The 57,671-nt window shown below is 55.8% G+C and carries 51 protein-coding genes (1 of these 51 running past the window's edge); 26 read left to right on the top strand and 25 right to left on the bottom strand.

Annotation, left to right across the window (positions count from 1 at the left end; translation table 11 throughout):
- Positions 1 to 196 precede the first annotated feature (196 nt).
- The 3 genes from KK078_RS09385 to KK078_RS09395 form a co-directional block, all read right to left on the bottom strand.
- On the bottom strand, positions 197 to 1,759 hold the full coding sequence (locus KK078_RS09385; protein WP_254090006.1) for a hypothetical protein: 1,563 nt from the start codon (positions 1,757 to 1,759) through the stop codon (positions 197 to 199).
- Entirely contained in the window at positions 1,734 to 2,285 is a 552-nt protein-coding gene (locus KK078_RS09390) for an RNA polymerase sigma factor (protein ID WP_254090007.1), read from the bottom strand. The genes KK078_RS09385 and KK078_RS09390 overlap by 26 nt, the downstream gene beginning before the upstream one ends.
- Before the next feature lie 83 nt (positions 2,286 to 2,368).
- A complete protein-coding gene (locus KK078_RS09395) occupies positions 2,369 to 3,694 on the bottom strand; it encodes an Ig-like domain-containing protein (RefSeq protein ID WP_254090008.1) in 1,326 nt (441 codons plus the stop codon).
- A gap of 291 nt (positions 3,695 to 3,985) precedes the next feature.
- Here KK078_RS09395 and KK078_RS09400 point away from each other — a divergent pair, with 291 nt between their 5' ends.
- From KK078_RS09400 to KK078_RS09420, 5 genes are read left to right on the top strand one after another with little or no spacing between them, the layout of a single operon-like run.
- The gene (locus KK078_RS09400) at positions 3,986 to 4,639 is read left to right on the top strand and encodes a hypothetical protein (RefSeq protein WP_254090009.1); all 654 of its coding nucleotides are present in this window, start codon (positions 3,986 to 3,988) and stop codon (positions 4,637 to 4,639) included.
- The gene (locus tag KK078_RS09405; protein ID WP_254090010.1) at positions 4,623 to 5,774 is read left to right on the top strand and encodes an AAA family ATPase; all 1,152 of its coding nucleotides are present in this window, start codon (positions 4,623 to 4,625) and stop codon (positions 5,772 to 5,774) included. The genes KK078_RS09400 and KK078_RS09405 overlap by 17 nt, the downstream gene beginning before the upstream one ends.
- Complete coding sequence (locus KK078_RS09410; RefSeq protein WP_254090011.1) at positions 5,771 to 6,481, top strand: hypothetical protein; 711 nt, start codon at positions 5,771 to 5,773, stop codon at positions 6,479 to 6,481. Before KK078_RS09405 ends, KK078_RS09410 begins: the two co-directional genes overlap by 4 nt.
- On the top strand, positions 6,474 to 8,876 hold the full coding sequence (locus tag KK078_RS09415; protein WP_254090012.1) for a hypothetical protein: 2,403 nt from the start codon (positions 6,474 to 6,476) through the stop codon (positions 8,874 to 8,876). Before KK078_RS09410 ends, KK078_RS09415 begins: the two co-directional genes overlap by 8 nt.
- Positions 8,842 to 11,589, top strand: a complete 2,748-nt coding sequence (locus KK078_RS09420) for a hypothetical protein (protein ID WP_254090013.1) — start codon at positions 8,842 to 8,844, stop codon at positions 11,587 to 11,589. The genes KK078_RS09415 and KK078_RS09420 overlap by 35 nt, the downstream gene beginning before the upstream one ends.
- Here the strand turns inward: KK078_RS09420 and KK078_RS09425 are convergent, their stop codons facing one another.
- Together KK078_RS09425 and KK078_RS09430 are read right to left on the bottom strand one after the other, a co-directional pair.
- The gene (locus KK078_RS09425) at positions 11,590 to 12,138 is read right to left on the bottom strand and encodes an RNA 2'-phosphotransferase (protein WP_254090014.1); all 549 of its coding nucleotides are present in this window, start codon (positions 12,136 to 12,138) and stop codon (positions 11,590 to 11,592) included.
- Positions 12,139 to 12,159: 21 nt separating this feature from the next.
- On the bottom strand, positions 12,160 to 12,729 hold the full coding sequence (locus KK078_RS09430; RefSeq protein WP_254090015.1) for a hypothetical protein: 570 nt from the start codon (positions 12,727 to 12,729) through the stop codon (positions 12,160 to 12,162).
- Positions 12,730 to 12,976: 247 nt separating this feature from the next.
- Here KK078_RS09430 and KK078_RS09435 point away from each other — a divergent pair, with 247 nt between their 5' ends.
- Positions 12,977 to 13,846 carry a helix-turn-helix domain-containing protein gene (locus KK078_RS09435; protein ID WP_254090016.1) on the top strand — a complete coding sequence of 290 codons (870 nt, stop codon included), beginning with the start codon at positions 12,977 to 12,979 and terminating at the stop codon, positions 13,844 to 13,846.
- Positions 13,847 to 13,930: 84 nt separating this feature from the next.
- Positions 13,931 to 14,338: a DinB family protein gene (locus tag KK078_RS09440; protein WP_254090017.1), complete on the top strand. Its 408-nt coding sequence runs from the start codon at positions 13,931 to 13,933 to the stop codon at positions 14,336 to 14,338.
- Here KK078_RS09440 and KK078_RS09445 read toward each other — a convergent pair.
- From KK078_RS09445 to KK078_RS09460, 4 genes are read right to left on the bottom strand one after another with little or no spacing between them, the layout of a single operon-like run.
- On the bottom strand, positions 14,332 to 15,567 hold the full coding sequence (locus tag KK078_RS09445) for a cation:dicarboxylate symporter family transporter (protein WP_254090018.1): 1,236 nt from the start codon (positions 15,565 to 15,567) through the stop codon (positions 14,332 to 14,334). The two genes, KK078_RS09440 and KK078_RS09445, sit on opposite strands and share 7 nt — an antisense overlap.
- Positions 15,568 to 15,585: 18 nt before the next feature.
- Positions 15,586 to 16,146, bottom strand: coding sequence for an SMI1/KNR4 family protein (locus KK078_RS09450; protein WP_254090019.1), 561 nt, complete (start codon positions 16,144 to 16,146; stop codon positions 15,586 to 15,588).
- 43 nt (positions 16,147 to 16,189) lie between these two features.
- Positions 16,190 to 16,807, bottom strand: a complete 618-nt coding sequence (locus KK078_RS09455) for a hypothetical protein (protein ID WP_254090020.1) — start codon at positions 16,805 to 16,807, stop codon at positions 16,190 to 16,192.
- 56 nt (positions 16,808 to 16,863) lie between these two features.
- Positions 16,864 to 19,464, bottom strand: a complete 2,601-nt coding sequence (locus KK078_RS09460) for a WG repeat-containing protein (RefSeq protein WP_254090021.1) — start codon at positions 19,462 to 19,464, stop codon at positions 16,864 to 16,866.
- Positions 19,465 to 19,602: 138 nt separating this feature from the next.
- Between KK078_RS09460 and KK078_RS09465 the strand changes: the two genes are divergently transcribed.
- Positions 19,603 to 21,048: a hypothetical protein gene (locus tag KK078_RS09465; protein ID WP_254090022.1), complete on the top strand. Its 1,446-nt coding sequence runs from the start codon at positions 19,603 to 19,605 to the stop codon at positions 21,046 to 21,048.
- A 371-nt stretch (positions 21,049 to 21,419) separates the two neighbouring features.
- Here the strand turns inward: KK078_RS09465 and KK078_RS09470 are convergent, their stop codons facing one another.
- The 6 genes from KK078_RS09470 to msrB all read right to left on the bottom strand — a co-directional run bounded on the left by KK078_RS09470 (position 21,420) and on the right by msrB (position 27,153).
- Positions 21,420 to 21,827: a response regulator gene (locus KK078_RS09470; RefSeq protein WP_254090023.1), complete on the bottom strand. Its 408-nt coding sequence runs from the start codon at positions 21,825 to 21,827 to the stop codon at positions 21,420 to 21,422.
- Positions 21,828 to 21,881: 54 nt separating this feature from the next.
- Positions 21,882 to 23,426, bottom strand: a complete 1,545-nt coding sequence (amaB, locus tag KK078_RS09475) for an L-piperidine-6-carboxylate dehydrogenase (RefSeq protein WP_254090024.1) — start codon at positions 23,424 to 23,426, stop codon at positions 21,882 to 21,884.
- Positions 23,427 to 23,546: 120 nt separating this feature from the next.
- Complete coding sequence (locus tag KK078_RS09480) at positions 23,547 to 24,980, bottom strand: S1C family serine protease (protein ID WP_254090025.1); 1,434 nt, start codon at positions 24,978 to 24,980, stop codon at positions 23,547 to 23,549.
- 182 nt (positions 24,981 to 25,162) lie between these two features.
- The gene (locus tag KK078_RS09485) at positions 25,163 to 25,606 is read right to left on the bottom strand and encodes an Hsp20/alpha crystallin family protein (RefSeq protein ID WP_254090026.1); all 444 of its coding nucleotides are present in this window, start codon (positions 25,604 to 25,606) and stop codon (positions 25,163 to 25,165) included.
- Between the two features lie 350 nt (positions 25,607 to 25,956).
- Complete coding sequence (locus tag KK078_RS09490) at positions 25,957 to 26,634, bottom strand: SGNH/GDSL hydrolase family protein (RefSeq protein ID WP_254090027.1); 678 nt, start codon at positions 26,632 to 26,634, stop codon at positions 25,957 to 25,959.
- 75 nt (positions 26,635 to 26,709) lie between these two features.
- Positions 26,710 to 27,153, bottom strand: coding sequence for a peptide-methionine (R)-S-oxide reductase MsrB (msrB, locus tag KK078_RS09495; protein ID WP_254090028.1), 444 nt, complete (start codon positions 27,151 to 27,153; stop codon positions 26,710 to 26,712).
- 263 nt (positions 27,154 to 27,416) lie between these two features.
- On the opposite strand from msrB, the gene KK078_RS09500 reads away from it, so the two are divergent.
- Positions 27,417 to 28,448, top strand: a complete 1,032-nt coding sequence (locus tag KK078_RS09500; protein ID WP_254090029.1) for a LacI family DNA-binding transcriptional regulator — start codon at positions 27,417 to 27,419, stop codon at positions 28,446 to 28,448.
- Between the two features lie 437 nt (positions 28,449 to 28,885).
- On the opposite strand, the gene KK078_RS09505 is transcribed toward KK078_RS09500, so the two are convergent.
- A complete protein-coding gene (locus tag KK078_RS09505) occupies positions 28,886 to 30,025 on the bottom strand; it encodes an ROK family protein (protein ID WP_254090030.1) in 1,140 nt (379 codons plus the stop codon).
- 49 nt (positions 30,026 to 30,074) lie between these two features.
- Positions 30,075 to 30,581 carry a cupin domain-containing protein gene (locus tag KK078_RS09510; RefSeq protein ID WP_394370555.1) on the bottom strand — a complete coding sequence of 169 codons (507 nt, stop codon included), beginning with the start codon at positions 30,579 to 30,581 and terminating at the stop codon, positions 30,075 to 30,077.
- Between the two features lie 596 nt (positions 30,582 to 31,177).
- Between KK078_RS09510 and KK078_RS09515 the strand changes: the two genes are divergently transcribed.
- The 3 genes from KK078_RS09515 to KK078_RS09525 are packed head-to-tail and all read left to right on the top strand — an operon-like array spanning position 31,178 to position 34,056.
- Positions 31,178 to 32,575, top strand: coding sequence for a sugar MFS transporter (locus KK078_RS09515; RefSeq protein WP_254090032.1), 1,398 nt, complete (start codon positions 31,178 to 31,180; stop codon positions 32,573 to 32,575).
- A gap of 13 nt (positions 32,576 to 32,588) precedes the next feature.
- On the top strand, positions 32,589 to 33,374 hold the full coding sequence (locus KK078_RS09520; RefSeq protein WP_254090033.1) for a sensor histidine kinase: 786 nt from the start codon (positions 32,589 to 32,591) through the stop codon (positions 33,372 to 33,374).
- Entirely contained in the window at positions 33,340 to 34,056 is a 717-nt protein-coding gene (locus tag KK078_RS09525; RefSeq protein WP_254090034.1) for a LytR/AlgR family response regulator transcription factor, read from the top strand. Before KK078_RS09520 ends, KK078_RS09525 begins: the two co-directional genes overlap by 35 nt.
- Position 34,057: 1 nt before the next feature.
- Here the strand turns inward: KK078_RS09525 and KK078_RS09530 are convergent, their stop codons facing one another.
- Together KK078_RS09530 and KK078_RS09535 are read right to left on the bottom strand one after the other, a co-directional pair.
- Positions 34,058 to 34,282, bottom strand: coding sequence for a hypothetical protein (locus tag KK078_RS09530; RefSeq protein ID WP_254090035.1), 225 nt, complete (start codon positions 34,280 to 34,282; stop codon positions 34,058 to 34,060).
- A 43-nt stretch (positions 34,283 to 34,325) separates the two neighbouring features.
- Positions 34,326 to 35,087, bottom strand: coding sequence for a helix-turn-helix transcriptional regulator (locus tag KK078_RS09535; RefSeq protein WP_254090036.1), 762 nt, complete (start codon positions 35,085 to 35,087; stop codon positions 34,326 to 34,328).
- Between the two features lie 90 nt (positions 35,088 to 35,177).
- Here KK078_RS09535 and KK078_RS09540 point away from each other — a divergent pair, with 90 nt between their 5' ends.
- Complete coding sequence (locus tag KK078_RS09540; protein WP_254090037.1) at positions 35,178 to 35,933, top strand: DUF3667 domain-containing protein; 756 nt, start codon at positions 35,178 to 35,180, stop codon at positions 35,931 to 35,933.
- A gap of 63 nt (positions 35,934 to 35,996) precedes the next feature.
- On the opposite strand, the gene KK078_RS09545 is transcribed toward KK078_RS09540, so the two are convergent.
- Positions 35,997 to 36,803, bottom strand: coding sequence for a YARHG domain-containing protein (locus tag KK078_RS09545; protein ID WP_254090038.1), 807 nt, complete (start codon positions 36,801 to 36,803; stop codon positions 35,997 to 35,999).
- 45 nt (positions 36,804 to 36,848) lie between these two features.
- Between KK078_RS09545 and KK078_RS09550 the strand changes: the two genes are divergently transcribed.
- The 3 genes from KK078_RS09550 to KK078_RS09560 all read left to right on the top strand — a co-directional run bounded on the left by KK078_RS09550 (position 36,849) and on the right by KK078_RS09560 (position 41,695).
- Positions 36,849 to 37,487 carry a DUF2306 domain-containing protein gene (locus tag KK078_RS09550; RefSeq protein WP_254090039.1) on the top strand — a complete coding sequence of 213 codons (639 nt, stop codon included), beginning with the start codon at positions 36,849 to 36,851 and terminating at the stop codon, positions 37,485 to 37,487.
- A gap of 163 nt (positions 37,488 to 37,650) precedes the next feature.
- Positions 37,651 to 39,927, top strand: coding sequence for a cation:proton antiporter domain-containing protein (locus KK078_RS09555; protein WP_254090040.1), 2,277 nt, complete (start codon positions 37,651 to 37,653; stop codon positions 39,925 to 39,927).
- A 226-nt stretch (positions 39,928 to 40,153) separates the two neighbouring features.
- The gene (locus KK078_RS09560; protein WP_254090041.1) at positions 40,154 to 41,695 is read left to right on the top strand and encodes a sensor histidine kinase; all 1,542 of its coding nucleotides are present in this window, start codon (positions 40,154 to 40,156) and stop codon (positions 41,693 to 41,695) included.
- 63 nt (positions 41,696 to 41,758) lie between these two features.
- On the opposite strand, the gene KK078_RS09565 is transcribed toward KK078_RS09560, so the two are convergent.
- Entirely contained in the window at positions 41,759 to 42,064 is a 306-nt protein-coding gene (locus KK078_RS09565) for a winged helix-turn-helix transcriptional regulator (RefSeq protein ID WP_317195883.1), read from the bottom strand.
- A 132-nt stretch (positions 42,065 to 42,196) separates the two neighbouring features.
- On the opposite strand from KK078_RS09565, the gene KK078_RS09570 reads away from it, so the two are divergent.
- The 4 genes from KK078_RS09570 to KK078_RS09585 all read left to right on the top strand — a co-directional run bounded on the left by KK078_RS09570 (position 42,197) and on the right by KK078_RS09585 (position 46,222).
- The gene (locus KK078_RS09570) at positions 42,197 to 43,015 is read left to right on the top strand and encodes an SDR family NAD(P)-dependent oxidoreductase (protein ID WP_254090043.1); all 819 of its coding nucleotides are present in this window, start codon (positions 42,197 to 42,199) and stop codon (positions 43,013 to 43,015) included.
- A gap of 145 nt (positions 43,016 to 43,160) precedes the next feature.
- Positions 43,161 to 44,783 (top strand): NADP-dependent glyceraldehyde-3-phosphate dehydrogenase, encoded by a 1,623-nt coding sequence (locus KK078_RS09575; RefSeq protein ID WP_254090044.1) that lies wholly within the window; start codon positions 43,161 to 43,163, stop codon positions 44,781 to 44,783.
- A gap of 134 nt (positions 44,784 to 44,917) precedes the next feature.
- Positions 44,918 to 45,694: a ThuA domain-containing protein gene (locus KK078_RS09580; protein ID WP_254090045.1), complete on the top strand. Its 777-nt coding sequence runs from the start codon at positions 44,918 to 44,920 to the stop codon at positions 45,692 to 45,694.
- A gap of 96 nt (positions 45,695 to 45,790) precedes the next feature.
- Positions 45,791 to 46,222: an SRPBCC family protein gene (locus KK078_RS09585; RefSeq protein WP_254090046.1), complete on the top strand. Its 432-nt coding sequence runs from the start codon at positions 45,791 to 45,793 to the stop codon at positions 46,220 to 46,222.
- 107 nt (positions 46,223 to 46,329) lie between these two features.
- Here the strand turns inward: KK078_RS09585 and KK078_RS09590 are convergent, their stop codons facing one another.
- Positions 46,330 to 46,560 carry a hypothetical protein gene (locus KK078_RS09590; RefSeq protein WP_254090047.1) on the bottom strand — a complete coding sequence of 77 codons (231 nt, stop codon included), beginning with the start codon at positions 46,558 to 46,560 and terminating at the stop codon, positions 46,330 to 46,332.
- 149 nt (positions 46,561 to 46,709) lie between these two features.
- Here KK078_RS09590 and KK078_RS09595 point away from each other — a divergent pair, with 149 nt between their 5' ends.
- Genes KK078_RS09595 through KK078_RS09605 form a run of 3 tightly spaced genes read left to right on the top strand, consistent with a single transcriptional unit; the run spans position 46,710 to position 49,634 of the window.
- On the top strand, positions 46,710 to 47,483 hold the full coding sequence (locus KK078_RS09595; protein ID WP_254090048.1) for a hypothetical protein: 774 nt from the start codon (positions 46,710 to 46,712) through the stop codon (positions 47,481 to 47,483).
- Positions 47,484 to 47,534: 51 nt separating this feature from the next.
- A complete protein-coding gene (locus tag KK078_RS09600) occupies positions 47,535 to 48,566 on the top strand; it encodes a DUF5018 domain-containing protein (RefSeq protein ID WP_254090049.1) in 1,032 nt (343 codons plus the stop codon).
- A 24-nt stretch (positions 48,567 to 48,590) separates the two neighbouring features.
- Positions 48,591 to 49,634: a DUF5018 domain-containing protein gene (locus KK078_RS09605; RefSeq protein WP_254090050.1), complete on the top strand. Its 1,044-nt coding sequence runs from the start codon at positions 48,591 to 48,593 to the stop codon at positions 49,632 to 49,634.
- Positions 49,635 to 49,691: 57 nt separating this feature from the next.
- On the opposite strand, the gene KK078_RS09610 is transcribed toward KK078_RS09605, so the two are convergent.
- Positions 49,692 to 52,073: an ABC transporter permease gene (locus tag KK078_RS09610; RefSeq protein ID WP_254090051.1), complete on the bottom strand. Its 2,382-nt coding sequence runs from the start codon at positions 52,071 to 52,073 to the stop codon at positions 49,692 to 49,694.
- A 517-nt stretch (positions 52,074 to 52,590) separates the two neighbouring features.
- On the opposite strand from KK078_RS09610, the gene KK078_RS09615 reads away from it, so the two are divergent.
- Positions 52,591 to 53,838 carry a flotillin family protein gene (locus tag KK078_RS09615; protein WP_254090052.1) on the top strand — a complete coding sequence of 416 codons (1,248 nt, stop codon included), beginning with the start codon at positions 52,591 to 52,593 and terminating at the stop codon, positions 53,836 to 53,838.
- A gap of 294 nt (positions 53,839 to 54,132) precedes the next feature.
- Complete coding sequence (locus KK078_RS09620) at positions 54,133 to 55,395, top strand: kelch repeat-containing protein (RefSeq protein ID WP_254090053.1); 1,263 nt, start codon at positions 54,133 to 54,135, stop codon at positions 55,393 to 55,395.
- Between the two features lie 145 nt (positions 55,396 to 55,540).
- Here KK078_RS09620 and KK078_RS09625 read toward each other — a convergent pair whose 3' ends face one another.
- Positions 55,541 to 56,533, bottom strand: coding sequence for a transglutaminase domain-containing protein (locus KK078_RS09625; protein ID WP_254090054.1), 993 nt, complete (start codon positions 56,531 to 56,533; stop codon positions 55,541 to 55,543).
- 20 nt (positions 56,534 to 56,553) lie between these two features.
- Entirely contained in the window at positions 56,554 to 57,282 is a 729-nt protein-coding gene (locus tag KK078_RS09630; RefSeq protein ID WP_254090055.1) for a carboxypeptidase-like regulatory domain-containing protein, read from the bottom strand.
- A 129-nt stretch (positions 57,283 to 57,411) separates the two neighbouring features.
- Between KK078_RS09630 and KK078_RS09635 the strand changes: the two genes are divergently transcribed.
- Positions 57,412 to 57,671: the beginning of an ABC transporter ATP-binding protein gene (locus KK078_RS09635; RefSeq protein WP_254090056.1), read on the top strand. The gene runs 1,510 nt beyond the window's last position; 260 of the gene's 1,770 nt are visible here — the first part of the coding sequence; the start codon lies at positions 57,412 to 57,414; its stop codon lies off the right edge, out of view.

A 57,671-nucleotide genomic window follows, 5' to 3' on the forward strand; every position in this document is an offset into this window, starting at 1 on the left:
CCGCCTGCGCGGGAGGGGGCGGGCGCCGCGACAAAAAAAAAAACAGTCGGGTGAAGGTGTTCCGCGCGATGGGCGTGCGACTGGGACCCAGCATGGCGGGGGGTCTCCGACCCCCCAACGGCCACGTCGTAACCTGGCCCACTATATAACCCCACCGTCAACGCAAACCAGCACAACTCAAAAGCCCCCAACGTTATCAACGCCGTTTATAAAACGGCAAAATCAACCCCACATCCAACCCCACCTGTACCGGCCGCAACGTATAAACACTTTCCTCCGAATACACCGAACCAAACGACTGCTCCAGGAAAGGCGTCAGCGTGAGCGTATAGTCAGGCGATAACGTGATCCGGTTTTCCAACCCCGCGCGCACCGCGATCCGCATATCATTCACCGTAAACCGGTGGTCCGCATGCTGCGTGCGGTTCGTAGCCGCGACTTGTCGGTTGACATGGAGCGCCAGCAAAATGTTGCGCTCATGCCGCAGGAACGTAACCTGCTGGACCAGGCCCACGTGCACGCCGAGGTAATGCAAGGTATTCGTCACATCGTTGCGGCGAACCTTGGAGTACGCATTGACCTCGATCGACTTGCCGGCGATCTGTTGCACCTCCACGCTGTCGGCGATGATGTTGTAATAATTATAGTCGGTGTGTTCGCGCAGCATATTCCACGAGATGCCGGCCGTCAGCGTCGTGCGCCGCGCCAGCGGATACCGCGCGGTAGCGCCAAGCTGATAGCCCGTATTGCGCCACGAAGGCCGGTTTTTGTTATTGAGCCCGGTAACATAGTACAGGTCCTTTGCGGGATCCATTTTCTTGAAAGTATAGTTCGCACCGGCTTGCACTTGCAGCGACCATTTGCTCCGCTTGCGTTCGGGGCGTTTCTTTTCCTCCACAGAATCCCGTCCCGAAACACGTGTTCTGTTCTCCGCTTCGCGCAGGCGCTTCAGGCTATCCAGTGGCGTCAGTGCCAGCCCATCGGGCGACGGCGTGCGTTTGCGTACCGGCATCGGCGGACCGTTGTGCGCGCGAATAACGCTGTCGCCTTCCGGGCCTTGGCCACGTTCGGTATCGGTATCGCTACCTCGCCCGGCCATTTCCGTTCTGTCAATATACGAAGCACGCGCATAGACCGTATCGAACGGGTGTTGCGCTACACCCGGACGCTTACGCCGGATCACGCGGTTGCGCGCAGCGCCCATTCCCAGCGGTGTGGTCTTATCGTCAGCAGCGCGCATAACGGTGGGGTGTTGCTGTTCTTCCCGATCGTTGTCTGCCAATGCATGCGTATATCCTTCGCCGGCGTCAACCCGGGGCGTGCAGGCTATTTCAATATTCGGATCTTGTTGTACAGTTCCCGAGCGGCTTTCGGCAGGCATGTTGCCCGCTTCTTGATCTGCCAGCGCACCGGCAACCGGTGTGGCATCCATACACGGCACTTCCACGCCAGGCAGGGTTAACGTGCCCGGAGCCTGCGATGTTGCCGTCGTGGATTCCGCGTGTTGCACCGCCCTCGGTACCCGTTGCTGCTCCACAACGTGGGTCGCCACGTGATACGTCACCAACGAACCGGCACCGATCAACAACAGCAGCAATAACAACAAACCATAAGTACGGTAGTCAAATCCTTTCCGGTCGAGCGCCGCTTCAATAGGGGGCCACCCACCCGCGGGCGGCGCAACTTCCAGGTCTGTCAGCGCATCCCGGAATGGCTTTTCAAAATCATTCATATCAGACAACTCGTTTGTATGCGACATGATCCGATCCGTTAAGTTTAGACTTCATTAAATCCTTGGCACGCGATAACTGTGACTTGGAAGTACCTTCCGATATATTCATCAACACCGCGATCTCCTTGTGGGTATACCCTTCGATCACGTACAGGTTGAAAATGTGCTTGCAGCCCACCGGCAACCCATCGATGAGCTGGAGCAGCTCTTCCTTGCGCAGCTCGCTCAGAATGTGGTCGTAGTTGTTATCGTCGCGGTGCACGATGGTATCGGTCGAAATTTGCTTTTGGTATTTTTTGTGGCGGTAGTAGTAACTGATCGCCGTATTGGCGGTCACCTTGCGGATCCAGGCGTCGAGCGACTCGTACGTCTGCTCCTTTTGCAACGACTTATAGATGTTGATAAAGGCCTCCTGGAATATATCCTTGGCATCCTCACCCGTAGTAGCATAGCGCCGGCATACACCCATAACCTTGGGGGCGTAATGCTGGTACAGCTGCTCCTGCGCTCCGCGATGACCTTGCCTGCAACCGGCGATCCAATGTGCTTCCATAGTTACCAGGAAGTCCACACGGCATACACCGCGTGGACTTATATAGATTGCTAGGGTTTAACGGTTTCTGTGTTCATGTTTCTCTATTGCGGCCAGTCGGTGACCGTGATCGTCACTTCCGTTTCGCTGCATTGGCCGTCGTGACAGATCATATAGATAAAGCTCTCGCTCCCATCAAAGTGATTGTTCGGCGTGAACTTGAACATTTCCAGCGAAAAGTATTGGATCGATCCGCTGTACGGCTGCTGCGGTGTCGTGACCTGAAGCTGGCTCACCGGCACATCGTTCAGTACGTCGTTGCCGAAAATGTTGTCGATCGGTATATTCAATGCACCATAGGTTCCGATCATGTCGAGGTATTGTGCGTGCGTGTAGACGATCTCATCCGCCACGGCCCGCAACGGCTGCGTTTCGGCGACGTCGATACTGACGGTAGCTTGTGAGCATTGTCCGTCGTAGCAGATCTTGTACACAAAGCTGTCAGAACCACGATAGCCTTCCGCAGGGGTGTAACGGAACACTTCGTTCTGCTCGTAGCGGGCGGTACCGTGCGCGGGCGCATCGACGATTTCCACGTCCAGCTCGATGTACGTCAGGTTGCCGATCTGGTCGTTGCCGAAGATCGCCGACAGCGGGTAGGTGATCTGATTGCCCGGCGATGCCTCCAGCAGCGCGGCATACTCCGCGGCGGTATAATGGAACGCATCGTTCACCGCCTGCAGCGTAATGACCTCCGGCTGTACCGAGATCGAAGCCATGCCGTAATACAACGTATTCGGATTCGCGCGGCCGGCCACACTATACACAATATAGATCGGGCCCGCATAGTCGGTAACCGGATAATAGAACAACAGGCCGTCGATGATCTTCGCCTCGCCCGCCGTCGGTTGGCTCACAACCTTCAATGTGGACACATCGAATTGATCATCACACAGGATATCGTTCTCCAACACATCCACGATGATCTGCGGATCGGTGGGCTTACCGTAGCCCAGGTCGGGCACGGCCATGCTGTAACACTTTGTCTCGTCTGACACATAGGTAAAATCGATCGTGCCTTCGTCGCAGTTACCGCCGGCACACACGGAATAGATCACCTGGTCGGTGCCATTGGTAAAATCCTTGTTCGGGGTATACATCAGCAGCGCGCTGCTGAGGATAGACACCGTCCCTTTGGTCGGTTCCTGTACGATCGAGATCGTCGCGGCACCGGTAAGTTTAGCGGCTTGTACGAGGTCTACCAGCACGGGACCGTTTACCGCCAGGGCTGCGTCGAGGTCGACCGCCTGGTCGATTTCCTCTTCCGTGGGAATAACGTCGCCGCTCATTTCGTCGCACGCTTGCGCCGCGAGCGCCAGCCCCGCCACGAGGAGGCTACGTCGTATAATGCTTTTAACAGGGAATAACATGGTTTGTAATGTTTTATATTTTTAATACGATAGATCAAATTGTGTACGTACAATACCATAGTCCGGAAGCCTGGCAAAATGGTTGGAAGTATGATTAGAATTTTTGCTTTTTTCTAAAAATACCCCATTGTCGTGGGGGTACACTTGTATGAATCAGCTGACGCCCGACAAAATCGGGTATTTAAGGTCTTTATCGACGCATGTACCATTCCCGTCGTGAAGGGAACCGGCATTCGCGCCGATCGGTTAATTTTACAAGATGCGATCCCTCCTTTCGGGAAAGCGTGCGCGATGGAGCTTTCAACGTTTTTGCAAGATTTGTTTACACACGGCGATGTGGCCATCGAATCCCGCATCCAACCCTTCTCGGACGAAGACGAGCAGACCGCCGATGCCCTGCTGAAACAGTGCTACGACCTCGACGTACCGGACATGCCCCACACGGCGCCGGCCTTTGACAGCGCCGCGGCCCGCTGGGGCGCATTCTACCTGTACCGATCCGTACAGGCCGTCGCGCTGCGCGACCTCGACGACACATCCCTCGCCAACCTCCTCGCCGACTATACCGGCCCGCGCACCGCCGCGGCCCTCTATTCCGCCGACCTGTGCCTGCGCTACCTGCGGGACCTCGCCTGGCTGGCCAAAGGGCTCGCCCCCGACGATATCTTACTGACATACCTCCAACGCATCGCCCAGCGCTGGCCGCTCTCGACCGTAGGCATTGCCGTCGAGGGTGACGTTGACCTGGACCCGCTGTGGGCGCATCCCTCCCTGCGGCAGGCGTATGTCGACCGGGTGATCCGCGCCCGCGATAAGACCGCCTTGCGCCACGCGCAGGTACGCGAAGCCGTGCAGGCATCGTTAGGAGATCATGCCGCCACGCTGTGGCCGGACGCTGAGCTGAACACGACTATCCCTTCTTCCCTGTATGAAGACAACACTTGATAAAAACCACCTGGTCGACAAACTGAATGCCGTGCTGGAGCACTTAAAAACGACCTTTGTGGGAAAAGATGATATTATCGACCTGATGGGCATCTGCCTGGCGGGCCGCGAAAATCTGTTCTTACTAGGTCCTCCCGGCACCGCCAAAAGCGCCATGGTCCGGGGCCTGGCAAACCTGCTGCACGGCAAGACCTTTGAGTATTTGTTAACACGCTTCACCGAGCCGAACGAGCTCTTCGGTCCGTTTGATATCCGCAAGCTGCGCGAAGGCGAGCTGGTCACAAACACCGAAGGCATGTTGCCCGAGGCGAACCTCATCTTCCTCGACGAGCTGCTGAATGCCAACAGCGCGATCCTGAACAGCTTGCTCCTGATCCTCAACGAACGCATCTTCCGCCGCGGCCGCGAAACACGCGCCTTGCCGGCCCTGATGATCGTGGGCGCCAGCAACCACCTGCCCGAAGACGAAGCCTTGCAGGCGCTCTTCGACCGCTTCCTGCTGCGCGTGCGGTGTGATTATGTAGACCCTGCGTTGCTTAGCCAGGTGCTGCAAGCCGGCTGGCAGATGGAACAGGCCACCGCACCCGCGGCGCCGATGATCGCCCACGACGAGCTCACCGCCTTACAGCAGCTGAGCAGCCAGGTGGACCTGCAACCCATCATACCGGTATACCTCGACCTGATCCGGCAGCTGCGGCAGGCCGGCGTGCCGGTATCCGACCGCCGCGCCGTTAAACTACAACGGCTCATCGCCGCGAGCGCCCTGCTGTGCAAACGCACTACGGCGATCGTGACCGACCTGTGGGTGCTGCGCTACATCTGGGATACCGAAGAGCAGATCGAACTAATCGCCGGTATGGTCAACACGGCGCTGGAGGCCGGCGCAGACGAGCCGGAGCAACATCCACGCGCCACCGTGCGCACCGGCCCCGACGCCGACGCATTATACCGGGAAGTCATCGCCTTGTCCCTCCGGTGGGAGCTGCCCGACCTGCCCGCCAGCGAGCGGTCGGTCATCAAAGACCGCCTGCGGTACCTCAACGGCCGCAGCGCCTGGATCGCCAACGACACCCAACGGGCCTATGTGCAAACGCCCATCGAGGCGTTGTGGAAAAAAGTACTGCAACACACATGAAAGAGTACGTCTTTACCCTTCGCCCCACCGATGCGCCCGCGCTCGCCACGGTGCGCCACCTGCCCCGGTTACAGGCCGCCGGCGACGGCACCTGGCTGTGGCTGCGCATCGACGGCCCGGCCGACAAGGCCGTGTGGCAACTGCCGGCGCAGCAACGGTATATGGCGGATGCGGACGGCGTGCTTTTTCCGATAGGCCACGTAACGCCTACCGGCAAGCTGCCCACCCTGGCGTGGCAGAAGCTGACCGACTTTATGCCGGTGGCGCCGCCGGTGTCGGCCCTGCCGGGCGTAGTCCAGGCACGGTATACCGTCAGGCTCGTGCCGTCGTCAAACGATCACGAAAGCGCGGCGCTGCTCGTACCCTTTGACGTGTGGCGGGACTATGTGGTCACGGCCCCCTCGGCACGCCTGGCGCGCCTGTGCTTTGCCGTCTCCGAACGGCACGAAGCGTTGATCCTCGGCACGCCCCTCCCGCCGCTGCCGGGCCAGACCTGCTGGCGACAGCACGACCTGGTACTGCCCGCCGGCTTCGACTTTGAAGCACCGTTCCTGGGCGCGTTGACTGCGCGCCGGCTCAACCCACAGCACGACGCGATCATATACCTGGACACCGCCGGCCACTGGCAACGGATCCTCCATACACAATTTGTAGCCGCCTCGCGCAGCGCCGTGCGGCATACACAAACACAGTTGTCCCATGGATGATATCATCGAACGTACCGTTCATTATTTCCGGCCCGGCAAAGGGGCGTTGTGGCGTTGGAGCGCCGACCAGGACGTAGTCGAATTTGGCACGGGCGAGACCATCACCTTTCGCGAAGAGCTCCTGCTCCTGCTGCAGTACCTCACGGACCAGGGTTTTCCGCCCCTGCCGTGCGTGCTGTATATACTCTACGCTTGCCACGAAGCGCCCGACGGCATCGAAAACACAATGCCTTATCAGCGGTTGCATGCATGGACGCCGGTAGCCGGCCCCGACATAACGCAGCTCCTGCGCGTGATCCAGGGACTGCCGGCGGAATGGCGCACCGGCGCGCGCAAAGGCCTGCTGCTGCAAGAGATCTTCCGCGACGCATGGCCTGCCGTTCCACCCGATCATGCACGATCGGTATTGGATGAATTTCGCAGCGGCCGCCTGGATGCACAGGCTTTACAGGAAAATCCGACGGCGACGTATAACGAAGTCAACACCGATGGCCTGCGCGATGCCGCCAGGCGCTTTCCCACCACGGCGTCGCTGTTGCTGCGCCTGCGCACCGGCCTCGACACCCTGCCCGAAGTGGCCGTCAGCGTACCCGAGCTTCCCGCCGACGACCTCCTGCGCCAGCTCCTGAGCGACCCGAAGACCGAAGGCGTTGCACGCCTTACACAGCGGCTCGTGGCCGCCCTGCACATCACCATGCACACCGATGCCGCCGGCGACTTGCCCCTGGGCGGTTATGCCGACATCAGTACCCGCGGCGACCTCGACCGGCTGCTGTTAAGCGAGCTGGCCCACGACGACGCCATGCTCACGGCCAGGCTGGTGAACAACGAAGCGCTCTACCTGCGCCGCGAAGAGCCACCCGACCGCGTGCACCGCCAACGGGTCATTCTGCTCGACACCACACTGTTGCTCTGGGGTATACCCCGCGTCTTTGCCGTATCGGCTGCCCTCGCGTGTACACAAAAGCTGCCGCCGCATACCACGGCCTACGCCGTCGCGTTAGGGGGTGAGACCCATGCACCACTCGACCTGTCGGGTCATGCCGGCATTGTTCATGCCCTCGAACAACTGGATGGCGCATTGCACTGCGGTGCCGCATTGGAAAATGTGATCCGCCGCGGCGGCTTTGACGAAGATGCCGACTACCTGCTGATCACCGACGAAGAAGCCCTGCTCGACCCCGGCTTTGAAGCGCGCTTCCGCACGGCACGCGAGCAGCTCCAGTTCCTGATCACCGTAAGCCGGCAGGGCACCCTGCACTTTTATGCCCTGCGGAACGGACGGCGTAAGTTGCTCAACAGCGCCACCTACGACCTGGGCGACCTCCTGCTGAAGCAACAAAAAAACGCGGACACCACCCGGGTCGAAACACCCCCGACCTTTCTGCAAACACACCCGGTGCCGCTGTACTTTCCACCCGTTAAGCTTTCCACTACGCCGCAGATGGCCTATCAAACGCCCACGGCGGTGTACTGCGTCACCCACGCCAAACGGCTGCTCTACTGGCACGATCGCCAGCACGGCGCCACCGAGCTGTTACACCACATCCACGGCAACTGGTATCTCTTTTTTACGGGCGAGGAAGGTTTCCTGAGCATGCTGGCGTTCGACACCACAGACCAACAACTGCATTACTATAAATTCGATCTGAAGCACACCACCTACGTGCACATGGACCTGAGCGGACAGCCGATAAGCGCCGCGTTTCTCCTTCATAACGGATACATCTGCTTTCAGGGCCGGCACGGTCTGATCGGGGTGAATTGTTTACACGCCCGCCTGGCCACCGACGAAGAGCTCAAAACGGCATTGGCCCTGGAAGAGGTCAGAGGCCACAGCGCGATTGCGAAAACGCAGGGGCGCTACCGGTATGAAAACGACACGTTCTCCCTCCCGGAGATGCGCCGTTTTACCAACGTGAGATCAAACGTCCTGCAACATGTGCGGAGTGTCGTAGCGACCCCGGAAGGATACCTGTTGATCAATAAAAAGATCCTGCGCCCGGACGGGGATGGCACGTTAGCATTGAGACCAACGCAGGATGACAAACCGCTGGAATCGCATTACGAGGCAACACCCGGCAAGGGGTGCGCGCTGACCGAAAACCCTGCCGTACGGTTCTACCCGTTCCACTGGCCGAACGGCAGCCGGGCCTATGGCGACTCGCGCGGACTGCTCCACCTCGAGAGCGGAAAAGCCGGTATACCTGCCGTTACCCTGGTGCTCACCCTCGATCCATCGGTAACATGCTGGTCGAGCGATGGATACGTCTGCGGCTCCCCGTATTTTATCCGGGACGAAAAGTTGACACGACTGCCGGTCGACGTCTTTTATGAAAAGTATATAAAACGTTTTATCGATGACATCACCCAGCACGATCGGGCTTCGCTATAACGAGCAACCGCGCCATACACCTCGCGCAGCGCTGCTCCGCGGCCACGAGCCCCTGGCCTGGCTGCAAGAGATGGGTGCATGGGGCATCGATCCCACCCTGTTGGCATGCTATGTCATGCCGGAGTCTATCCACTCCATTGCCGCCGGGGGATTGTTTGTCATCCTTCCCGAAGATACCGCTATACCGCCCACCGGCACACAGGCCGAGCTCTACGGCCTGAGCGACGGCCGGCTTTACCTGCCCCTGCACGCCACCGTAACACCGGCACTAGCCGACGATGAGCTGCAGCAAATCCTATTGTGGGATGTGCAGGTGTTCCACCCCCGTATCGGGCTTGTTGGATTTGAGTCTGCCGACCGGCTGGACCTCTCCACGCTTCTGGATTTTATACCCGGGCCGTCTACCGCATGGTCACTCGCCCAGGAAGGCAATCCCACACGGCCACCCCTGGTGAACATCCGCATTGTTCCGCCAACTGTCGCAGATATACTCCAGGCCCCGGACCGCCGGCCACTCCACGATATTCCTCCTTCGCAGCACGAGAAGTCATCCGAATCGTGGCCGGACAAGGTCAAGCGAAAACTGCTCAAGGCAGCCTTATCCGCGATCGAAAAAACGCTGGACAAACTGGAACAGCACGCGTCCAGATTCCTATCCGAAGAAGACAGACAGAAAGCCGGGCGACAAGCCAACGAGAGGTTGGCAAACCCAGACCATACGCCGGGGCTATTCGGTCGCTTTATCCAATGGATGCGCGAAAGCCTGGAAGACCTGGAGCGCAAGCGCCGGAACGAGATCAACCGCCTGGTATTGCTCTTTGATGAAAACATGGACGAAGCCCTGCGCTACGCCATACCGCTGGACAATCCCTACGCGCACCGCGGCACCGTGCCGCCCACATCGAGCCTGAACCGCCGCGATGCCATGCGCTTTGACATCGGGTGGATCCACGGCGGCAGTGGCGGCGATGTGTGGCAGATAGACGACCAATATTATACACTACGGCAAAAATACCTGGATGCCGCACGGCAAGCCACCGCCCGGGGCGACTTTAAAAAAGCGGCGTATATATACGCCCACCTGCTGCACGATTTTTCTTCGGCGGCCAACGTACTGGAACAAGGTGGATTCTACCGCGACGCCGCCACGCTGTACAGAGATCATGTCAAAAATATACCGGCCGCCGCCGGGTGCCTGGAGCGCGGCGGTTTGTTGCTCGATGCCATCGAGTTGTACAAAGAGCTTGGGAAACACGAAAAGGCCGGTGATCTATACCAGCAGGCGCAGCTGCCCGAGCACGCGGCCAACCAGTATACCCGCAGTGTGCAGCAGGCGCTGGACAGCGGCGACTACCTGGATGCCGCGCGCATCACCCAGCATAAGCTGGAGCAACGTACGCAGGCGCAGGACATCCTGCTCCGTGGATGGACCGAGTCGCGACAAGCAGAAGCGTGCCTGCAATCTTACCTGGGCTTGCTGGCACAAAGCGACGACGACGACTTACCGCGCCAGCTGCAAACCCTCTACACCGAAACATCCGAAGACAAGCACGATACATTTTTACAGGTGCTTGCCAACCTCGCGCGGAAAAAACAATTACGCGGCGAAGCATACAATGCCTCCCGGCGACTGGCCTATACCATTGTCGGACAACAAGTACAGCAAGGCAAGCCCGGTAACCTGACCTTACTGGAGCATTTTCACCCCGCAGATCGGCTGCTGGCCGCCGACACCCGCCGGTATATCAACCTGCAACAGGAACGCCTGCGCGAAGAGCAAGCCGCCCTGTGGCGATTGGATCCTAAAACAAAATGGCTGAAGGCGGTCTGCCATCGTAACCAGTTCCTGATCCTCGGCGTGGAAGGTCACTACCTGCAGCTGGCCCGCGGCAACTGGTATGGCTATATAGAATACCACGGCTGGCCCGACCACATCCGGCAGGATAACCAAGTCACGCTCATCACCGAACCGTATAACAGTCACCAGGTACTCTTACACAACACGCACGGCGTGGCCTTCAAAGACCTGGTGCTGCCCCGGTCGAAACATTTCGACGACGAGCTCATCATTACCACACCCGCGAAGCTGCCGGCCGACGCCGTCGGCTATACCTTTAAACCCGACGGTGACGTTGTGGTCGTCAAGAATCAAAACGACAGCGTAAGCTTGCTGTATTATACGCCCGAGTTCGCCCTGAAGTACCCCCGGGAGTATAAGCTGAGCGAGTTCATCATGACCCAGCCCGCCAACCCGGTGATCCATACACCCTACCGCAACCAGAAATTTTATATCGGCATCGACAATCGATTGGTCGAGATCTTCGAAGACGGCGAGATCTATGTACACCACCTGGCGGACACCATCCTCCGCATCACGCTGGCACCGGCCTATGCCAATCCCTATATCATTATCTCCACTCCCAGTGGCAGCATGCTGTTTAAAGAACAGCTGGGCGCAGCACTGCTCACCGCCGACGACTATTTCGCCGCGACACCGGTCGATGCCTGCTTCATTTCCAGCGATCACTTTGTGCTGGCCGGACGCCATCAGGCCACGGTATATTACGTACCCGACGGAAAACCCAAAGAAGTATATACGATCGAGCCCCGCAAGCCGATCGTTTCCCTGCTAACGACACATAAGAAAGATCGCTTCGCCCTGGTATACCAGGACGGCAGCACGAGCCTGCACACCGCCGACCGGGACGAATAACTACTGCCGCTGCAGATAGACGGCCGGCACCTGCTCGGTAAGCCACACGCCGTTGGCGGAGCAAAAGAACGTATAGCCATCCACACGCATCTGCGCGGCGTCGACCACCAGCACAACCGGTTTGCCGTGGCGTTGCCCCACGCGGCGGGCCGTTTCATCCTCCGCGCTCAAATGCACATGGTGACGGCTGCGTTTATCCAGGCCGGTTTCCAGTATGGAAGACAAAAACGCTTCAGCGGTACCGTGATATAGTACGGCCGGAGGCTCACGTTCGGCATACGCCAGATCGATGGCTACGGAGTGCCCCTGGCTGGCGCGAATGCGGGTGCGGTCTTCATTATAGATAAATCGTTGTTTATTGTTTGACGTTACAACGTGATCGAGCCCGGCCGGAGACACGGGGTATCCGTTGATCGTTAGTTGTTTCAACAAGATCCCGACATCGGTCCAACCGTTTTCGTCGAGGGTAATGCCTGCAGCCTCGGGTGCATGACGCAACACGAGGCTGAGGTATTTACTGATGCGGGTATTTTCTTTCTCCGTCATCATACAGTATCAAAGCGTTAAGTACTAGTTCAGGTTGCGCCCCAGCAACGCGAACTCGGCTTTATTTTCTTCCAGCATCGGTACATGGCTCCGGCCAAAGTGGGCCAGGAAGTACAGGTGCTGGTATACATCCAGGGTGAGGGGCTCCTGCAGGGGCAACGTTATTTTATACAGTGTGCCTTCGCCGTGGCACAGGACGTCGAGGTGCTCCAGGCATGTGCCGAGCTGCATACGCATGCGGCTCCGTACATCGTCGTGCGACAATGTTTGAGTCGCTGCGCTAGTATGCACGGTATGCATGCAGCGTTCCTGGGCAACGGCTTCGAGCTGGGCGTAACGGCTCCAATCGGTTGTGTGGGCAACCGCCGCTTCGGCTGCACGCGTGCGTGCTTCACGGCAAGCCATCTCGATGGAAGACAACAGGTTACCGTTGGCGTGCATGAGCTGTTCAAGCATTTGGCTACAACAACGGCCACCTCCCGCAGGAAGATATTGCAGCACACCCGGCTCCTCATCGAACCAGGCGTCCAGCACGGCGTAGGTGCGGATCAGCTCCCGTTCTATGGTCCTGAGTATCGTTTCAATATGGGTCATGGTGGTGGTTTCTATCTATGTTTTAAAATCATTTGTACAATAAAAAAGCCCGGACAGTGGTGCCCGGGCTTTCTATATGATGATTTTTGCTATTAATCATTCATGTATACAACTCCGGGAAGAGTCGTGCTTGTCGGCACGAACACGGATCACCGCGGGATTAAATAGGAGTTGTTTCATTTTCATAGAACAAAGGTAGCCAAGTTTTTGAATTGTTCAACAAGAAAGTGTGTATTTTCACTGAACCATGGAAGCAGACCTGCATACACTCTATCGCTCGGACTTCTACCAGGTCATCGATTTCCGCTGCCGTTGCACGTCGTGCACGACCACGAAACCGGAGTATGCCGACTCTTTTTGCATTAGCTTTGTACGCAAGGGGAATTTCCTGTATAATGTCTTTCGCCGTTCCATGGACTCTTACACCGGCTGTGTTATCGTAACCAAGCCCGGCACCGAACGCACCATTACGCACACGCACAGCATACCCGACGAGTGCACCATCTTTCAATTCACCGACAACTTCTTTCGCGCGTTACTGGAGTACCACGGCGGCCTGCGTTTCTTTACCGACAACGACATCCATTCACTGCTGGCCAAAACCGACGCCTCGCTCGAGTTTTTACACCATCACATCATTCATCAGGTAATAACTCGCGCCGCCAGTACGTTGGAGATCGACCAATGTGTGCTCGACATCGTACGCGAAGTACTGCCCAGGGTGGCTGACTATACACCCGACACGCGCATCGACGCCCGGCTCAAAAAGAACCACCTCGAAACGATCGAGGCTGCAAAGGCTTACATCACCACGCATTTTACGGAAGACATCTCGCTTACCGCGCTCGCGCAGCATTGCTGCGTCAGTCCGTTTCACTTCAGCCGCATCTTTAAGTCCTTTACGTCTTCCGCACCCCATCAATATCTGCTCCTTACCCGGTTGAAACATGCGGAAATGATACTGCGCAACACCACCCTGCCGGTGGCCGACGCTGCCTTTGCCTCGGGCTTCAACAGCCTGGAGCATTTTACCAAGTCGTTTCATCAACGGTATGGCCTGCCGCCGGCGAAATTCCGCACAGCCACACCCGCCGCCACAGTGCTTCCGCTTTTTTAAGCGCTGCCGGAAATAGCAAGATTCCTCAAATGCCTCTTCTCGCCACCCGGTAGTTTTGTGTCATCACAAAATCATATAATAGTTATGAACAAACATCTTTTGAACCTCCTCGATCATTCCCGCGACTATACCCTGGCCGTGGCAGAAGCCATGCCCGCCGGCGAGTATGCTTTTAAACCGGTCAATACGGTATGGAATTTTGGCGAGCTGCTGCACCACATCGCCTATGGCATTGCCTGGTGGGAAGACAATTATATAAAAGGCGTCAAGACTGACTGGAACCCGCCGGCGGCAGCCCCGGCAAAGGCCGACGTAAAAGCCTATTTAAAAACGATGTACAGTGATCTGGCCACGACGGTGGAAAAGACAACATTCAACGACCATGCACTGGCAGGCTTCTACGCCACGCTGGATCATATCACCCACCACCGGGGACAAGCGGTGACGTATCTGCGATGCGCCGGCCAGGTACCACCCGAGTATACCTACTGATCGCCGGCAGGCGCCTTTTCGGCAAAGGCCTCTTCCATGGCGATGCGGTCGAACGCCCGCTCATTGTTGGAGATCCAGACAGTGGCCACGCCGTTGCCGATCAGGTTGGTGATTGCGCGGGCCTCGGACATAAAGCGGTCCACGCCGATGAGCAAGGCAAGTCCGTCTACGGGTATTGTCTTAATCGCCTGCAACGTAGAGGCTAACACAATGAAGCCGCTGCCGGTCACGCCGGCAGCGCCTTTTGACGTCACCATCAAAATACCGATCAATGCCAGCACCTGGTCCAGCGACAGGTGCACATGATACGCCTGCGCCAAAAAGATACACGCCATGGACAGGTAGATGGTCGTGCCGTCGAGGTTGAACGAATACCCCGCCGGGATCGTCAGGCCCACCACCGGTTTGGCACAGCCCATACGCTCGAGCTTCTCCATCAGCGAGGGCAGCGCCGCTTCGCTGGACGACGTGCCCAGCACGATCAGCAGTTCCTGCCGTATATATTTCAAAAAATGCCACACGCGAATGCGGTACATCCACAAGATCGCCCCCAGCACACCAAAGATAAAGATCGCCATCGTGAGGTATACCGCGCCCATGAGCTTGGCCAGCGACACCAGTGTGGAAGGCCCGAACTTACCGATCGTGAACGCCATACCGCCAAAGGCACCGATCGGCGCCGCATACATCACCAGGTGCAACGCCTTAAACACATACTTCGACACGACGGTCAGGGGCCGCAGGATCTTTTCCTTGCCGGCATATAAGCTCAGGAGCGAGCCCAGAACGATCGCCGCCAACAGTACTTTCAGGGTGACATTCTCCTCGAAAAACTCCTTCCAGCTAAAGTTCTTCGCCTGGCTTACATAGCGGTCGATCGACACGCCTTGCGCAAGAGAAGTATCCACGCCCCCTCCCGGCTGTATGAGCCACGCCACGGCCACGCCGATCAGCAGTGCAAAGCTGGTCACGATCTCAAAGTATAGCAGTGCTTTACCCCCGGTCTTACCGACCTTCTTCAGATCGCCCATGGCCGCGATGCCCAGCGTAATGGTCAGGAAGATGATGGGATTGATAAAGAGCTTGACAACGTCGATGAACCGTGTACCCAGGAACTCCATTTGAATGGCCTTCTCCGGATCGGCAATACCCAGCACCACGCCCGCGGCAATGGCCACCAGTACCCAGAACGTGAGGTTCTTCAGAATGTCCTTAACGGTTTTCTTCACGGTACAAGCGGTGGCAGGTTAGAGGTCTTCGCGGTGAATGATACCACCCCACTCCGCGGAGTATATATATTCTCCTTTTATCAGCTGGCCTACATAGTCTTCGATCCAGGCATGGAACGAGTCGGCAATGATGGGGCGCTCGGGCGCGTCGTGCCACATGCGGATGATCTGCCCCTTGCGTCCACCGGGCGCGGGATCGAGGTCGATACAATAGTGGTTGCCGTTGCCATCGTAGGTAATGGGGATCCACAACGGGTTCCACCAGTCGTCTTTTACACCCTCTTCCGGCTCCGAGCGTGTGCCGTGGAAGTTGCCGTTGTCCAGCAGGTCTTTCCAGACGCGCCACTCCTCCAGGATCCGCTCCGTCGACAACAGCTCCTCCGTTTCAACCAGCCCTTCACCGGGCTCCTGCCCATTGTGGACCTTATAAAAATCGCGAAAGGCCGCGGGCAGCGTTACGCCGACAACCTTTTCCACATTGGCAATGTCGGCGGGCAGCGCACCGGGATTGAGCTCGTCGAGCAAATGCGCAGCATGCTCTTCCAGCCAGCGTTCGAGTTTTTGCCAGGTTGCAACCATAATCAAGATAACTAGGGCTACTAAAATAAGAAATCCTGTACACTCATGCGAGTGCCCAATACAGCACATTGACAATAAACACCGTCACTCCGATAATAACGATCCACCGGCCGTGCTCACGGTCGCGGGGCGTATAATCGTGCAGGCGCTGGCCATTCGGCAATGTTTTCTTGTACGTCACCAAATGCAATCCGATAATGACGCCGATCCAACCGCCCAAAAACGCAAACAGGTAGCCAATGAAAATCCATACCCGATTTTTCGTGTCCGGCTTGGCCAGTTCCTGTAAACGATCCTGCCGAAGCTTGTCCAGCATTTCAGCGTTCACGGCATAACCGCGATCTTTCAAAATGTGCTGGGCAAGCTGATAGTCCAGCTCACTCCACTCGTCAGGCACCCCCAGCAGCGCCAGCAGCTCCTGATCGGTGAAACTAAACAGGTAATGCTCTGGATCGACCTGCACAACGTCGTGCGACGCTTGTGTTTCCAGCAGGGCATTCGCCTGACTGAAGTCCTGCGCCCGTAACTTGACTCGAAAGAAGCTGGCTGTGTTATGGCCTACAAACACCGCCCCCAGCGCCGCGCTGTCCTCTTCCAGCTCGCAGGCGATACCACGCTCCCGAAGCAAGTCCATCAGCGCTGTAGCGGGTTCTCTTTCCATAAATTTTCGATAGGTGACAAACTCCAATTTCATATAACTGAAGGATCATTAGGAAATTAAAGGTCCGAGCAATAGATCTTCTCATACGCATCCTGATCGTACACTTCCTTGCGGATGAGCTGCCCGTCGTGGCGATAGTATATAACAACGAACAACGAAGCCTCCTCCACATGTTTTTCCGTGAAGTACATGGGGATCTCCGCCGAGCCTACATTGACGATGTCGCTGTACGTAATGGGAATGATCGTGCCCCGCCGGCTGTGCAGCACTCCGTAGCGGTTATCCTGGCGAATGATGGCGAGCTTTTCTGCGGGCGTATCGCGGATCAGCTCGTAGCCTTTGATATTGTCCAGCACGACCGCGTGCGTGGCGATGTTATACAACATCCAGTCGGATTCCTTTTTCACCAGCGCAACGGAGTCGTTCCAGGCTTTGATCTCGGTAAACCCGAACTCGCCGGGGGCATGGGTGTCGTTGTCCCACCCGGTAAAACCATAGTGCCCGTCTTTAAAGGCCACAACAGCCTGGTCGTTATACGGCTGCAGATTCTTGGCGTAGAGCGGCTTGATCAGCTTCTTCCGCACGATGTCGAACATGCCGAACTTCATGGCCCGCAGCAGCGACACCGTGCCGTTGCTGGCAGAGCCGATCGCATCGTATTCCACCGGCAGCACCGGCTTGCCGTCGTCCGTTACCAGGCCCTTCTTCTCTTTCTTTGACACAATGAACAAGCCCTGCCCCGCATATTGAATGCGGTCGTACCCACCGCTGAACAGCTTACGGCCGTCGCGGCTATACACCGTGCGCACTTTATTATAGTCTACTGCCAGAAAAGCCGAAGAGTCCTGCCCGGGCACAAACTCGATGTGCGCCGTGCCGTCGAAAGGCAGCACCGCGCCCGAGGTCATATGCGAAAAAAGGCTGTCGTTCTTTACGCCCACGGCAAAGGGCCCCGCCATAAAGAGCGAATCATAGGCGGCCACCGCTTCTGCCTGGCGTGCCGGCAGCAACAGGTACCACGTGTAGGCCGCCTTGGCCGCTACCCACGGTTCGTTCACCGCGAGGGAGTCGTAGGGATTTGCCGTCTGGTGCCGGGTGTCGTACAGGATCTGCCGGGTATCGTCGGTCGTGGCCAGGGCGCCAAAGAACGCCGGGGCCAACCGTTGCTGGCGCGGCGGCACCTGTATGTCGAGGTGCTGCCCCAGCACGCCTTCGTGCGAGCCCGCCCGGAACCAGATCAACCCGTTGGGCCAGGGCTTCACGTCGTTAAAGACATCGCGCAAACCGAGCGGTTGCTGGTCGGCAATGCACGCCACCTGGTCCACCGTGGTGAGCCAGTACTTGTCGTTCTTTTTTAAGATCACGACGTTGCCCGCGGCCTGCACATCGTCCCACGAAGCGCCGAGCAGCAACCTGCCCGCCAGGGTGCGCACCGACCAGTGGTCGCCGGTGCGGATCGCCAGCAGGCGGCCGCTCAGCAGGCGGGCCTCTTGTATGCACGAGTCGAGTGGGACAAATCCGGTCTTGTGCACGACCCGGGTACACGCATCGCCCTGTACGAGCAAAAAACCGGCGCCGAGGTCGTCCACACCCGACACGGCTCCGCGATAGAGCATGACCCCGTTTCGAGCCATGATCCCTTCGGGCAGGATCAGGACGTCCTCATGTATGTTTCCGCACAGATATTCACTTTCCAGCTCTCCGATTGCAGCGTCCAGCACTTCTTTGCCGTCTTCGTCCATAAAACCGAAATATCCCTTGTGCAGGAAGGGCACGAGGTATCCGTGGTCGGCGCTCAGCACGCGCGCGAGCGAGTCGTGCTGCAATACACGGGGAAGTTGCTCTACAGCCAGGTCTTCGGGCAGCAGGTGGTATAGCAAATTGCGGGCGCCGGTGCGCTCGCGGCTGTGGGGGTATTTTTCGAGGAATGCGATAAAGGGCTCGACCGTGCCCGCCGCCGTGGCGATCTCAAAGATGTTGCGCTCGGCCTCGGCGCGGTAGGGCGACGCCGGGTGGTCGTGCACGAACTGCTCGTAGCTGCTCAGGTGCTGGTCGCGGGTCGAGGCTTCGTACAGCAGCTGCTCGTACCGGCTGCGGGCCTCGGGCGCCCGGCGGGCCTCGGGGTAACGGGCCAGGTATTGACCGAACGCCTGGTACGTATTGTGCGACACCGCCTGCTCAAAGGCCACCTCGTCGCGCAGGTCGCGAGCCTCCGCCTGCTGCCGGGCTGCCGGGAACGAAGCCAGAAAATCGACATAAGCCTTTTCTGTATGGAGCTTTTGTGCCCGGCCGAAAGCGGCACTGTCGATGCGCTCGCGCAGGCGCACCAGCACGAGGCTGTCGAGTGGAAAACGCTTCAGGCGGTCGCGCTGCCGCGGGGTTGTGAGCCGGTAGTCGGCCTGGGCCGCCAGGGTATACCGATAGGCCGAATCGATCTGGAAAGCAGGGTTTTCAGGAGTGAAGAAGTAGCTGGCCATCACATAGTTGGCCGTGGCGTTCACGCTGTCGCGGTGCAGGGCCTTGCGCCCTTGCTCGTAGGCACGCTCCCACTTCTGCCGCGACAGGTTGCTCCAGGCCGCACGTTCGGGCGCGAACTGTGCCCAAAGGCACACCGGCGCCAGCAGGGTCAGGCATAGTATAGTCAGCTTGTTGATCAAGATCCGTACGCTTCCTCACACGTAAGAGGTCAAAACTACAAAGTTCAGTGCAAAGCAAGAATTCTTCGTAACGCGATATGCGTATATTGCGGGATGTAATAAATTTTGTAAATTTTCAGGGAATGTTAACTGTCTTTCATGGCGAAACTAAAGAATATCATTAAGCAACTTTCGGAAAAGGACTTCAAAGCAATCTACGATTCACTCATTGAAAGCAACGCCGAAAAGTCGGCATACCTCCTCCGGTCTCTCCGGGAGCGGCAGCTTTCCGACAACAAAATTATGACAGAGCTGGATGTAAACGCCAACGCGTATTACACCCTCCGCTCACGCCTGAACCTGAAGATCGAAGAATACCTCATGGGCCAGCTGGAAAGCCCCCGTACCGATGTGCTGCGCAAAGTGGCCAACATCAACGAGGTCCTCTTCACGAAAAAGAAGGCCATTTCCGTTGCTACCCTCAAGAAGTTGGAAAAAGAGCTGTTGGACTACGACCTGGCCAACGAGCTGACCATCATCTACAAGTCGCTCAAGAAGCTCAACATCAACTCGCCCGACTACTTCCAGTACTCGCAGCTCTACAACCGCCACGTAGCGTATATGTTGGCCGTTGACAAGGCCGAGGACCTGCTGGCCGACTACTTCAAAAAGTACGGCGACTACATGCTCAACGGCGGCGAAGTAGAAAAGCTGGGCCTGGTGCTGCTCATGAAAGAGATGCAGAACGTCGCGAAACTCTACGAGTCGCACCGTCTGTATGTGTACCAGAGCTGCATGTACATCTTCCACCGCCTGTTCGTAGAGGTGGACGACAATATGCACCAGGAAGGCGAGTCCATCGAAGACATCTTCGACAAAGTGCAGCGCATCTTCGAAAGCTACCACCTCGACTCGATCTACTACCACATCAACCTGGTGTTCGAGTTCCTGAAGCTGGAGTACTACAACCACTACAAGGTATACCGCCAGGCCGAGAAGTACTACGAAGAAGTGAACGACGCCTGTGCCAACCTCATGGTGAACTACGCCACCTTCACCTTCCCCGCGCAGTTCCTCCTCTCCAAGCTGGAGCGCCACCTGCGCACCGGCACCGAAGCCGAGCTGTATGCCGAGAACGAAAGCATCTTCCTCGACTACGAAGTAGACACGATGGACGTGCCGAAGCATATCGTATACGTGGTATACCGCGCGCTGTCGTCGTACTATGTGGGCAAGTTCGAAGAAGCCGCCAAGCTCATCAACGGCCTGCTCAACGACGTGAGCCTGAAAAAATATCCGTACGCACAGCTCGAGATCAAGTCGCTGCTCGCCCTGCAATACACCCTCATGCACGACGTAGAGCTCTTCAACCAGCTCTCCAACAGCATCCAGCGCCAGATCCGCCTGTTCGGCAAAGACAGCTGCGAAAACATTCAGCTTTTCCTGAAGATCCTCAAGATCACCACCAGCGAAGCCAAAAAAGAAAAAGCCAAAAAGATCAACGCGGTCATCCCGCGCCTCAGCGCTATCAACGTAGGCTACTTCGCCCCCACCAAGCTGATCAAGCTCGACGAACGCTTCGTCAACCTGCTGACGGAGTTCTAGTCACACACAGCGAAGTCAACCAACCCGATAATATAAAGAGCGGATGCCCCCAAAGGCATCCGTTCTTTTGTCTAAGGCATTGCGCCAGCAAAAAGCTAAAGGGGGGTAGGGGCGTAGCCCTACATACATCAGCGCCTGGCGCAAGTCTTAGCGCGCAGCGCGGGACTTGTGCCTGCTACTGTTGCCAGTCTGGACTGGCGGGCAGAAAGCTGACGGCAGTTGCAAACTGCCGACAGTTCCAGGCACAAGTTACGCACCTCCTCCGCCAGCTGACGGATCGGTGCTAAACTTGCGCCAGGTGCATGTAAAAAAACAAGGCCGTCTCGGTTGGGAGACAGCCTCGATCGGGGTTACCGTGATTGGTTACGGTATTATATTTCCAGCTTCACAATGCTCTCGTGCGAGAGCGGCTTGTTGAGATACAGCTTTACGTTCTCATATTTCTTCGACCGGTTAAAATCCTGCGGGTTGATCGACGAGGTCAGCATCACGATCTTGCATTTTTTCTTGGCGGTGTTGGACAGCTTCTCGAACTCATCGAGGAACTGGAAACCGTCCATCAACGGCATATCGATATCCAGGAAGATCACATCGGGCAATACCTGGTCGGCAACGTCCAGCTTTTCCATATTCTTCAAAAACTCGATCGCGCTCTTTGCACCCGTATGGGTATAGATATTTTCCGTCACTGCGGCCGCCTCGATCATTTTCTGATTAATAAGATTATCGATCTCATTATCGTCGATGAGCATGACGGTACGATATTTCTTTCCTGCCATAGTATTTAATGCTTTATAAAAATAATGTATTGATGCTGATTTGCAAACAAAAGTCTAAATATCAAATTTGATTCCTTGCGCGAGCGGCAGCGTGCTTCCAAAATTAATGGTGTTCGTCTGGCGGCGCATGTACACACGCCACGCATCCGAACCCGACTCGCGTCCGCCACCCGTTTCCTTCTCGCCGCCAAAAGCGCCGCCGATTTCCGCGCCCGACGTGCCGATGTTGACGTTGGCAATGCCGCAGTCCGAGCCCTCGTGCGACAGGAACCGCTCCATATCGTGCAGGTTGGTCGTCATGATGGCCGACGACAATCCTTGCTTGACACCGTTCTGAATATCGATCGCTTCCTCCAGCGTGGTATACCGTATCAGGTACAGGATCGGCGCAAAGGTCTCCTGCTGCACGATCTCGAACGACGGATCCACTTCGGCGATCGCCGGCTTTACGTAGCAGCCCGACTCGTCGTACGCGGCACCTTTCAGCACACCGCCCGGCACCACGAACGTACCGCCTTCACCCTTGATCTTTTTCAACGCGTCGCTATACGACTTCACCGCTTGTTTGTCGATGAGCGGCCCCACGTGGTACGCCGGATCCAACGGGTTGCCAATGCTCAATTGCGCATAGGCCTTTACCAGCCGTTCCTTTACTTGCTCGTATACACTATCCTGGATGATCAGGCGGCGCGTGGTCGTGCACCGCTGACCGGCCGTACCCACAGCACCAAAGAGCGCACCGCGGATGGCCAGGTCGAGGTTGGCATTCTCGGTAACGATGATGGCGTTGTTGCCGCCCAGCTCGAGCAACGCCCGGCCAAAGCGCTCGCTTACCGTGCGGGCTACTGCGCGGCCCATACGGGTAGAACCCGTGGCCGACACCAGCGGCACGCGCTCGTCCTTCGCCAGTTGCTGACCGACGTTATAGTTACCGTTGACGAGCACCGACACACCCTCGGGCACACCGTTCTTTTCAAATACTTCCGCTACGATCTGCTGACACGCTACGCCGCACAACGGCGTTTTCTCCGAAGGCTTCCATACACACACGTCGCCGCACACCCACGCCAGCATGCTGTTCCACGACCATACCGCCACCGGGAAGTTAAAGGCCGAAATGATGCCCACGATACCGATCGGGTGCCACTGTTCATACATGCGGTGGTTGGGGCGCTCCGAGTGCATCGTCAGGCCGTGCAGCTGTCGCGACAGGCCCACGGCAAAGTCGCAGATGTCGATCATCTCCTGTACTTCGCCCAGGCCCTCTTGCAGGGACTTGCCCATCTCGTACGACACGAGCTTGCCCAAAGGTTCTTTGTATTGGCGCAGGGCCTCGCCGATCTGGCGGACCACCTCACCCCGCTTCGGGGCCGGCCATGTGCGCCAGGCCTTAAAAGCCTCGTGCGCGGTGGATAATGCTTGTTCGTAGGCCCGCTCGTCCGTGGACGCGACCGTGCCGATAAGTTTGCCGTCTACCGGCGAAAAGGATTCTATCGCCGCACCCGTGCTGCGAAGCCACCGGGTACCTGTGGAGGTACCGGCGTTAGACTTCTTCAGACCAAGGGACGCGAGCGAGTCTTTAATACCAAAATTCTTCATGCGGGGTCGTTTTGATGAGCCGCACAAAGCTAAACGATTTCTGTCATTTACGCGGCGCCGCCATCTTTCCCCGGTGGGGGAAAAATCCTATCAGCATAACGAAAAAGCAGGGTAGATTTTCTACCAGTCGACACCGTAAACACCCTCTTCACCGCCCGGATAGATGCCTTCGATGAGGATGCCGCCTTTTTTGAAGTCCAGGATGCGGTTAAGATCTTTGACATCGTCAACCGGTATTTTGTCAATATAGGTAATGATAAACCCGGTACGAAGACCGGCCTCCTTCCACTTACCCGTTGTATTGGCCACGCGCGCGCCGCCTTCCAGGTGCAGCCCGGCCAGCTCTTTATAGGGCACGTCCTCTACGGTCATGCCGCCCAGATCATAGTTAATGGTCTTCCTTTCCACGGCCTCGGTGCCCTGATTATTGGTCAGGCGTACCTTTACCTGCTGGTGCTCGCCGTCGCGCAGATACTCCACCTGGATGGTCTTTCCCGGACGATTGCGGGCCACCCATTCCTGCAGTTCCGACACGGCATGAATGCCATGACCATCGATACCGATGATCACATCGCCCTGCTCGATCCCCGCCGTCTGCGCCGCGCTGCCATCGTTCACGCGGTTCACCAACACACCCTGGTTCACCGCCAGGCCCAGCTCTTCGGCAATCGTCGCATTGACATCCGTGATCTGGATCCCCAGCAGCCCGCGCTGCACCTGCCCGAACTCCAACAGGTCGTCCACTACCTTGCGCACCAGGCTTACCGGAATCGCAAACGAGTAGCCCTGGTAGCTGCCCGACGACGTGGCAATGGCGGTATTGACACCGATCAGCTCGCCGCGCAGGTTTACCAGCGCACCGCCGCTGTTGCCGGGGTTAACCGCCGCGTCAGTCTGTATAAACGATTCCACCTGCAGATTACTGCGGTCGCGCAGAATGCCGATGTTGCGCGCCTTGGCGCTGACAATACCGGCCGTCACCGTCGAGTTGAGGTCAAACGGGTTGCCCACCGCCAGCACCCACTCGCCCGGCACGATGCGGTCGGAGTCGCCGTATTTAATAAAGGGTAGGTTGCGGCTGCGGATCTTGAGCAACGCCAGGTCCGTCGTAGGATCGGTACCGATCAGCTTGGCATAGAACCGCTGGTTGTTATTCATCACGATCTCGATGCTGCTGGCATCTTCGATCACGTGGAAATTGGTAACAATATAACCGTCGTCGGAAATGACGACGCCCGAACCCGACGACCGTGCCGGCGCATCAAAGTAATGCTGCAGCGGATTGACACTAAATTCGCCGGGACCATAGGAAGTCTGAATATGCACCACCCCCGAAGTGACCTTCCTGGCCGTCGCCAGAAAGTTGAGGCTGGCAGGCACACGATAGGCCGTGTCGGCAGCGGGGTTGTTGGCCAGTACAAGTTGCTGGTGCTCGTCGATGGACTGATAGGGCTCCACACCAAAATTCAACAAGCGGATCGTCAGGATCGACCCGAGCATGCCGCCCACACAGGCGGCTAGAATCACTACCAGGATAAAAATAGATCGCTTCATAACCGCCCGTTTTAGTCTGCTACTTCCGGAAAAAAATGCTGTACAGAAAGATACGGCTTCTTTTCCGGATTCCGCCGACAGCAGGCAGGGCGGTGCCGGTATTTTCGACGTACGACAAGCGGGGACATAAAAAAAGGCCCTCCCTTACGGGAAGACCTTCCACCTTCTAACCTCAACTTCGCTTAGTTAACCTTGATAGTAGCTTTAAGGGCTTTCTTCTCATCCTTCGGCAGGGTGATTTCAAGGATGCCGTTCTCATACTTCGCGCTGATATTTGCCGAGTTGACATTTTCAGGCAATGTGAACGAGCGGCCGAATGTACCGTACTGCGTTTCGATGGAATGGAAGTTATTTTCCTTCTTCTCTTTGGTGAATTTGCGCTCACCGCTGATGGTCAGGAATTTGTCGTTCACGTCCAGTTTAAAGTCCTCTTTGTTCATACCGGGCGCAGCCACGCTGATCTCGAAAGCCTTCTCGTTCTCAACGATGTCTACTTTCGGTACAAAAGAGTAAGCGGAACCACCGGCACGGCCAACAGACTCGTTAAAAAACCGGTCGATCAAATGGCTGAATGTAACAGGTGTAAAGTCATTCAGCAGCGAGGAGTTATAACGAACGATGCTCATAGTGTTGTTTAATTTATTGGTTGTCAATTTTTTTAGTTGCTTTTGACAAGCTTATTAGGGAAAAGCGTACCAACACAAAAAAGCTCGTATTTTAATGACACAATGGCATTTTTGAATGATTTTAGACGCAAAATCAAGACATAATGTCTTATTTAACTGAAATTCTTACAGGATGTAATAGTGAAGGATATGTCAGGGATAGCTCAAGTATAGCGATGGTATAGCTTTGATACGGGTGATCCATAGCCTTGGGATAAGCCTGACCCGGTCAATAAATGAGATAGAGATAGGTATACAAACAAAAGCAGGGCCCCCGACAATGCCGAAAGCCCTGCGTGAATGATGTTTTTTTAGATTCCCTTCAACACCTTCCACATCTCATCCGCCACCAGCTGATTGCCCTTGTCATTCAGATGCACACGGTCTGTGGTCAGGATACCGGATTCTTTGTTACCCGTATTATTCTGCTTGTTATACTCCAGAAAAGCCTTTCTCAGATCCACCAGCGGCAGGCTGTTGCGCGAGGCCAGGTCGCGGATCATCTGGCTGTAGAGATTCAGGTCGCCATCCTGCTCATTGCTGGAGTCGGTCCGCTCACCGATCACCGCCGGCGTGCAGAGCACGATCTTCGCGCCCTTTACCTGGAGCTTCTTGATCAGCGCCTCGTAGAAGCGCACAAACTTATCAGCATCCGTGCCGGTGCCGGAAGAGCGCTTATGCCAGACATCGTTCACGCCGACATAGATCACCACCACATCGGGGCTCTTCGCCAGCACGTCGTCATCGGCGCGCAGGTAAAGATCATATATTTTGTTACCACCGATGCCCGCGCCGACAAAGTCAAAGGCTGCGGCGCTGCCGGCCTGGGTGGCCAGCTGGCCGATGCGGGTGATATAGCCACCGGGCTGAACGCCGGCTTGCGTGATGGAATCGCCGAAGAAAATGACGCGTTGTTTTTTCTGAATAGACATAAAAGCGCCCAGGATAACGATCATGGCGACGCCCGACAGCGAGAGAAAAAGTTTCATAGTAGGTTGTTTAGTCCGTACAATATACAGGCTGCACAACGCACCGTCAACACATATTTTACCAACGCTACGCTCCTACTCCTCCACCAGCTTCACAGACGCCGAGTTGATACAGAAGCGCAGCCCTGTCGGCGGTGGGCCGTCGGGAAAAACGTGGCCCAGGTGGCCGTCGCAGACGTTGCACATCACCTCGATGCGCACCATGCCGTGGCTGCGGTCGCCTTCGTATTTTATGACATTGTCTTTCACGGGCTCGTCAAAGCTCGGCCAGCCGGTACCCGACTCGAACTTGCGCCGCGAGTCGAACAACGGCGTGCCACAGCAACGGCAGGCATAAAGGCCCGGGTCGTGCGCCTCGCAGTATTCTCCTGTAAACGCAAACTCGGTTCCTTTCTGTCGCGTAATGCGGAACTGCTCGGGCGTGAGCAGCTTTTTCCATTCTTCGTTGGTTTTCTCCACCCGCCGGTCGGGGGTAAGGTTGCCTTTGGTGGCATAGTTGAGTACGTCTGACCAGTTCATGCCATAGTAACGTAGATCCCCCTAAAAATAGTTTAAAATTGATTCGAGATAAAGCATTCCAGCGAGGCCTGGGAAAATAACACCGATCATGCACAAAACCCCGAAGGGCGAAACAATTCGAGGCACGCCTAGGGCTGATCTGTTTCGCCCTTTCAGGGCTATCTCAACCTGCTCTTTTTTATTGTGTTTCTTTTTCACGATCTATGTATATAAGACGCCGTGCCCCGGCACGACGTTTTTTACCGACCTACAACCGTTTACTGATGAAAAAGAACAAGATTTCGATAAACGATATCGCCACCCAGTTGGGCATTTCGAAGACCACCGTGTCGTTTATCCTCAATGGCAAGGCAAAGGAAAAACGCATCAGCGACCAACTGGTGCAATCCGTGCTGAAATTCGTAGACGAGGTCGGTTATATTCCCAACCAGTTCGCCCAAAGCCTGCGCACCGGCAAGACCCGCATCCTGGGATTGATGGTCGAAGACATCTCCAACCCCTTTTTCGCCACCATCGCCAAACACATCGAAGACAAAGCCTACGAACACGGCTGTAAGATCATATACTGCAGCACCGAAAACAGCAAAAAACGCGCGCGTGAGTTCCTGAAGATGTTCCACAACCTCGGCGTGGACGGCTATATCATCACACCGCCCAGCGGCATCGAAGAAGACATCCAGGCGCTCGTAGACCAGGACGCACAGATCATTTTGTTCGACCGCTATTTTGCCAACATTCCCACGGGATTTGTCATGGTCGACAACGAGGGCGGTACCTACGAAGGCACCCAACACCTGATCTCCCGGGGCTATCGCAACATCGCCTTTATCTCCCTGGCGTCCGAGCAGCCGCAGATGCAGGGTCGCTTGCGCGGATACCTGCGCGCCGTCGAAGAGCACGGCCTGCAGGAGCACGTACATTTTATACCGTTCCACAAAGACTACGACATCCTGGTAGACCGGGTAAAAGAATACCTCTCGCAGGAAAACGGACTGGACGCGATCTTTTTCGGCGCCAACTACCTGGGTGTACGCGGACTGGAAGCGATCTCAAAAATGGGCCGGAAAATACCGCAGGACCTGGCCGTGGTATCGTTTGACGACAACGATCTTTTTCGCTTCAGCACACCCTCCATCACCGCCATCAGCCAGCCCATCGACAAGATCTCCGAGCAGATCATCACCACGCTGCTCGACCGCATCGCGTCGGGCGAGCCGCCGACAGGCACCGAGCCCACCGGGGTATTCCTTCCGACACAGTTGGTCATCCGCGACTCCTCGGCGCATAAAGCCTGATCATTATTCCCAAACACGGCTCCAGCACCTGGCCGCCGGTCGTTTCGTACCCGTCCACCGGAGCGCGGCATACCCGACCGTCTACGCGCATATGGCAGGGCAGCGGCGGCCCAGTGGCGCGTAGTGGAGCCGTTAAGCAATGTCCGAAAGACCGGACGCTGAAATACGGGACGTGTGCGAATCCGTGGCTGCACGGACGCAAGACGCTCCTGCGCATAGCCGCACGTTAGCGCATTACCAGCAGGCAGCAGGTTGTAAGGATTATTTTATAGGATCCAGGTTTGAAAAGCGGATCGTCATGACTTCGAAGATACCACGTCGTGGGATTGAGCGCGTGAAACAACGTGGCCGCACACGTAGGCCTGAAAAAAGAACCGGCAATCATTTTAAAAATGACTGCCGGCATACCAATCAATTAACCCAATGCTCGAAATAAGTTAAATAAATCGATTTAGCAAAATATTCTGTTCAGAATTTGTCGATAAATTTTTCAAAGCAATGGCATACGCCCCCAAAGCGATGGCCGTATTCGTCCCCAGATGGCTGGAACCGATTGCGATACGCTTGTCCAGGTTGTGGTGAACCTTGCGCCCCGAGAAGGGCACCGTCACCTCATTCTTGGAATGGTCCAGGAAAGCCTCGCAGGACTCCGGATTTTCCAGGTCATACACCTTCGATACCAACCGGGGTAACACCGTGCCGTCGGCCATGGCGATGGTGCCACTCATATACTGGATAATGCGCGGCGCCAGCAGCGGGTAAGCCCCTGAAAGACCGCCGCCGATCACGATAATACCGTCGATGAGGGTAATGGCGTTACACAGCGACTCGGCTATAACGGCCGCCATGTCGTCAAACGCCTGCAGCGCCGCGGCCTGATTGCCGGCCTGCTGGCCCAGGGCCACCTCGTAAATATCTTTTGGCGACAGCTTGGTTGGCGCCCCCGTCAGATTTGAATAAAAACGCACGAGCCCGCGGATACAGGCACCTTCTTCTGCGATCAACCGGGAGTCGCGAAAGTGGCGCGTCAGCCAGATCTCACCCCCCGAAGAGTTGTCGCCCTGGCACAGCTGGCCGTTCACGACCACCCCGCCACCAAAGCCGGTGCCGAGGGTCACGCCCAACAAGTTGCTATAGGTTTTGGCCACGCCCCGCTCTTGCAGCTTGCCGTTGATGCGCGGCAGAATGCCCGCCATCGACTCGCCATAGGTAAAGAGGTCGCCGTCGTTGCCGATGAACGTCGGCAGCTGAAAATAATCTTCGAGCATCGGCCCCAGCGCCACGCCCCCCGCGTTGCGGAAAGCCGGCAGGTTGGGCAGGCTGCCGATGACTCCGTTCTTATAGTCGGCCGGACCGGGAAAGGCAAAGCTGATCGCCACCGGGTCGGCCGGCAGCTGATCTTTGACAGCTTGAAAGCCATCCAGTAAATTCTTCAGGCAAAGATCCAGGTCGTGCGCCTGCGAAGGCCGGGTGATCGGCGGTACGATCTCCTTGCCCCGCTGCATGGCCGAGAACACAAAGTTGGTTCCGCCGGCATCCAGCGTCAGTACGATTCTATCGTCTTGAAATATATTCATGCGGTAAGTCTGCTTGATCGGTGATTACAGGAAAACAGCTTGCCCGCGCTTAGCGGCCAAAGTCGTCTTGCAAACGCACGATATCTTGCTCGTCAGAAGGATTGGCCGCATCGGTATGTTGCCAGATCTCGGCAATAATGCCCCAGCCATCCAGGCCGATCAGGCGGTGACGCTGGCCTTGCTTCAGGCGGATCATCGACCCGGTCGGCAGGCTCTGATTTTCTTTTTCTTCGTCGGTCTCGCTCGTCACAACACCCACTGTGCCGGCTACCACCGTCCAGATCTCCGCGCGGCGGAAGTGATACTGCCACGAAAGGCGTTTGTGCGGCTCCACCAGCAGGATCTTCGGGCTCAGCTTCCCGCTGATGATGAGGTCCTGGAGGTTCACCTCCGGAAAGAACTGCTGGCGGAAGGCATCCGCTTGCGTCTCATCGATCACAAAAAAACCGCCCCAGGGCCGGCTTTGATCTTCCGTTACAACCTTGAAGCCCGATTTTTCCAGGTATTTGCTCACTTCCTGAAAGATGGCTGCTCTTTCTACGTTCACCGTTTTGATGTTTTTCACGTTTCGTTCGTTTACTGGTTTGGGTTATTAGCAGGAGTACAAAAATAAGTGATAAATCGATTTAGCAAAGTGACTCGATTAACTATTTTCACTCCTCCCGGACCCAAAAAGCAAAAAAAGAGCTGGTGCGCACCGCGCGCACCAGCCTTTTCACTAAACCTAACCTAACGAATTTGTCCCTTTATGATGCCGTGTATGCGCACACGCATTCCGGCCATGCCAAACCACGCCACGCACCTGTGTGTCGTCTGTCCATTCCTGAAAAAAAATTTCCGGTGCCCCTTGCGCATCGCTTCAACACCACAACGTCTGGCGACCGGCTGCCGCCGTTCAGGAAGACGTTCCCCGGGCCGTTGGAATAACCGAATATACAGCCTGTCAGCCGATTACCGGGTCTGCTGCTCGCCCAACCGCCGCCGACCGCGCCCATGCTCAGGGTATGATCGTTAATCGGTTTAGCAGCCATGCCAAGGGCCCCTTTTCCCACCGCAACCGGGACTTCGCAACACACCATCATTTTTTTTACACGGATAGAAAGTGCAAATTGACCGCCGGTTTTTCGATTCCGAATACGATTTAACACTACTATGGCATCTATCGCACCGACCTCCACGACGACGCTTTCCGACAACAAAGGCAACTTCACCATCCCCCTGATCATCCTCACCACGCTGTTCTTTATGTGGGGATTCATCACTTGCATGAACGACATTCTCATCCCCTACCTGCAAGGCATCTTTAAGCTGACGCCCGCGCAGGCCGGATTTATACAGTCTGCCTTCTTTGGGGCCTACTTCTTTATCTCGCTGGCCTATTTCCTCATCTCCGTCAACCTGGGCGACCCCCTGGCGCGCATCGGGTATAAGAACGGGATCATCATGGGCCTGGTCACCGCAGCGGTAGGCTGTGCGTTGTTCTATCCCGCCGCCGAGTCAAAGCTCTACGGCGTATTCCTGCTGGCGCTCTTCGTATTGGCCAGTGGTATCACCATTCTGCAAATGGCGGCAAACCCCTACGTGGCGCTGCTCGGCAGCGCATCGACATCGTCCAGCCGCCTGAACCTGACACAAGCCTTCAACTCCTTCGGCACGACCATCGCCCCCATCATCGGCACCAAACTGATCTTCGAAAGCATGGGCGGTAAAGAGCACATGACCGCCGACGCGGTAAAAACACCCTATCTCTTCCTGTCGGGTACCCTGCTGGCCATTGCCGTGCTGATCGCCCTCTCCAAGCTGCCTAAGTTTACCGGCGAGACCATCGAGAAAGGCCTCGGCGTATTGAAGTTCAGACACCTCAACCTCGGCGTGATCGGCATCTTCCTGTATGTAGGCGGCGAAGTCGCGATCGGTAGCTACCTGATCAAATACTTTGGCGAGCTGATGGGCTACAACGAAGCCACTGGCGGTCCGTTCGTATCGTTCTATTGGGGCGGCGCCATGGTAGGCCGCTTCATCGGCGCGGTGTCGCTCACCGAACGTCCCACCAGCCAGAAGCTCAGCTTTATGGGCCTGGTGACCATCCTCGCCGTAGCATCGGTATATTTCTGGAGAGAAGACCTCACGACCGCCTTTATCGTCCTCGGCCTGATCATCGGCAACTGCGTGGCGTTCCTTATCGGCCGTTCGGCACCCGCCCGTACATTGCTCGTATTCTCCCTGTTTGTGGTAGGCCTGTTGCTGTTGACGATCTTCAGCAATGCACAGGTAGCGATGTGGTCGGTACTGGCCATCGGCCTCTTCAACTCGATCATGTTCCCGACCATCTTTACGCTGGCCATCAAAGACCTCGGTAAATATACCAGCCAGGGCTCGTCCCTGCTGATCATGGCCATCGTGGGCGGCGCCATCATGACCCCGGTCATGGGCATCATCATCGGCGCTGTGGGCTATCAGCACGCCTTCGCCTTCCCGATCGTATCGTATGTATTTATTGCATACTACGGCTGGAAAGGCTATGAAGTAAAACAACGCGCGCACAGCTAGTGCGCCTTTCGTCATGAATACCGGCACGGCCATATCGCCAAGCGTGTTGTACGGAGTCATCTTTGTACTACTAACCGTGGTGGCCGTGCTGGGCCTGACGATCTATAGACTCTCCCGGTCACGGCACGGTCGGGAAGGCATGCCGCCCGAAGACCTCGCGCTGCGTTACCAGCAAATGGAAGCCAAGCTGCGCGAGCTCGAGCTAGGCTCCCTGCAGTACAAGCTCAACCCCCACCTGTTCAAGAATACCCTCAACACCATTCAGTCGCACGCGTACCAGACCTACTTCGCGCTCGACAAGCTGGCCAACGTACTCGACTACATCCTCTACGACAGCGGCCAGCGGTTTGTCTCGCTCCAGGAAGAGCTCAACTTTGCCAGCAGCCTGATCGATATCAACCGGCTCAAGCTCAGCCCGCTGTTCGACCTGCGGGTAAAACATACCGTCGACACCGACGACCCCGTATACGAGCAAAAGCTCGTCGCCCCGCTCATTACCGTCGACCTGATCGAAAATGCATTCAAGCATGCCGACCTGCAACGCGAAGATGCGTTCATCGCCATCGTCTTCGAGCTGCGCGACCACCAGTTCTTCCTGACCGTCTCCAACAAGATCAGCCCCAAGCCACCCCTGCGCCAGACGCGCGGCGGCTTCGGCAAGGAAGCCCTGCAAAAGCGTCTCGAGATCTTATACGGAGCACACTTTTCGCTCGACCAGGTTGTCGACAACGATGTCTATATTGCTCACCTGAAAATAGACCTGCGTGCCCACAAAGCTGCGATGCATACTGCTGGATGACGAGCTGCCGGCATTGGCTTACCTGCGCGTGCTCTGCGGGCAGGTGCCCGGTGTAGAGGTGGTGCGCGCCTTTAACGACCCCCTGAAATTCCTGCAGGAAAGCCCGGCCCTCGAATTCGATCTGTGCATACTCGACATCGAGATGCCCGGCCAGAACGGCCTCGACGTGGCCCGCCAGCTTACCGGCAAGCTCGTGATCTTTACGACAGCCTACCGCGAATATGCCGCCGAAGCGTTCGACCTCGACGCCATCGACTACCTGCGCAAACCCATCCAGCAAGACCGCTTTGCCAAGGCCATCGCCAAAGCCATCACACGCCTCGCCAACGCAGCCCCCGGGCGCCAGTACATCCAGCTCAACACCAGCAAAGGCAAAGGGCTGCTTTTCTTCGACCAGGCGCTCTACATCACCACGGGACTGGACAAACGCGACAAAGTAGTGCTGCTCGACAGCGGCGAAGAGATGCTGGTCAAGAACATGTCGTTTGAAAAATTATTGCAGGCGCTGCCCGACACGGGCTTCTGTCAGATCAACAAGAAAGAGATCATCGCCATGAAGATCGTACAGTTCTTTACACACGACGAGATCACCACCACCCTCACCGACACCGCCGGCAAGCCGCGACGCTTTTCGCTGTCCGAAAATTTCCGCCCCGGCTTTCTCCGCCGCACCGGCGGCTGATTTATTTATCCAACAGATCCGGCCGGGTCTTTCCCATAGTACCGTCGCCCACGCCTTCATCCTCATCGTCGTCGGTTTCGCTCACATCAAGATCTTCCTCCTCCGGCGTTTCCTCCCACGTCAGCTCCTCGCCCTGCAGGGCACGGAGGTCATCCCCTTTCGGCAGGTCGCTGGCAGTTTCGTCGTCTTCAGGCGTGCCGGAATCTTTGTCCAATGTGTCTTTCATGCCATAGCGATTCCTAATACCGTGCCAACCCCAAACCGATCGTTTATATAAGCTTGCTGTTGACAGCATACGACAGCGCGCCGGCTATTGTGCTGACATTCAAGCGATCGAAGATCTGTCTTCGGTAGTACTTGACAGTATCCGGCGCGACGGATAGTTGCGCGGCAATCTCGTTGATCGACAACCCCTGCGCGTGCAGCTGCAGAACTTCTATTTCCCGCCGGGTAAGTTTGGGCTTTGTTGATTTACGCCAGGCTTTATCCTTTAAATCCAGTTCCCATAGTTCACCCGATCCCTGTTTGTGAATAAATACATTGCCCGGATTTTTATGATGTGAAATGGAAACGATACACATGGCCTTCCACATCTTTTTTTCCTTGGTAAGAAGTAACGGGGTAAGCTTGTGGTTGATCAGCGTCTTCTTGCCGTCGCGGTGAAGCAGGTGGAAATCGTACGTAATACTGTAGCGTATCTTTTCTTCGCCGGGTAAATTTTGAAAGAAATCAAATCCCGCTTCGTTGATGGTGTTTAATAGTGTCAGGTCGTTATCAGGCACATTTTTGAAATAGAACTCATACCCGAGCTTCATGACATCTGCGGGGGAGTGGCCACATAAAAACAACGGGTTTTCAGAGACGTACTCGAAGGTCATCGTTTCATAATTGATAACGTAGACACTTTCGTACGTTAACCGGGCAAACGCTTTTATGGCCTCTAAATAGTCTTGCTGCTGGAAGCGCTCGTCATCCGATATCTTTCCAATGTGATTCTTGGTCAGCAGCGTAGAGTGATTGGTATTTTTCATTTCAAAACGACAGAATTCAACAAATCTACACTAAAGTGTAGGCTTAAAAAGCCGTCTTTGGGGGACTTTTATGGTAAAAAGCGCATCAACATGAAAAATACCGCAGATCGCTCCTTTGTATCGCAGCGTCCGGGAACCTGTGCCAGTTGTAAGACTTCTGTCGTGGACAAATTTTGTGGTCACTGTGGCCGTCCGGCACAAATTAACAGGGTCGATTGGCACTATATAATGCATGAGATTCAGCATGTTTTACATTTTGACAAGGGCATCTTATATACCGTAAGAGAGCTTCTGCGCAGACCTGGAACAAGTATTCAGGAATTTATCACCGTGGATCGGGCAAGGTTGGTGAAACCGATACTGTTTATTGTATTGACCTCCCTGATCTACACGGTCATTGATCATCTATTTCATATTGAGCAGGGCTACATTGATTATCACGGTGCAGAGGGATCTGCAGTTGTTTCAATTATGCGCTGGAGTCAACGTCATTATGGCTATGCGAATATTATTATGGGCGCATTCATCGCCTTTTGGCTAATGCTCATTTTTAGAAGGCATGATTATAATTTCTTTGAGATCTTAATTCTATTATGTTTCGTGATGGGGATGGGCATGTTGATGTTTGCTGTTTTTGCTGCTTTCGAAGGATTAACAGGACTGCATGCCATGCAACTATCAGCCATGGTAACGGTATCGTATGCCGCCTGGGCCATCGGACAATTTTTTGATAAAAGAGGAATGTCCAGGTACTTCAAGGCGCTCGCCGCCTACCTGCTGGGGATGGTTACATTTGCTGCACTTTTAATCATGGCAGGGCTTTTCGTCGATTTCCTAAAAAAGTAGTCGGCCTGACGGCGAACGGATTCTGGATGTCTCCTGAAAGTCCAGTATTATTCCGTTGTCGATTTACCGCCCGTAGTCGTCGTAGTTTTCATGATAATATTCTTCATAACGGTATATGAGATCTATGTTTTGGACTTCAATGTCTGTGAGCTTTTGACGAACGTCGATGCCCATGGGTATGTACCAGGTTACCGTATCGAACTGTCGGCGATCCTGAAGATCTTTGAATGAATAGCCATGGCGGGCGTAGATTTCGTTTCGCATAAAACCCAGCTCTTCTTCGTTCAGATTTGATACGTCGCTCTCGGACAGGAGTCGCGAGGAGGATTCGGGGAACATGCCATTCTCCGGATCGTAGGTGTATGCTCTTTTGGTAAGGGTAAATGTCTTATCCGCTACGATTCCTTTTTTGAAGGGTGTCCACGTCCCTTCCAATGAATTGTTTTTCAGGTGAATGGAAAAAACAAAATGGCCATCGTACTGATCGGTGCCGGGTTCATCCAATACTATCTGGTATAGGTCCTCGCTGGCAGTGGCGGTTCCCGTTACCGGTCTGAAGTTGCCGGCGCAGACTGTGTAGCCAATGGCTTTCCCGTCTTTTATTTCGGCGATAGCGATGTTGATCTTATTTTTTCCGAACATGCCCACCCAATAACCGATGCAGGGCATGTCGGCGTTCGCCTGGAGTTTTTCAATAGCCTCTTCAATGCGTGTTTGCTCAGGGGGTTTCTCAGGGCCGATCTTTCGTGCATCTTTTTTAACAACAAACGTCACCGGCGTTTCAGCAGCTTCCGGCGTAATCGGTGCTTCTTTCTTCTGCCCACACGCTATTGCCAGGCAGGAAATGAGGAGAATGGACGACTTTTTCATAGGATTCAATGGACGAAAAGTTAAAACTATTTTCTAACATTACGAATGCTTCGTTATGCCCGAACTATTTTTCTCAGTATCGTGCTCGCCTTTTTCACGTTCTTGATGTTGCGTATTACTATTCCCTATTTTTCGCGTAACACAGATGTGGGCTTTTTGCGGATCAAACAATGGGTTATTCATAACGATGTGTGGCGCATCGCCTTTTTTACGCATGTATGGAGTAGCTGTTTTTTATTGATCGCCGGCTTCACGCAATTTTATAATCCGTTGAAGCAAAAGCTCAGCACACTACACCGGTATGTGGGGTTGCTATATCTGGTTATCCTGGTTTTCCTCTCGGGGCCTGCGGGCTTGATCATGGCACTGTACGCCAATGGCGGGCTACTTTCGCAAAGTGCTTTCACCTTACTGAGCGTGCTTTGGATATACTTTACCGTAAGAGCGTATGTCGCTATTTTATGGCGCGATTTTACAACACATGGCAATTTTATGATTCGCAGCTATGCACTCACGTTGTCGGCATTAACGCTACGGGCATGGAAGTATCTGCTGGTGATGTTCTTTCAGCCTCACCCGATGGATGCCTATATGATTGTGGCCTGGCTGGGATGGGTGCCTAATCTGCTGCTGGCGGAGTGGCTGATTTATAGAAAACTGACCTGGCGAATTCTATCGGCATAATTTCGATTAGCGAAGCTTCAAATCCGTTACAATTCGCAATGGTTTCATGCCCTTACCACGATTTCCGCTCACACGCTGCCTTTCGGTGCAGATTTCATCCCGTTCGTTACATTTCTCCCGCACCGGCGGCGGTCATGCCCGGCAACACCGTATTTTTGGCGCCATGAAGAATTTGCGCGCCATCGCCTTTTACATCATCCTCGTCGGCATCTTCTCGGCGTTCCTCTACGTCATCACGGAAGAGGGTAAACACCAGGAGCCCGCCTCCGTCGTGAAGACCGAAGTCACCACGCCGGCACCTTCGGGCTGGCAGCAATTTCTCGACGCAGGTCATCACAATATCACACATCCCCTGGCGATCCTGCTCATTCAGATCATTACCATCATTCTGATCGCGCGCCTGTTCGGGTATATCTGTAAAAAGATCGGGCAGCCCATGGTGATCGGCGAGATCGCCGCCGGTATATTTCTCGGCCCCTCGGTGGTCGGGATCTATTTTCCCGAGGTCTCAGCCTTTCTGTTTCCGGCGCAATCGCTTCCCAACCTGCAATTCCTCAGCCAGATCGGCCTGATCCTGTTCATGTTTGTGATCGGCATGGAGCTGGATGTGAATGTATTGAAAAACAAAGCGCACGAAGCCGTCGTCATCAGCCACACCAGCATCATCCTGCCGTTCATGCTGGGACTGGGACTGGCGTATTTTATCTATACAGGGTACGCCCCCGCGGGCACACCGTTCCTCTCGTTCGCCTTGTTCATGGGCATCGCCATGAGCATTACCGCCTTCCCCGTGCTGGCGCGCATCATCCAGGAGCGATCGTTGAGTAAGACCAAGCTCGGCTCGCTCGCCATTACCTGCGCGGCGGCCGATGACGTCACCGCCTGGTGTATCCTGGCCACCGTGATCGCCATCGTAAAAGCCGGCAGCTTTGTGGGCACGGTCTATACGTTGCTCATTTCCATTGTCTATGTCATCGGCATGCTCAAGCTCGTACGGCCGTTCCTGAAAAAGATCGGCGATGTATACTCCACCAAGGAAGGATTGAGCAAGCCCATCGTAGCCGTGTTCTTCGTGACACTGCTGTTATCGGCCTATGTCGCCGAGATCATCGGCATCCACGCCCTGTTTGGCGCCTTCCTTGCCGGGGTGATCATGCCGGCGAACCTCAACTTCCGCACGATCTTTATCGAAAAGGTAGAAGATGTATCACTGGTGCTCCTATTGCCGCTGTTCTTCGTCTTTACCGGGTTGCGTACGCAGATCGGCCTGCTCAACGACGCCTCCGCCTGGCAGCTCTGTGCTATCATCATCGTGTTGGCGGTAGCCGGTAAATTCCTGGGCAGTACCCTGGCCGCAAAATTTGTAGGCCAGTCGTGGCGCGACAGCCTCAGCATCGGCGCGCTGATGAACACCCGCGGGCTCATGGAGCTGGTCGTCCTCAACATCGGCTACGACCTCGGCATCCTCACGCCGGAAATATTCGCCATGCTCGTCATCATGGCGCTCGTCACCACGTGCATGACCGGCCCGGCACTCGACCTCATCAACAAATTCTTTCCCGATCCGGCGCCACCCATTCCCGGCAGCACCGACAAAGCCGGCAAGTATAAGATCCTGCTGTCGTTCGGCAACCCCCACCGCGGCGCCTCTATGTTGCGCCTGGTGCACGGGTTGGTCAAACGCTCGGTCTCCAACGCTTCCGTCACAGCCCTGCACCTCTCGCCTGCCAATGAGCTGAACCAATACAACGTAGAAGAATACGAGCAGGAAAGCTTCCGGCCCATCAACGCCGAAGCGGGCCGGTTGAACATGCCCGTCATTACCTGGTTCAAACCCACTGCCGACATCGACCGCGAGATCGTCGAAGCCGCCAATCTCGGCAATTTCGACCTGCTCATCATCGGCATCAGCCACTCGGTATTTGAAGGCAGCCTGCTGGGCACTGTGTTTGGCTTTACCACGCGCATCATCAACCCCGAGCGCCTCATCGGCACGCTGGCCGGACGCGAACGCTTTTTTGAAAAAGCCGTCCTCGAAGAACGCAACCGCCGCATCCTGCGCGCCAGTAAGCTGCCCGTGGGAATTTTCGTAGACAAGGGCTTCGAGAAGATCAACAAGGTGTTGATCCCCATCTTTACTACATCCGACAGCTTCCTGATCTTCTACGCCCAGAAGTTTATACACAACAGCGATGCCTCGGTCGTGATCCTCGATACACAGGGACTCGTCAAACAACACCCCGAGCTGCGCGAGACCATCCGCCTCATCGAGCAGACCGCGCCCAACCACATCGCCGTGTATGACGACAGCGCCCTCAGCAAAGAGTTCCTCGCATCGTGCGACCTGCTCGTGATCAGCCTCGACAGCTGGACAACCGCCGTGGAAGACGAAGCCAAGTGGATTTCAGAAGCGCCGTCCTCATTCATTGTAAAACCCTGAGATACATCGCCGGCGCCGTCGGTGGCCGGTCTCAACCCCGGCGCAACCCGGTGGAGGCAAAAAAAGAGGGCCATTTTATCCCCGTTCCGACCTGATCTCGGCATTCCGATCCTCCGCCGATGCGCGTGTCAGTTACATTTAACGGGCAGAGCGGATACATCCGCGCATCGCACTTTCCCCCAAAACTCGTATCTTAAATAACATTTATCTTGGAAAGATCCATCCGATGGGAGTCAACATGAGGATATACCTGGCGGTGGCCACCATTACACTGCTGCTGGTGCTGGACATCACGTTCACGCAACACAATAACACTATTCTGCACGAATCCCTCGCGCTGCAAGCCGAAACCGAGCAGGTGAAGGTCTATTACGATCACATCAGCCGGCTGGTCATTCACTCCGCGGACATCGGGCTGCGGGGGTATGCGCTGCTGCCCGAAGAGCGGCTGGGCTCGCCCATGAACAACGCCACCGCCTGGAAGGACAGCATCTTCGATAAGGTCGAGGCTCCGTTGAAAAAAATGCACTATGACCTGACAGAGCTCCGCGCCCTGCGCGACTCCGTCAATGCCTACGTAGCCTTCACATTTTACATGCGCCACCTGATCGACGAAGGCCGGCGCGACGAGTTCAACAAATTGTTCAACGAAGACCGCGGTGCCCGGCTGTGGTACCAATACGAGCAGTGTGAAAACCACATAGAGGCCTTTGCCGACAAAGTACACGCCGACGAGCACGCCCGCTACGAAGCTGCCCTGACCCGCAACCTGTGGTTACAGATCCTGTTATTTATACTCTGCGTTCCCACGCTGCTCTACACGGCCTGGCACACCCGCCAGTCGTTTATGCTCGGCCAAAAACTACACGAAGCCGAAGCCTCCCGCAACATCATACTGATGGACCAGAACATGATGCTGGAGCGCCAGGTACAGCTGCGCACGCGCGAGCTGGCGGCCCAGAACGAAGAGATCATCGCACAGGCCGAAGAGCTTGCCACCCACCGCGACCACCTGGAAGCCGAAGTCCACGCGCGCACCCACGCCCTCGAACAGAACAACCGTGAGCTGATCGACCAGAACCACCAGCTCGAGCAGTTCTCCTTCATCGCCGCGCACAACCTGCGCGCACCGCTGGCCCGCATCATGGGCATCGCCACGCTGCTGGAATTGACCGAAGACAAAGAAGAGCAGAACGCGCTGCGCGAGCAGATCCTGACCTCGGCCAACGACCTGGACGAAGTCATCAAAGACCTCAACGTCATCCTCGAGCTGCGCCGCAATACCGGCAACTTCTCCCTCGTAGACTTCCAAACCTCCCTCGAGCGCGCCGAAAAGATGCTCACCCGCGAGCTCGAGCAAACCGACGCCCGCCTGGTTTCCGACTTCACCGCCGCCCCCCAGCTATACGCCGTCGCCCCCTATATAGATAGTATCTTATTCAACCTCGTCAGCAACGCCCTGAAATATCGCTCGCCCGAGCGCACCCCCGCCATCCACGTCCGCACCATCCACCACGACGACATGATCCTCCTCACCGTAACCGACAACGGCCTGGGCATAGATCTCCAGAAACACGGCAAAGACATCTTCAACCTGTACAAACGCTTTCACCGCAAGATCGACGGCAAAGGCCTGGGCCTGTACCTGGTCCGCTCACAAGTAACCGCCATGGGCGGCAAGATCGAAGTAGAAAGCACACCGGGAGAAGGAACTACGTTTAAGATATACCTTCGGAACGCCACACCACTAAATACAGACCGCATATAACAGAATCTGAAGGGGCGTAACAATTCGAGGCACGCATCCCCGATCTATTGCGCCCTTTCAGGGTTACTTTTTAACAATCTTCCGATGTTCCTTTCCCCACCGGATCATCTCGTGTATAATGGCACCAAAACTCTTACAATACGCCGTTGTGCTATACTCAATCAGCACCGGCGACTCGTCATACACCCTGCGTGTAACTAATTTATTCTGCTCCAGCTCCTTCAGCTCTTTCGACAACATGCGCGTCGTGATCCTGGGGATCGCCCGCTGAATGTCCTTAAACCGGTTATTCCCGGCGCAGATAGCCAGGATGATGAGCATTTTCCATTTGCCGCTGATCACGTACAGCGTGTCCTGTACGTATTTCATATCCTCGGCGGTAGCATGTTTGGGAAGTGTACGCGGCATCGTTGAAAAAAGTTCAGCGCGGTATACAACAGTATACCGGTTACAAATGTATACCGAATCGCCCATACCTTCGCCTTACAAAACAGAAATAACATGAAAACAGTATTCATCACCGGCACCAGTACCGGCCTGGGCCGCGCCGCCGCTCTTTATTTTGCGAACGAGGGCTGGCAGGTTGCCGCTACCCTGCGTTCTCCCGAAAAAGAAACCGAGCTTCAGAAGAATCCGAACATCCGCGTCATCCCGCTCGACGTGACCGATCCCGTGCAGGCACAACGCGCGGCCGCCGCAGCCATCGACGCCTTTGGCAGGATCGACGTCGTGGTCAACAACGCCGGCAATGGCATCTATGGTGCCCTGGAACTGGTACCGGAAGGATCGATCGACGATCAATATGCCGTGAATGTACGAGGTGTTATCAACGTCATCCGTGCCTTTCTGCCGCACTTCCGGGCCAACCACGGCGGCATGTTCATCAACATTAGCTCCTACATGGGCTTTCTGACGGCGGTGCCGCTGGGCTCGCTGTATAACATGTCGAAGTTTGCGCTGGAAGGACTCACCGAGGGACTATACTATGAGCTGAAACCCCATAACATTCACCTGCGCCTCATCCAGGCCGGCGGCTTTGCGTCGGACTTCGTGAGCAAGATAAACCTGCCCACCAGCGATACCATACGCGATTACGACGCCGTCAATGCGCGGCTGAACAAAGTCTTTGATAGTGTTAAGACCAAAAGCATCCCGCTGACGCAACCGTTGGCGATCGTCGAGCAGATCTATGCCGTGGCCACTGGCGCCAACCAGCAGTTCCGTACGCCCGTGGGACAAGATACCGCATCCCTGATCGCGATGCGCAACAGCCTGCCGCTGGCTGAATACCTGGAAAAGGTAGATGCCATGTTCGCCTGAAACCCGCACACCTTCCTTCACACGCGCCCTGTACCGGAGACGGAATTTGTTTCACAATTCAAACAAAAACTTATGAAAATCAACACACCCGGAACTAATGCCGGAGAAATGACAGTTATTTGCGCGTGATATAAAACCCCAACGTATGAATTTTGAACAACAGATCGGGGCGCTCTTTGTCAGCGAAGAGCAGATCCCCGAGGAGTTCCGCCTGGAACCGATCCACCAGCGCGAATACCTCAGTGGTGGTGAGCTTATCCCGTGGAACGGCCCTGTCAGCGAAGTATATTCGCCGGTATACATCTCCACCCCCGAAGGTTTACAACGCAAGCTGATCGGCACCTATCCCATCGGCACCGAAAAAGAAGCCAACGAAGCACTCGAAGCCGCCCTGGCGGCCTATGACAACGGCCGCGGCGAGTGGCCCACCATGAGCGTCAGCGACCGCATCAAATGCCTGCAACGGTTTGTACAGAAGATGGGCGAGCAACGCACCCTGGTGGTAAAGCTCATCATGTGGGAGATCGGCAAGTCGTATGCCGATTCCGCCAAAGAGTTCGACCGTACCGTAGAGTACATCAACGCCACCATCGAAGAGCTGAAAGATATCGACCGTCAGTCGTCGAAGTTCGAAATGCGCGAAGGCGTGGTGGCACAGATCCGGCGCTCGCCGCTCGGCGTGGTGCTCTGCATGGGCCCGTTCAACTATCCGCTCAACGAAACGTTCACCACGCTCATCCCCGCCATCATCATGGGCAACACACTGCTGTTCAAGCCGCCGAAGCACGGCACGCTGGTACACTATCCGTTGCTGAAGGCCTTCCAGGAGTCGTTCCCCAAAGGCGTCGTCAATACCGTTTACGGCCGCGGCGCCAACGTAACGCCCGGGTTGATGGCCAGCGGTAAGATCAACGTCCTGGCCTTCATCGGCTCCAGCAAAGTGGCCAACGACCTCAAGAAACGCCACCCGAAGATCAATCGCCTGCGCGCCGTCCTCAGTCTCGACGCCAAGAACGCCGCCGTCGTCACGCGCAACGCCGACCTGGCGCTTTCGGTCAGCGAGATCATTACCGGCACGCTCTCCTACAACGGCCAGCGCTGTACGGCCCTCAAGATCGTATTCGTAGAACGCGCCATCGCCGATCAGTTCCTGGCGCAGCTAAGCACCGCGGTGGCGAAGCTGACCATCGGCCTGCCGTGGACAAAAGGCGTAAACATCACGCCCGTGGCCGAGCCCAACAAGCCCGACTACCTGAAGGAAGTCATTGCCGACGCCCAGGCAAACGGCGCCCGCGTCGTCAACGAGAACGGCGGCGCGACTGCGCAGTCGTTTGTATTCCCGGCAGTAGTATACCCGGTCAACAAAGACATGAAGCTTTACCGCGAAGAGCAGTTCGGCCCGGTCATACCGGTGGTGCCATACGACGATGTCGAAGAAGTGATCGAATACCTCATCGACTCGCCCCATGGCCAGCAGGTCAGTATCTTTAGCAACGACGCCAAAGAAGTAGCCGGCCTGATCGACCCGCTCGTGAACCAGGTAAGCCGCGTGAACATCAACAGCCAAAGCCAGCGCGGCCCCGACTTCTTCCCCTTCACCGGCCGCAAAGACAGCGCCGAAGGGACCCTCTCCGTGCACGACGCGCTGCGCTCCTTCTCGATCCGTTCGCTGGTCGCCACCAAAATGACCGACACCAACAAAAAGCTCATCAACGACATCGTCCGCAACCACGAGTCGAACTTCCTGAGCACGGACTATATTCTGTAAACACCCGGTATCGGCCACACAAAAAATAAACCGCCGCGCAGCCAGACTGTGCGGCGCTTTTATTTTAGACATCCGGCCCATCGTTTTACACCAAAGGCTGGAATTATTACATCATTATGTTGTACTTGGTATGCATGAAGCAAACGTCATTCTACCTGTTCCTGCTCCTGGCGATAACCTGCTTAACCGCCCGCGCCCAGGATCCGCCCGCCTTCCGGGCCCTGGTGTTGACCGAGCGCGGCGGCATCCACGAACCCTACGTCGTCGCCGGCCTCTCCTGGCTCGACTCATTGGCGGCCGTTCATCACTTCACCTTCGACGTCATCAACAACACCGATAAGATCAATGACACCTACCTGGCGCAATACCAGGTCTTCATCCAGCTGAACTACCCGCCCTATACATGGACCGAAACCGCGGCCGCGGCATTTGAAAAATATATCAGCGAAGGCAAAGGCGGCGGCTGGGTAGGGTTTCACCACGCCACATTGCTGGGCGAATTTGACGGCTACCCCCTGTGGAATTGGTTTTCCGGGTTTATGGGCGGCATCCGGTGGAAGAACTATGTCGCCAGGCTCGTGTCGGGACGTGTAATGGTGGAAGACAAAAAACACCCGGCCATGCACGGCGTACCCGCGATGTTCGTCGTCGACAAGGAGGAGTGGTATACCTATGACAAAAACCCCCGGCCGAACGTGCACGTACTGGCCAGCGTGGACGAGTCTACCTACCACCCCAAAACCGATACGACCATGGGCGACCACCCGGTGATCTGGACCAACCCGGCCATGAAGGCACGAAATATCTATATCCTGATGGGCCACCATCCCAGCCTGTTTCAGAATCCCGCGTATAACGTGCTGGTTCGCAATGCCATTCTCTGGGCGGCCGGAAAAAAAACACGTAAATAACAAATACGTACACGTTTTTCACAAAATGTATCGTAACATTACGAAGCCACAACCAGGGGCAACGACCCGCCGGGTCGATAACGCTAAAACCGATACATGAGCAAACAATTAATTGTTGAAAGAGATGTTACCATCGACGCGCCCGCGGCGGACGTGTGGGATATCCTGACACTTCCCGTATTTATCCGCGGATGGGACGAGCTGCCCGAAAACTTTGGAGACGCGCCGCTGCAAAAAGGCACCGAGATCAAGTGGGTCATGAAAGATAAGTCCGTCCTGCTGACCGTGACCGATTTTGAACCCCACAAACGGCTGAAGCTGAACTTATACAACACCGACTGGGAAAAACCGGCCGATGCCTACGACATCGCGTATACCTATACGCTGCAAGAAAAAGAAGGTCAAACCGACCTGCACGTAACCATCGGCGACTTCCAGGCGCTGCCCAAAGGCCAGGACTACTTCGACACCTCCGAAGAGTTCGGCGACAACTCCACACAAAAGATCAAGGAGCTCGCCGAAAACTAACCCGCCTGCCGACAGGCAGGCCGCCCGCTTGCCGTACCCCCCGGCAAGCTCCTCTTTTCCCTATCAACATACACGCATGCCCCCTCGGTGACCAACCGGTGGAAGCGCTATGCGCGTTCTGCTACGAGGTAAACCAACGCGGCCACATCCCTAACCAGGATCGTGCATTTCTTGTCAGAAGGTCTGGCACCAGAGTCCTGTCTCTGGCGCCGGTCTTCGTCCGCAGCTTCAGCGAAGGTGGATCGGCCGGGACCGGTGCCCGGTAACTTGTCCGACCACTGGCGGATGGCGGCAGTCTCCCGACTGCCCAACGGTAACGTCGTACTCTGCACAACCATACACCCGTCTGGCCTATATATAATTGCATAAATCAGAGTACTCTCAGATATATATCTAACCGCTTGTATATTATTTACACAAATCGACCGTTTACAGGCTAAGAAACCCGAAATTACAGAAGGCTGAAAGGTCTGCTATACACGTTACCATGAAAAACCGACTTACCTGCTACCTGCTCCTGATCACCCTGACCGGGGTCGGCCTCTGCTGTCATCACGACGACGACAATCCCCCCGTACAGACCATCACGTGTATGCCTGCCATACTGCCCGGTTACCGCGCCGCGATGACCATTGCCTATAACAACGACCATAAGATCGCGAGCGTGGCGTACGACGCCTTCCCCGGGGGAGCGATGATCAGTTACCAGGAGCTCTACGCATATTTCAACGGGCGGCTGTCGCGCATCAACATCCGGCGCAACGGCAAGGTGGGGACCTATAAAACGTTTACCTACGACAGTCGTACGATCACCGAAAGTTATTACGCGATCGGAAACACCGATCAAAGTAACGTCACGGTATACTACCTGGCCGCTGCCGGCTCCAGGCAGATCGTGGCATGGGCCCGGCGTGGTCAGAACCAACGGGACTCGGCCGCCCTTACCTATACCGGCGACAACGTCACCCGCCTGGACGCCTATAATGCCGACGACGAAGTGGAATATTCTTATCGCTACGAATACGACGACAAAGTAAACCCCTTCGCCCTGGCGGGCCTGAGCGGCGAAGACGCCGAGCACTTCAAACCGATCAACATCAGCAAAAACAACATCACCCACATCGAGCTTCACTACGACGATAACATCGATCACACCGGGTTCACCTACACCTACGACAAAGACCACCGCCCCGTAACCCGCACGATGACCCGCGGCGGCGCAGACGACCCCGCGCAGTCCATTTCCTATGTTTGCGACTAACCTGTGCCCTTCACGCCTTTTTCCGTACCTTTGTAGCGCAACGCATTGTTCATGATCAAGAGAATCCAGGGAATCCTTTGCTCCGTGCTGATCGCAGCCGGCACCCTAACCAGCGTACAATGCTCCGACGACGACAGTAGCGCTGAAAAGAACATTACAGCCTTTACCTTTGCCGGCCTCGACCCGGCCGTAGCGGCCGCCGTTAACCAGGCGGACCGAACCATCACGGCCACTGTACCCGCCGGCACGGACGTGACCGCCCTGGTACCGACCATCACCGTTCCCCCCACGGCCACGGTAACGCCCGCCCCGGGTGCCGCCCGGGATTTCACCGAGCCGGTCCTGTACACCGTCACCGCCCAGGACGGCACCCGGCAAACGTATACCGTTACCGTAACGATCGCAGCCCCCCTGCCACAGGACTGCTGGCCTACCGTGCTGGCCGGTCCCGAAGGCCTCGTCTATGTCACATACAATACCGACAACACGGTAAAACAGGTCACCTCGCCCGCATACGGCGACTCCCCGGAATATACTACCGAGTATCTGTATACCGACGGCAAACGCACACGCGTAAACCTCTACGCAGACAGAAAGATGATCGGATACAACCTCATCACCCACACCGCCACAAAAACGACCGAGGAAGCCTATGAATATCTAAACGACGACGTATACAAAGCACGGACGTTCATTCATTACCACGAAAGCGGCCGGACCATCGCCACCGCCGACTACTTTGGCGACGTCGATGCCGTGCGCTACGACTCGGTGTATTACACCTATGCCAGCGGCAACATCATCCGCGTGGACGGTTATGACGACCAGGACCAGGCATTGTATTACAACCGCTACCAGTACGACGACAAGATCAACCCGCATGCGCGGATCGACATCAGTGGCTCGCTGGGCACAACCTTTCTGCCGGTCAGCCGCAGCAAGAACAACATCATCGGCAGCGACCAGCATTATGGCGAAGACCATGCCAGGGTGCTCTACAGCTATACCTACGACACCAACGGACTCCCGCTGACCTTCACAGACGATATCCAGACCTTGAATTTTGATTACACCTGTTATTAACCCGTACGGACCGTTTATTTCATCATGAAAAGACTTCTACCCTCCGCGCTCCTCAGCGCGAGCCTTCTCCTGGTTTTCCGTTGTTCGGATGACAGCAACCCGATCGTCAGCGGCGAGAAAGAGATCGTAGCGATCGACCTTTCCGGAAACCCCGGGGTGTCCGAGATCATCCACGAACCGAACAACGTTATTACGATCGTCCTTGCCTATGGCAGCACGACGGTGCTCACCCCTGCCATCGAGGTATCGGCCAACGCCACGATCCATCCAGCATCCGGCGAATCCGTAGATTTATCGCAACCCGTGATCTATACGGTTACCGCCGAAGACGGAAGCCACCAGGAATATATCCTGCAGACACGGGAGACCCCACCCGCGTGCCTCCCCACGGAATTACCGGCAACTTCCGAGAATGCGGTCATGCACATCTTTTACACGGCAGACAATCTGACGTCAGTCGTTCATTACATTTCCAACTTTGCCGGCAAGGCGATGTACGACAGCTCACTATACAGCTATACAAACAAACAGCTGATGCGCATCGACTATTATTCGGAAGGGATCATTCAGCTGTATCAGATCTTCACATACGAAGAGGATCGCATCCGCGAACATGAATATGCTTTCATGAACAACAAGTATGTTCCGTACCGTGCCCAAACCTATTACCTGACAAAAAATCGAATCACCAGCGTGTGCGCGGTCGACAAGTTCTTCCATCCCTACGGAGTGATCGACACGGTAACATACATGTACGACACGCGGGGGAACGTCGCGGGAGCAACTCACTACCGGGGAAAAACCAGCGAAGTTGCATACAGGATAGACTATGCACACGACGACAAGATCAACCCGTATCGAATTGCCCGGCTACCGGACAGCGCCATCATCTTTTTCTCCCCGGAAACACACAGCCGGAACAACATCACCCGGGAAACCGTCATCGTTCCATCACAGGGTACCGCCGAAGTTACGAACTACACGTACACATATTCACCGGACGGATATCCGCTCAGCAGGACCACGGGCGTTGTTTCGCCGCAACCGCTCCGGTATCAATGCAGATGAGCCGACCAGGTATACATCAAAAAAAGAGGCTGCCGTTGCCGTTCTCGCACGCTGTTTCTATTCCGCCCGCAACGAGTCCACAGGATTCGCCGTGGCGGCCTGCAACGACCGATGCCCGACCGTAACAAGGGCGATCACACAGGTCACCCCCAACCCGATCAGGAACGTCCCCACACCCGGCGTGATCCGGTAGGCAAACTGTTCCAGATACTTCTGCATCAGGAACCACGAAGCCGCCGACGCGAGCACAAACCCGATCAGTACCAGGCGGGCATATTCCTTCGAAAACATGAGCAGGATACTGCCGATCGTTGCTCCCAGCACTTTGCGCACACCCACTTCCTTCGTCTTGCGATTTGCCAGGTAGGTAGCCAGGCCGAACAGCCCCAGGCAGCCGATCGCGATCGCCAGCGATGCAAAAATACCGAGCATCGTCAGCGCTTTCTGCTGACCGTCATAGAACGACGCGATCTGGTCATCGAGGAATTGGTAATGAAAGATCCCGTCGGCATACGTCTTCTGCCACCGTGCCTCGATCTGGCGCAACGTCTGGGGTACATCCGTGCCGCTGACTTTGATCGACAGGCTGCGATAACCGGTAAGATTGTTGATCAGCATCACCGGGTCAATGGCACTCCGCAGCGACGTAACGTGAAAGTCTTTTACGACGCCCACCACCGGCAACGTTCGTCCCCAGAACGATAGCTGCTCACCCACGATCGTGCCCGGATCGGTAAAGCCCACCGTGCGGGCAAACTTCTCGTTTACCACCAGCGCAGCCATGGTGTCGAGGTCCGCCAGCGGGCGGCCGGCGACCAGCTGCAGATCATACAGCTGCATATAGTCGCCGTCGGCGTATTTGATGTCCGTGAAATACTCTTGCTCCGCCCCGGCGAGCTGCACGGTAGTACTCATGCGCATGCCCGACGACGGCGGCGCACTGTTCAGGCTCACCTGCCCGACGCCCGGCATTTGTGAAATATCGTGCTTCAGCGTGCGCACGGCGATGTCGTTGACCTGCCCCGTCTTCAATGGCACGATGACGACAGCGTCGCGGGCAAAGCCCAGATCCTGACGTTGAATAAAGTCCATCTGCTGTACAATGACGATACAACCGATAATGAAGAACTGGGAGATAAAAAACTGCACAACCACCAGCGTCCGGCGCAACGTATAGCCGGACGACGTACGATCAGCCAGCATGTTCCGAAGTGCCAGGGCCGGACGGTATGCCGATACCGCGGCGGCGGGGTAAAGCCCCGCCAGCAACGTAATGCCTGTTGTTATCAAAAGCAGGTAGCCCATGACGTAAGGGTCGGCCAGAGACAACGATACCGCCGTCTGCAGAAAAGAATTCAGGAACTGCAGGAACAACTGTGCTCCCGCAAGGGACAACACCGCGGCCGCGGCCGTTATCAAAAACGTTTCGCTCAGGAACTGAATGACCAGCTGCCCGCGTGAGCTACCCAGGGATTTGCGGATTCCCACCTCCCGGGCGCGTTTTATCGACGCGGCCGTCGTCAGGTTGATAAAGTTGATCACCGCGGTCGCCAGCAGAAAAATCCCCACGATGGACAACCCCGTCATCATGCCCGGGGACGCCACGCTGCGGCTGTAGTTGGAGAACCGCTCATCCGTATGCACTTCGCGCAGGGGCTGCAACAGGAAGTCGCGCTCCTGTGGATTGTCCTCCCCGACGTATTTGGTCACAAACGCATCCATCCGCGCCTCGACGTCTGCCAGCGTGGCTTTCTCGGACAGCAGAAAATAACATTGATCATCGCCGTTCACGTTGTTCCATCCCAGCTCGTTCCACCATGTTCGAAGCGTCACCTGCGAGAGCATGAGGTCAAACGGCAGGTCGGTATTGGCCGGGTGATCTTCCATCACCGCGGTGATGGTATACTCGATCGTGTCGTGTCTCACGACTTCACCTACCGCATCCTCGCGGCCGAAGTATTTCAGCGCCAGGCGCCGTGAAATGATCGCCTCGTTGGGATCGTCGAGGCCGTGCGGGGCGTCACCCGACAAGATCTTGCGATCGAATACCTGGAAGAACGACGGCTCGGTAAACACGACGCCCTTGTCCTCTTCATATCGCTTCGCCTCGCCCTGCCGTTGTGGCACCGCAATGATACTGCCCGCGCGGTACGCCGTGAATACGACCGCTTCTGCTTCGGGGAAATCCGCGCGGAACGCTTCCGGCAACGCCACCTGTATGCCGGCCGTAAACGTATCGCCGGTATTGCCCTTCGCTTTGGACACCACGCGATAAATGCGGTCCACGTTCGTATGATACGTATCATAGCTTATGCTGTGCCGGATCACCAGAAAAAGCACCAGGCTGCCCGTGATGCCCAGTGCCAGGCCGGCCAGGTTGATAAAAGAGTTTGCCTTTTCGCGAAAGAGGCCGCGAAGCGCCGTGCGTAGGAGGTTCATGACCTCGCGTTTACAAAGGTCAGGCCAACGGCCCGGAGACCCGAAATTGGCCGTTTCAACCGTTTTTTCTTCTCCACAGGCGTCCGTGAACTGTACGCTTCCGGACGAGCGCCGGACACAAAAACCAAAAGGTAATCGGCCTTTGAATAATAAAAATATTGCTTCTTTCCCGCATCCCGGCATTCCCCCCACACGTTTATGTGAGTGTATAGAATATAAGTATATACATGACACACAAACTGAAAGAATCTTCAACTTTAGCAGGCATTTCCCGGAGTATCTCGTTCCACGTCCGGTTATAGCCGGGCACCCCGCGTTGGGTCGTCCACGCGCGTCGACATTCTTGTCACCACTTTAATCATTATACTATATGATCAGGCTATCGCTGGCAGTCGGGTTCCTGGCTGTGTTCGGCTTGGTAGGATACGCTGTGATCCTATTGCTGACGAACTATTTTCAAAACAAAAAAGAGAAAGAAAACAAACCAAAACAATAACCATTGACAAACAACCAAAACATGAATCCTTTTACGAAACGAAGTATTATTATCGGTGTGGTGTCCATCCTGGCCCTCATCCTGTTCCTGATCCTCAACCCGTTCTCGTGGAACGACGCTGGTAACCGTACCGTTGTCGAGCGCACCACGGGCGAGCAGATCGTGCAGTTTGCTCCCGGTATCTTCTACGCCGGCTTTTTCGCCAAAGAAAAAGCATGGCCCAACCAGATCTCGGTGACCTACCAGGATACAAACGCCCAGCTCGAGATCGAAGACAACGGCATCGAAGTGGGGCAGATCATGGTACGCTTTAGCGATGCCACCACGGCCAACGTAAAAGGTATCACGCAGTTCATCCTGCCTTCCGACGAGAAGGAAATGATCCTGATCCACAACACGCACCGCACACCGCAGTCGCTCGTGGTAAAACGCCTGGCGCCCTACACCAAGGAGTGTCTGCAGTCGTCGGCCCAGCTGATGAGCAGCGAAAAACACTACGGTGGTGGCCGCGCCCAGATGTCGCAGGACTTTATGGACCAGCTGAAGGACGGCGTATACCTGCTGAAGACGGAAGAGAACGTCGTGTTCGACTCGCTGGAACGTGAAAAGAAACGCATTTACCAGACGCAGATCCAATACGACAAAAAGACGAACGCCCCCAAGCGCAAGCTGTCGTCGATCAAAGAGTACGGCATTACCGTGGCCGATGCTGCGATCACCGACGTGGACTACGAAGACCAGGTAGACGAGAAGCTGAAAAAGATCATCGACGCCGTCACCAAGTCGTCCATCTCCAAGCAGGAGCTTATGACCGCCCAGCAGCAGACGCTGACCGCGAAGGCCAAGGGTGAGCAGGCCCTGGTAGAGATCGAGTACCAGCAGAAGCAGGAACAGACCCGCCAGGTCGTAGAGGCCGAGACGCGCGTAAAGGTAGCCGAGCAGGAAAAACTGCAACAAAAGGTAGCCTACGACGCCTCCATCCTGGAAGCGAAAAAGATCAAGGAGCTGGCCGATGCCCAGGCCTACGCCCGCGCCAAGATCATGCGCGCCGACGGTGCCCTCGAGATGAAGCTGAAAGCCCAGGTAGAAGTACAAAAAGTATGGGCCGAAGCCTTCAGTAAATATACCGGCGCGATCGTACCCCAGTTCCAAACCGGCGGCGGTACGACCAGCAACGGCGCCCTGAACTTCATGGATATCATGACGGCCAAGACCGCCAAAGATTTCGCCCTCGACATGAAGAACACGAACCAGTCCACCGCCCAGTAATCACGCGCCACACAGTACCAGGACCCTTTCCAGAGCGGAGTAACCCTCCGCTCTTTTTTTATTTCTAAATTGAAGGTATTACCGATATCAATGAGTAAGCCGCTGCGCCGTGCCCGGCCACGGCATAGTCCGATCTAACGAACTGGCTACTGTTCACACCAGGTTTATTTACAACGGCACAGGTATACTATAGAACGTTAGCCCATTTTCTTACACACACCACCGGCGCCGCAAAAAGAAGTTTTTCGAAAGATCGGCGAGGCCTATCTTCGGCCCTTCACTAATCTATCTCGCATGAAGAAGTTTTATTATCCCTGGTTCATGGCCATACTCGTTGCCTTTTCCTGCTCGGACGAAGCAGATCCAAACGAAGACGAAAATGGTTGCAATACCTCCGCCACCACCCTGACACTCGAAAATACCTGGGCCTATACCGGCCAGACGTTAACACTGAAAGGCTCACAGATCTGCAAAGGCGGATTGACATCGGTCACACTGAACGGCATCGCGGCGTCTACCAGCGGGGTGACCGAGAGCAGCATCCTGCTCACCGTACCGGAGATCACCGAAGATTCGGCAACGCTGGTCGTTACATTCGGCGATTCTCCCATCACGGTAGGTAAAATAGCCATATTCCCCGGAAACGGTACATGGAAAGAAGTGGAATCCTTCCCGGGCACCGGCCGCGTAGCCGCGCACGCCTTCACCGTCGGCAATAAAGCCTACGTCGTCGGCGGAGAGCAATACCGCCTGGAGTACGATCCCAAGAATTACAGCGACATACATTCCTTCGACCTGGCCACCGGCACGTGGACAACGCTCCCGTCGCAAGACAAGCTCGACGATATTCAATACGAACCTGCGCCTGCGAAAAACGGGTTCATCTTCCTGTACGAGGCAACGCAGGTACTATACTACTATAACCCGATCACGAACGAATTTAATACCATGGCGGAACCTGCGTTCAGATCCTTCAATCATGGATTTATGATCAACGGCGAAACCTATTATGCGCAGGCAAAGATCGAGGGTAATTACCTGTACATCATCAAATATAACGAGCCCGGTGATGACTGGGAGCTCATGAACTATTCGATGTACGCCGAAAACGAGCAATTCCATTTCATGGGCGCGTTCGAGGTCGACGGCAAGGGTTACCTCGCCATAAAACGCAGCAGCAAGTATGAAGAAATTCAGATGATCTCGTTCGACCCTGCCACGAAAACGATCGAAAACCTTCCGGCGCTCTCCCTGGCAAGCGCGCAGAGCAAAGAGCTTTCGCATTTGTTCACCATCGGCAAGCTCGCCTATTTTGCCGAAAGAGGATCGGCGACCACCGACAACCAAACATCCTGGGTCGATACACCTCCATCAGACCGTCTCTATATTTTTAACGCTGCCACCAAACAATGGCACACCACGACACCATCACACCCGGGCATGCCGCTGGACGGAACGTCGTTCACCCTCGGCGGCCGCGGCTTTCTCGGCCTGGGCGCCGTCCAGCAATCGACAATAACCTACCCGCAAAAATTCTACGAGTTCATCCCCAAATAACCAACACACTACACTATAGATCGAAGGGCTGTCTTTATCAGACAGCCCTTCTTTTTTGCAAGCCATTTTTCGAGCCCCACAGGCAACCGCCATCAATCGCCAGCACAGGCGGCGGCGTAAATCAAAGCCAACCACACCGCTCGAACTACCGCACCTGCACCGTATACGTCCACGCATACAGCGCATCGATCAGCACATGCACAACGTGCCGCCCACGTGCGGTGAACGTATAATCAAAACAATACCGATCATCACCTTCCGGTGCTACTGCGACATCTTCCGATAAACTCCCGCTCCGTACGGTAACGCTCCCGACAGCTTCGCCTTCAAGCTGAAACATAACCGTCTCGCCTTTCACCACCTCAACGTCAAACGTCGAAGGACTCACCGGCATAGCCTTATACTTATAGATATTCCCGTAGATCAGCGGTGCGTACAGGAACGCCTGCAGCGAAGGTTTATCCTTCAGCAGCATATACGCCGTATCGACCGGATAATGATTCCGGACGAACATCGCCGGGTCTGCCAGGAAATACCTGTCATCATAGTTTTTGATAAAGATCCCCTGCGCAGGGTCGATCGCACCACTCGACCACGTTGCATCACACAAATACCACTGCCCGTCCAGCTGCACGGCATTCCACGAGTGATTCACATCACCTTCGCCGCGAATGTTTGCCTGCACGGTGCGACCATAACCATCGACGATCACGCACCGGATGCCCGCGTGGCGGGCCAGCTCGCGCAAAAGATACGCATAGCCCGTGCATACTGTGCGGTGGTGACGCCCCAGCACCTGGAACACCCGTCGGCTGAATTGCCGGCGCCAGGCGTCCAGGGCGGCGGCATCGTCCTTCAGCTTGTTGCTTTGATGCTGATTGAGCCTGAACAACGAATAGTCACTCGCAATGTTGGTGCACACCCAGGTATAGATGGCGCGAAACTTTTCTGCGTCGGTGGTCAACGACCGGGTTAGCTTGTCGGAAAGTGTCTTTGGATCTGTTACGGCGTGCCGGGGATAACACGCGGCGACGCTATCGGCCTTCGCCCAGTGGAGCTTTGTGAAATGCGCCTGCTGCGCCGACAGAGCCACGGGCACAAGCAGGCTGCAAATCACAAACAAGAGGGTGCGCATCATACCCACGGCAGCGTATAGCGTTAGCGTTTCGGATCGGCCGGTATAGCCGTTTCAGGCGTGGAGTCAGGTGTTTCTTCATACGGAGCATCCAACACCAGCTCACCGGCTATCGAGATATAGTCCGCCGTCAGGGAGATCTCGATAAACGCGGGTGTACTGTGCGATATGAGGTATTCCAGCGGTTCAAAGCCCAGGTAGTAAACGACGAGCACGTCGCCGGCCTTCAGCATATTCGGAAAGTCGAACCGGCCCTCGGCATCGGTAACGGTGCCTTGCGTAGTACCTTTCCGGATGATGGATGCACCCGGCATGGGCGCTCCCGATTCGTCGCGCACTACACCCTTAAACCACCGTTCGTGCGTTGTACTCGCCGCCGATGCTTCGCGAGAAGGGGTGTCTTGCGTAGCCTCGATCGGAGGCATTACCGACGGGATGTTCTTCGAGCCCGCGGGACGGGTAGTGAACAACAACAGTAAACCCAGGATCCCGGCACGTATCAATGTAAGGCCGGGGCGAATGCCGTTGGGCTCCGGAAAGGTATAGGTCTTGAGTTGGTCCGGGCGAAAACGACCACAGGTCTTGCCGCGCTTCGCCGCCAGGTAGTCCAGGATCTGCTGGTCGCTCATGCGGGTAAAATCGATCACGGTCTTTTGGCAGGACCCGCAAAAACCGCCTTCGGATGTCGGGGTAAAACTGCTCCAGGGCTCGGCGCACGGCCGGGGGATGGATAACGAAACGCTCTTTTTCATATTCGTTTGTTTTTATCCAGGATGCGGCAAGGCAACCGATTCCATAAAAAGAATCCGTCTTTTTTTCAGTGGTTTGGAAATTTTTATGGTTCTGCCCATGTTGTCTGCCCGTTAGGCCTACATACCACCATGAAACTACTGTTACACTACCTTAAGAATTATAAGGGACTGATTGCCATTGCCTTACTTCTAGCCACCATCAACCAGGTCTTTTCGTTGCTCGACCCCCACATCACGGGCCGCATTGTCGATAGCTTTATCGAGCGCCGCGACACCCTGCCCCGGGGGGAATTTATTCAGGGTGTACTCTACCTGGTCGCCCTGGCGATGGGGGCCGCGATGGTGTCGCGCATTGCCAAGAACCTGCAGGACTACTTTACCAGCATTAT

Source organism: Dawidia soli (assembly GCF_018598185.1).
Lineage (GTDB): Bacteria > Bacteroidota > Bacteroidia > Cytophagales > Cyclobacteriaceae > Ohtaekwangia > Ohtaekwangia soli.

Excerpts from the sequence above, each read along its gene's own strand:
- KK078_RS09385 (WP_254090006.1), bottom strand. The coding sequence starts at position 1,759 with ATGTCGCATACAAACGAGTTGTCTGATATGAATGATTTTGAAAAGCCA.
- KK078_RS09390 (WP_254090007.1), bottom strand. The coding sequence starts at position 2,285 with ATGGAAGCACATTGGATCGCCGGTTGCAGGCAAGGTCATCGCGGAGCG.
- KK078_RS09395 (WP_254090008.1), bottom strand. The coding sequence starts at position 3,694 with ATGTTATTCCCTGTTAAAAGCATTATACGACGTAGCCTCCTCGTGGCG.
- KK078_RS09400 (WP_254090009.1), top strand. The coding sequence starts at position 3,986 with ATGGAGCTTTCAACGTTTTTGCAAGATTTGTTTACACACGGCGATGTG.
- KK078_RS09405 (WP_254090010.1), top strand. The coding sequence starts at position 4,623 with ATGAAGACAACACTTGATAAAAACCACCTGGTCGACAAACTGAATGCC.
- KK078_RS09410 (WP_254090011.1), top strand. The coding sequence starts at position 5,771 with ATGAAAGAGTACGTCTTTACCCTTCGCCCCACCGATGCGCCCGCGCTC.
- KK078_RS09415 (WP_254090012.1), top strand. The coding sequence starts at position 6,474 with ATGGATGATATCATCGAACGTACCGTTCATTATTTCCGGCCCGGCAAA.
- KK078_RS09420 (WP_254090013.1), top strand. The coding sequence starts at position 8,842 with ATGACATCACCCAGCACGATCGGGCTTCGCTATAACGAGCAACCGCGC.
- KK078_RS09425 (WP_254090014.1), bottom strand. The coding sequence starts at position 12,138 with ATGATGACGGAGAAAGAAAATACCCGCATCAGTAAATACCTCAGCCTC.
- KK078_RS09430 (WP_254090015.1), bottom strand. The coding sequence starts at position 12,729 with ATGACCCATATTGAAACGATACTCAGGACCATAGAACGGGAGCTGATC.
- KK078_RS09435 (WP_254090016.1), top strand. The coding sequence starts at position 12,977 with ATGGAAGCAGACCTGCATACACTCTATCGCTCGGACTTCTACCAGGTC.
- KK078_RS09440 (WP_254090017.1), top strand. The coding sequence starts at position 13,931 with ATGAACAAACATCTTTTGAACCTCCTCGATCATTCCCGCGACTATACC.
- KK078_RS09450 (WP_254090019.1), bottom strand. The coding sequence starts at position 16,146 with ATGGTTGCAACCTGGCAAAAACTCGAACGCTGGCTGGAAGAGCATGCT.
- KK078_RS09455 (WP_254090020.1), bottom strand. The coding sequence starts at position 16,807 with ATGGAAAGAGAACCCGCTACAGCGCTGATGGACTTGCTTCGGGAGCGT.
- KK078_RS09465 (WP_254090022.1), top strand. The coding sequence starts at position 19,603 with ATGGCGAAACTAAAGAATATCATTAAGCAACTTTCGGAAAAGGACTTC.
- KK078_RS09470 (WP_254090023.1), bottom strand. The coding sequence starts at position 21,827 with ATGGCAGGAAAGAAATATCGTACCGTCATGCTCATCGACGATAATGAG.
- amaB (WP_254090024.1), bottom strand. The coding sequence starts at position 23,426 with ATGAAGAATTTTGGTATTAAAGACTCGCTCGCGTCCCTTGGTCTGAAG.
- KK078_RS09480 (WP_254090025.1), bottom strand. The coding sequence starts at position 24,980 with ATGAAGCGATCTATTTTTATCCTGGTAGTGATTCTAGCCGCCTGTGTG.
- KK078_RS09485 (WP_254090026.1), bottom strand. The coding sequence starts at position 25,606 with ATGAGCATCGTTCGTTATAACTCCTCGCTGCTGAATGACTTTACACCT.
- KK078_RS09490 (WP_254090027.1), bottom strand. The coding sequence starts at position 26,634 with ATGAAACTTTTTCTCTCGCTGTCGGGCGTCGCCATGATCGTTATCCTG.
- msrB (WP_254090028.1), bottom strand. The coding sequence starts at position 27,153 with ATGAACTGGTCAGACGTACTCAACTATGCCACCAAAGGCAACCTTACC.
- KK078_RS09500 (WP_254090029.1), top strand. The coding sequence starts at position 27,417 with ATGAAAAAGAACAAGATTTCGATAAACGATATCGCCACCCAGTTGGGC.
- KK078_RS09505 (WP_254090030.1), bottom strand. The coding sequence starts at position 30,025 with ATGAATATATTTCAAGACGATAGAATCGTACTGACGCTGGATGCCGGC.
- KK078_RS09515 (WP_254090032.1), top strand. The coding sequence starts at position 31,178 with ATGGCATCTATCGCACCGACCTCCACGACGACGCTTTCCGACAACAAA.
- KK078_RS09520 (WP_254090033.1), top strand. The coding sequence starts at position 32,589 with ATGAATACCGGCACGGCCATATCGCCAAGCGTGTTGTACGGAGTCATC.
- KK078_RS09530 (WP_254090035.1), bottom strand. The coding sequence starts at position 34,282 with ATGAAAGACACATTGGACAAAGATTCCGGCACGCCTGAAGACGACGAA.
- KK078_RS09535 (WP_254090036.1), bottom strand. The coding sequence starts at position 35,087 with ATGAAAAATACCAATCACTCTACGCTGCTGACCAAGAATCACATTGGA.
- KK078_RS09540 (WP_254090037.1), top strand. The coding sequence starts at position 35,178 with ATGAAAAATACCGCAGATCGCTCCTTTGTATCGCAGCGTCCGGGAACC.
- KK078_RS09545 (WP_254090038.1), bottom strand. The coding sequence starts at position 36,803 with ATGAAAAAGTCGTCCATTCTCCTCATTTCCTGCCTGGCAATAGCGTGT.
- KK078_RS09550 (WP_254090039.1), top strand. The coding sequence starts at position 36,849 with ATGCTTCGTTATGCCCGAACTATTTTTCTCAGTATCGTGCTCGCCTTT.
- KK078_RS09555 (WP_254090040.1), top strand. The coding sequence starts at position 37,651 with ATGAAGAATTTGCGCGCCATCGCCTTTTACATCATCCTCGTCGGCATC.
- KK078_RS09560 (WP_254090041.1), top strand. The coding sequence starts at position 40,154 with ATGGGAGTCAACATGAGGATATACCTGGCGGTGGCCACCATTACACTG.
- KK078_RS09565 (WP_317195883.1), bottom strand. The coding sequence starts at position 42,064 with ATGAAATACGTACAGGACACGCTGTACGTGATCAGCGGCAAATGGAAA.
- KK078_RS09570 (WP_254090043.1), top strand. The coding sequence starts at position 42,197 with ATGAAAACAGTATTCATCACCGGCACCAGTACCGGCCTGGGCCGCGCC.
- KK078_RS09575 (WP_254090044.1), top strand. The coding sequence starts at position 43,161 with ATGAATTTTGAACAACAGATCGGGGCGCTCTTTGTCAGCGAAGAGCAG.
- KK078_RS09580 (WP_254090045.1), top strand. The coding sequence starts at position 44,918 with ATGAAGCAAACGTCATTCTACCTGTTCCTGCTCCTGGCGATAACCTGC.
- KK078_RS09585 (WP_254090046.1), top strand. The coding sequence starts at position 45,791 with ATGAGCAAACAATTAATTGTTGAAAGAGATGTTACCATCGACGCGCCC.
- KK078_RS09590 (WP_254090047.1), bottom strand. The coding sequence starts at position 46,560 with ATGGTTGTGCAGAGTACGACGTTACCGTTGGGCAGTCGGGAGACTGCC.
- KK078_RS09595 (WP_254090048.1), top strand. The coding sequence starts at position 46,710 with ATGAAAAACCGACTTACCTGCTACCTGCTCCTGATCACCCTGACCGGG.
- KK078_RS09600 (WP_254090049.1), top strand. The coding sequence starts at position 47,535 with ATGATCAAGAGAATCCAGGGAATCCTTTGCTCCGTGCTGATCGCAGCC.
- KK078_RS09605 (WP_254090050.1), top strand. The coding sequence starts at position 48,591 with ATGAAAAGACTTCTACCCTCCGCGCTCCTCAGCGCGAGCCTTCTCCTG.
- KK078_RS09610 (WP_254090051.1), bottom strand. The coding sequence starts at position 52,073 with ATGAACCTCCTACGCACGGCGCTTCGCGGCCTCTTTCGCGAAAAGGCA.
- KK078_RS09615 (WP_254090052.1), top strand. The coding sequence starts at position 52,591 with ATGAATCCTTTTACGAAACGAAGTATTATTATCGGTGTGGTGTCCATC.
- KK078_RS09620 (WP_254090053.1), top strand. The coding sequence starts at position 54,133 with ATGAAGAAGTTTTATTATCCCTGGTTCATGGCCATACTCGTTGCCTTT.
- KK078_RS09625 (WP_254090054.1), bottom strand. The coding sequence starts at position 56,533 with ATGATGCGCACCCTCTTGTTTGTGATTTGCAGCCTGCTTGTGCCCGTG.
- KK078_RS09630 (WP_254090055.1), bottom strand. The coding sequence starts at position 57,282 with ATGAAAAAGAGCGTTTCGTTATCCATCCCCCGGCCGTGCGCCGAGCCC.